We start from the raw sequence: 54,176 nt of genomic DNA on the forward strand, positions 1-54,176 counted from the left end.
CTCCTTAATTTTGGGTGTTAGCAACTTTAATTTTAAGGGAAATTTCACTTTATGCTCGTTTTTTTGCAAAAAAATGTTGAGGTGCTTCCAGCTAGAAGCTGGGTACCCCAACATTTATTATAGAACCAAAATATTGGAATTGGCTAAGCAAAGGTAAAATACTGGAGCAAGAGTCACAAAAAATGCTATAATGTCAGATATACTTACTTTATGAGGTGGAAGATGCACTATAATTTGCCGCAACAATATTTCAGCCGCATTATGCGGGCCGTCATTGAGTTTGACTTGATTGAAGATGGCGATAAAATTCTTATCGGTTTATCTGGGGGAAAAGACAGCTTATTTTTAACCTATGCCTTGGCCATGGCAAAAAAACATATGCCTGTTAAATTCGAACTTTCTGCTATAACTATTGATCCAATGTTCACCGATGATTTTGAAACCAGTGCCTTGGCTAACTTCTGCCAGTCACTTGAAGTACCTTTCTACACTGAAAAGGTTGACATCAGCGGTGTAATAAACAACAATAATGGAAAAGATCCCTGCTTTTCCTGTTCATTTTTTCGGCGTGGCGCTATCAACAAATTTGCCGTAAATAACGGCTTTAACAAAATAGCCTACGCTCATCACCATGACGATGCCGTAGAAACTTTCTTTATGGCGCTGTTAAATTCGGGGCAGTTAAAAACATTTCTGCCAAAGACGTACCTTGATCGAACTAAACTGACTGTTATCAGGCCGTTGATTTATTTCCGTGAGCACGAGCTGAAGGAGACGCCGGCGCTTCATGGGTTCACACCACTCCCCAGCCCCTGCCCGTTAGACGGCAAGACTAAACGGCAGGAAATCAAGGAACTCATCCAATCTTTAAGCAAAATTGATGCTGATATTTACGACCATTTAACTTCAGGAATGCGCATAAGCGCCGTTCAGGAATTATGGCCCGCCCCGATTGACCGCGATCAAATGCTACAAAAGCATATTGCCTTCTGGAAAACACAAAAGAACGTATATAAATAAAGAATGAACTCCGGATTTTCCGGAGTTCATTTTTATTTAATACGTTCGCGTATTTTGTGCCAAAGATGTTTTTCAATAAAACTGCCGTCAATATTATCTTCCATCTCCTTGAACATAGCAAATGGAACAGTAAATGACAATATGTCGGCATCAACCATCGGCCGCACCGTAATGTCGATTAAACCAACTACTGCTCGCTGCGTATCACGACGAGCCTCACTGTATGGCAATAAACAAGTTGCCTGGCAGCCTGACCCAAACGGTATAATCACATTATCAGAAGTTGGCCGGTTATAATTAGCAAGGACAACCAACGCAGACAACTGATCGGCATTAGCATAAAACACTACTAATTGAGGTTTTTCCTGCTCATTGTCAACTTCTGTTAAAGGTTTAAAAACAACATATTGATACGGAATATCTGTCATCGGAAGATTATCTGCGAACTGTTGAGCAAATTCAGGGGTCTTTTTATAGCCTTCTCCAGGCATATAGCCCTCGCCGCGGCCTGTTGATAGGAAATATTCAATGCCGCCCGGGAATTTCGGATAAGCATTGCCGAACCCTAAACCAACTTCCCCGCCAATACAACCGGCAGTCTTACGATCAAAAACGGCGGTACGTCCTTTGGCCGCAGCATTCAGCATGGCAATAACACATCCGCGGCGTCCTTCCATAAACTGCATGGCATTTTCCGGCTTGTTATCGGTAAACATGACGGCCACCGGTTGATAACGAAGCTTTAATTCCCTGGATATACGACTTTCCACAATCATCAGCTCCCTCATTATTTTGTTATCTCACCATGTCAGACACAAATACAAGTTTAATACCGCTCTCCTCAAGCTCAGTTATCATTTCTTGTATAGCCGCAGCAGTAGTAAGGCGAGCATGGCCGATAACTATAACGCTGCCATCACGGAGCGCCATATCACGAGCGATACGCAACTGCCGTTTGACTGCCGCTACATCGTTATCATTATCAATAAATAAGTCATTTGCGGCTGTTTTAACCCCTAACTGCCGCGCCGTTGCCACTCCGACTGACTTACTATTGGTGCGACTGTCAACAAAGAATAGGCTATTTGCCTTAATTACCGAAAGCACCTGCCGCATAACCCGCTGATCGGCTGTAGCCCTTGATCCCTGATGATTATTTATTCCTATGATACCAGGGATAGCTTGGATAGCCCTCGAAACAGTTTCACGGATTTCAGTATCACCCATACCTATACCAATGGTTATCCGTTCCGATTGTTCACTAGCCGCCAAGGGCTCCATCGGCAGATGCAGCATAACTTGATGTCCTGAGCTTATCCCGCGCGTGGCGGCCTCATTACTGCTAGAGCGATATGGAAGCACAGCGAAGGTTAACGGCCGGTCGATAGCTGCAAAAGCGTTTATTGGCTCGCTGCTATAACCAAAATCATCAATAACTATCGCCATTTCACCTTTTGCGCTGACCGGAGGTTTACGGATTTCAACTGCTACTTTTTCCTGCTGGATGTAAACACGATCAGTTATTACCGTTATGACATCACCGGCCAAATTATCAGTAAGACCAATATCCAACCTTACGACGGATAGGCCTTGATAGTTGTCAGGTTGGGCATCAAAAACTTCGCCCCCGACCCCGTTAACCTCCGCAGCGGCACGCTGCCTGATTGTATCAAGATCAGTTCCAGACATACTCACTAATATCTGTCTGGTATGCCAACGGATGGTGCCTTCCACCTGCTGCCTTGGTATTTCCTTATTAGCTTCTTTAACGTCTTGCAGCTTTAGGTTGGCATTACCGATAAAACTGTCTACAGCTTTATGAACCTTTTGTGAGGCAGCTGAATAATCGACCACCGATCCCGCGCCTGTCTTTTCCAGATTATAATTAGGCACTACTTGTTGTCTGCCTTTCGGCGTTTTGCTGTTGTTGTCCGATACAACAAAGTACAAGCCTGCCGTTATTAAGATCATTAGTACTAATATCCAAGGGGCCCGGTTAGTACGTTTTGCCATCGACAAATCTCCTATTGTGATTATTTTCTATATTATTTCAACAAATTGCTGCCAAAATCCTCTCCCCGGCTGAACCATGTATAGCTTCAGACAGACTGAGAATACCTACAAATATGCTAAGAAACCTGACCAATGGCCAGGTTTTAAAAATAAATTATTACTTTTTCCCAACAACTGCGCAGTATATTGCAAAATGGCTTTGTCCATCAATACCTAATGCATTGTTTAGCGCCTCGTCATCAAAAGCTGCGATTGCACAGGTGCCGCAGCCAATCGACTCGCTTGTCAGATAAAGATTTTGACAGACATGGCCAGCATCAAGATGCAAATAACGATAACCGCGGTCGCCGTATTTCCAAGTCATTCTTTCAGTTACCGCCGTCCAAATAAAAGTGACGGCGCTTAACTTTATTGACGGTTGCTTTAAGCAAGCAGCAAAGATTTCATCAGATATCTCTTTCGTCAACTTCACCGGCAGAAGCTTATGTTCGAGCGCCAAGAAACGATATAAGCCAGGCTCGAGGTCTTCCACATTATTCACCAATAAATAGGTCTCAAAAGCGTGGCAAGCCCCTGCCGACGGTACAGTCCGAAATGTTGCTTTATCACCCATTATGCCCTTAACACCCTGAGTGCACCATAGCAAATATGAAAGTTCAGGCAATGTAACCTTCCGTCCGGAAAACTGTCGTGTGCTTGTCCGCAGTTCAATAAACTCCAGCAAGTTTAAATTAATTTCCGGAAATGTCTCAGGGTCCGGCAAGTCAATCAGCGGCAGAGTATTATCATATTCAAGCTGAAGACGCGGCTGAGGTATTCCCTGTTCCTTCCCTGAAGCGTCAAGATATTTATACTGCGTTAACTGCATAAAGTGTTGTCCAATAGTTTTTTCCATATTACTTCCTCCTTTCCTGTAATTCAGTTAATAATTCACTTGGCGTAATATTATGATACGACAGCAGTACCAGACAGTGGTACCAGAGATCAGCCATTTCATATAAGATTTCTGCTTTATTATTGTTCTTTGAAGCTATAATTGTCTCAGCCGACTCTTCACCAACCTTTTTTAGAATCTTATCCTGCCCCTTAGTAAAAAGATAGGTGGTGTACGACCCCTCTTTGGGGTTTTGTTTGCGATCGGCTATAACATCATACAGTTCGTGAAGAATGGCAGCTGCTGACTGCCCGTAAACCTTGCTTACATCAACTATCTTATCAGCACTAATGTCTGTCTCAGCAATTTTTCGGCTAAAGCAGGAAAAAGTCCCTTCATGGCAGGCGGCTCCAGTCTGGTCAACCTTTACCAAAATTGCATCGGCATCACAATCGTAGTAAATTTCTTGAACCTTTTGCACATGGCCCGATGTTTCGCCCTTTTGCCATAATCTTGCCCGGCTGCGGCTGTAAAACCAAGTGACCTTCGTTTCAACTGTCTTTTTTAGGGCTTCTTGATTCATATATGCCAACATTAAAACAGTATTCGTTCTAGCGTCTTGAATTATAGCCGGTACAAGCCCTTGCTTATCAAATTTTATTTGTTCTATGTTCACAGTCTCACCTCTACGTTGCGGGACTTGAGATATTCCTTTACCTGTCTGACAGTAAACTTCCCATAATGAAATACCGAAGCAGCCAAAACCGCATCGGCCTTACCCGCCGTAAGCACATCATAAAAATGGTGAAGTTCTCCGGCACCACCTGAAGCAATAACCGGAACGTCAACTGCCTCCGACACCGCACGCGTCAAAGCAATATCATAACCGTCTTTTGTTCCGTCTTTATCCATACTGGTTAAGAGAATTTCCCCGGCTCCAAGATAGGTCGCCTTTTTTGCCCACTCAATTACATCAAGTCCGGTCGGTGTTCGCCCGCCGTTTATATATACTTCCCATTTGTTATCCCCAGCATGCCTTGCATCAACTGCCAGAACAATGCATTGACGCCCAAACACTTTAGCGCCTTCTGCTAGCAGTTCCGGGTTCTTTACGGCAGCTGTATTAAGTGACACCTTATCGGCTCCGGCTTTTAGTATTGTCCGGATATCATCGAGGGCACGGATGCCACCGCCCACAGTGAATGGAATAAATACTTGGGCCGCCGTCTCCTCGACCACCTGAACTATAGTCTTGCGTTCCTCGCAGGAGGCTGTTATATCTAAAAAAACAAGCTCATCAGCAATTTCTTTGTCATACACCGACGCAAGTTCAACCGGGTCGCCGGCGTCCCTGAGACCTATAAAGTTTGTCCCTTTTACTACACGTCCGTCCTTAACATCAAGACAAGGGATAATCCGCTTGGTATACATTTAATCACTCTCCCCGTGCAACCATAATGGCCTCCGTTAGGTTAAGGCTACCGGTATATATAGCTTTACCAACAATAACGCCTTCAACGCCGTCGTTTGCCGCAGCCTTGACAGCATAAATATCGTCCAAACAACTGACCCCGCCCGAGGCAATAACCTTTATTCCGGCAGTTCTTGCCAAAGTTCCGGTCGCAGCAATATTAACGCCTGCCAACGTGCCGTCGCGAGAAATATCAGTATAAATAATTCGCTCAACGCCAACATCGGCCATTTTCTTTGCTAGTTCCTCGGCTTGAATACCGCCGCTGACACCCCAACCGTCAACAGCTACCTGCCCCTCTCTGGCGTCGATGCCAACAACTATCTTAGCGCCATGTAACCGGCAAGCCTGCTCAACCAGTTCAGGCTTACGGACTGCTACCGAACCAACAATCACTCTGTTGACGCCCGTCTGTAAAACCTCTTCAATATTTTCAAGGGTTCGTATACCGCCCCCTAATTGTATCGGTATATTAACTGATTTAACAATGTCCTTTACTATGTCTAAATTAACCGACTTGCCTGCTAATGCACCATCTAAGTCTACAACATGCAAAAACTCCGCGCCTTGCGCTGCCCACTTTTCGGCCATATCGACCGGATTATCGGCGAAAACGGTTTCCTGATCAAAACGGCCCTCAGTTAGCCTCACGCATTTACCGCCGCGGATATCAATTGCAGGAAATATAATCATAGTTTCAGCTCCTTGAAGTTGGCAAGAATCTTAAGACCTACACTGCTTGATTTTTCCGGATGAAATTGCACGGCTTGGACGTTGCCATATCCAACCGCAGCTGTAACTGTACCGCCATAATTAGCCACAGCAGTGATAATTCCCGGGGCTTTTGGTACTGCGTGATAACTATGCACAAAATATACATATGAATTTGCCGGCATCCCAGCAAAGAGCCGGCTATTAGCTTGAAACTTCAGACTATTCCAGCCCATATGTGGAATCTTAAAGCCCGGCGCCTCAATTTTTCGGACCACTCCGGGAAAAATTTTTAGTCCCTCAACTTCGGGATCCTCTTCACTGCTCTCAAATAATAGCTGCAAACCAAGACAGATTCCCAGAAAAGGAGTACCCCGCTTTATAATATGCCGTATAACTTCTACCAGTTTATAGTCTACGAGGTTTTTCATGCAGTCGCCGAAAGCTCCAACGCCTGGCAAAATTACCTTTTCAGCATTTTCTATTACAGAAGCATCACTGGTTATTACCGTCTCAGCGCCTAGCATGGTAAACGCTTTATGAACACTGTAAAGATTGCCCATACCATAATCAATAATCGCAATCATCTTTTTCAACTCCTTACAGCATTCCTTTAGTCGACATTACACCATTAATCCGAGCATCTAGCCGTGTTGCCTCATCAAGCGCTCTTCCCAGTGCCTTAAACAGAGCTTCCACAATATGATGAGCGTTTTTCCCGGCCAGCATTTTTACATGCAGTGTTAAACCGGCATTATTAGCAAGTGCCCGAAGAAATTCCTCGGTCATTTCACAATCATAATTACCAATGCGATCAGTCTGTACTTCTACGTCATAGACCAAGAACGAACGTCCGCTTATATCTAACGACACCATTACAAGCGCCTCATCCATGGGTACAAACGCTGTTCCATAACGTCTAATGCCAGTCTTATCACCCAGTGCTTTCTTAATCACCTGGCCTAAGACAATTCCCGCATCTTCTATAGTGTGATGGCAGTCAACAAATAAATCTCCATCAGCTTTTAGCTTTAAATCAAACAATCCATGCTTAGCCAGCAATATAAGCATATGATCAAAGAAACCAACACCTGTGCTGATTTCGGCTTTGCCTGATCCGTCGATATTCACTACTGCGGAAATAGCGGTTTCAGCTGTTTTTCTTGACAGCTCGGCAGTTCGCATCCCACTTACCCTCTTTCCATATAAGCTTTTACAGTCTTGATTAATATATCGTTTTCAACCGGAGTGCCGACGGATATTCGTATGCAGTCAGCAAGCTCAGCAGATGAGCTGAAATCCCTTACACCTATTCCCTTATCGGCTAGGTAAGAATTTAGTTCCTTGGCGCGGCAAGTTCTAATCAATATAAAATTAGCTTCCGACGGATAAACATCTATGCCCGGAACCGCCTGTAACGCCTCAGCCATACGATTGCGTTCAGTAATTGTCTGCTGAATGCCTGTGGAAAATTCATCACGCATTTGATAGACAACCTCAGCCGCCGCAAGTGATAAAGCATTAACATGATACGGCATCATTACTTTGCCAACCGCCGCAGTCAGTTCAGGCGAAGCCAGCATATAGCCGACGCGAGCCGACGCCAGACCGTAGGCCTTTGAAAAAGTTCTGGTGACAATTAAGTTCTTATAGTCAGCTAAAAGTCCGACGGCTGATTTTCCGTAAAATTCATAATAGGCTTCATCAACAACGACAGGGCAATCTGCCCGGTTTAGGATGTATTCGATATCTTCCGGCGGCATAACATTACCAGTAGGATTATTAGGGTTGCATAGCATAATAAGACTGGCTTTTGAAGTTCGGGCGGCTTCGACAACTTTATCGCGGTCTAATGAAAAATCAGCATTGAGCGGCACCTGCACCGCCTTGCTGTCAGCCATTTTAACATAGATGCCATACATCGAAAATGATGGCGTCGGGTATACAATGCTATTCGCTGATCCGCCCAGTGCATGGCAAAGAGCCAGCAATATTTCACTTGAGCCGCTGCCGATTATAACATGATCGATTGTTAAGCTGAATTCGCGGGCAATTTGTTCCCGAAGTCCAATCATCCCCATCTCAGGATAACGGTTAAACGCCAGAAATGACAGCTTGCTTATTACCTTCTCCTGCACTAGCGGCGGCAAATTCACCGGACTTTCATTTGCATCCAGTTTAATATCCCATTCTTTTTCCTCAACTGTATATGTCGGTAGCGTTTCTAGCCCTGCTCGAAATTTCCACATATTATCCCCTCACTCTTATTGCATTGGCGTGTGCTGTCAGCCCTTCAGCTTCAGCTAGTTTAATAATATCTGAGCTTGCCTGAAACAGGGCTTTTTGAGTATACGCAATAATACTTGTCTTTTTCATAAATGTTTCAACATTTAATACCGAATAAAAGCGAGCCGTGCCGCCAGTCGGCAAAACGTGGTTCGGACCGGCATAATAATCACCCAATGGTTCCGGGGAGTATGGTCCTAAGAAGACCGCGCCAGCATTACGAACATACGGTAGCATGGTCATCGGCTCAGCGGTCAGTATTTCCAAATGTTCAGGTGCTGATATATTGGCAAGTTCCATAGCTTCCATAATATTTTGGGTAACAATTATCAGTCCATTCCTATCAAGCGCCGCTGCCGCTATTTCCCGCCGCGGCAGTTTAGCCAACTGAGCGTGCACTTCAACTTCAATACTTTTGGCCAGTTCAGCGCTATCGGTTATTACAATGCTAGAAGCCAAAACATCATGTTCGGCCTGACTTAACATATCCGCCGCAACATAACTCGGATTCGCAGTACTATCAGCTACTATTAAGATTTCGCTTGGCCCGGCTAGCATATCAATATCGCAGCAGCCGTAAACGGCCTTTTTGGCCAAAGTAACAAAAATATTGCCTGGTCCGGTAATTTTATCCACGCGGGGGACGTTTGCCGTCCCAAATGCTAACGCGGCAATAGCTTGGGCGCCGCCGATCTTAAAGATTCTCGCAACACCGGCGATTTTTGCTGCGGCCAGAACGTACGGATTTACACTTCCATCACGCGACGGAGGAACAACCATGATAATTTCCTTCACCCCGGCTACATCGGCTGGAATAGCATTCATAAGCACCGAAGACGGGTAACTAGCAGTACCGCCTGGTACATAAATTCCAACCCGATCAAGCGGGATACAGCTTTGCCCAAGTATTGAACCATGATCGCGATAGGTTAGCCAGGATTTGGGCACCTGTTCTTCATGAAAGCGACGAACGTTCGCCGCAGCTCGTTCGAGAGCTCTTAATATATGCGGATCGGCATTTTTAACAGCTTCATTAATTTCAAACTGAGTTACTTCTATAGTCTTCGCTGTAAGGGCGACTCCATCAAAGATTTCGGTATAGGAGAATACTGCCTCATCACCCTTCTCCCGTACATCGCCGACAATTCTATCGACAACCTCGGCAGCTGTAAGTTCGGCACCGAAAGTGGTTTTAATCCTAGCTTTTGCACCTTCTCCCAAAGGTACTTTATCAAAGGAAGGCTTAGCCAACAGAGTTCTTATTTCTTCAATAGTTAATTCACTAGTAAATACGGTTCTCATATACCGCCCTCGCTTTCCATAAGCAGCTTAAGATCCTCAGCCATCTTATTTATGCGGTCAAATTTCATCTTAAAGCTTACGCGATTTGCTATAAACCGAGCTGTAGCCGGGTGGATTTGAGCTACCTCGATAAGCTGATTCTCTTTCAAGGTCCGGCCGGTTTCTACTATATCAACAATCATTTCAGCTAGGCCAACCATTGGGGCCAGTTCAATTGAGCCGTTAAGCTTAATAATTTCCATCTGAATTCCCAGGCTATTAAAGAAACGTTCAGCAATCTTAGGATATTTTGTAGCAACCCGCATGTGTGCATAATCGCTTATTTTTTCTTGTTTCAAGGCTTGCGGCACTGCAACCATAAGGCGGCAAAAGCCGAACTTTAGATCAAGTAGTTCATATACATCTTTGCCTTCTTCCAGCAAAACATCTTTACCGATTATACCAACGTCGGCTGCACCGTATTCAACATAGGTCGGCAAATCAGCTGTCTTAGTTATGATAAAACGGATTTTTTCCTGTTCGTTCGTAATAACTAATTTTCGAGATTTCTCACTCAAACCTTCAGCGGTATAGCCGATATCATTCAGCATTTTAGCCGAGGGTGCAAATAACTTGCCTTTTGGCAGTGCAATGGTTAAATAATTTAAATCGCTTGATGTCATACGGCCTCTCACAACCCTTTAGTTATTTAAAGTATTAATATATTGAATATAGTAACACTATCATAAATATTCGTCAAGCAACATTGTAGGATTTTTTATGAATACGTAGAAGTATTTAACAAAATACTATTGGTGAAGAAGGGGGACTATTTCTGTGCCCACATTAAATATTGTTGTACTTAATAAACTTGCCGAGCGCCATCTTACCGCAATAAAAAATATAGTACCGCTTAGCAATATCATTACTGTCGAACAAGAAGATGCTGTCAACTACATTGCTGATTGCGACATTCTCGTCGCATGGGGGTGGATGGATATTCGCCCGCTGTTAAGCAGTGCGCCCAACTTAAAATGGATACACTCACTTAGCGCCGGTGTCGAAAATATGATAACACCAGAGCTCCAGTCCGCCGCTGCAATCCTCACAAATTCTAAGGGCATTCACGGCATTCCGGTTTCAGAGCATGTTCTCGCCTTAATGCTGGCCTTTAGCCGCGGTTTAAATTATTTTGTCCGCCACCAAATCGATAAGCAATGGAAACGCGCTCATGTAGATGAAATTCACGGTAAAACAATCGGCATCGTTGGTCTTGGCAGTATCGGACGGGAAATCGCCAAAAAAGCCAAAGGTCTTGGAATGGATGTAGTCGCCGTTAAAAGGCAGCCTACTACCGAGCTGTTTGTTGATAAATTGTTTGCTCCCGAGGCTTTAGATGAAATGCTGTCAGTTTCAGATTTTGTCGTTGCCGCACTGCCGCTCCTGCCTGATACCAAGGAATATTTTAAACTCGAACAATTTGCCGCTATGAAAAAATCGGCCTACTTTATTAACATTGCCCGCGGCGGTATCGTACGTGAAGCCGATCTAATTACAGCTCTGAAGGACGGCTTGATTAAAGGCGCCGGGCTGGACGTATTCGAACACGAACCGCTCAGCGAAGACTCACCGCTCTGGGATATGCCGAATGTTATTCTTACCCCGCATCTAGCTGCCCTCTCACCGTATTATCTTGATAGGGCTGTTAAATTATTCGCCGAAAATCTTGGACGTTTTGCCAAAAACGACGAAATGCAAAATTTGATTGATAAAATAAAGGGCTACTAAGTTAGTGCATGTTGTCGGCCATCTTAAGTATACGAAGCTCCGGCGGATCGGTATCCGCCGGAGCTTTATGGTGTATGCCCACAATTTCAACAACCCGCGGATCCTCGTTAATAGCACTCAACAGAGCGGCGCTTCGCTCAGGATGATGAAAGTATATATAAAAAGCGTGGCGCATATTATTTAGTATAGTGCCCTTCCCTGCTCTACCCCACTGTTTAGCCCATTTACCGTTAAGCTTATGCGCAATAACAGTCAGTATTTTATCAATAGTGCTGACATCACCTTTTACTTTACCAACGTCATGCAGCAGCGCGCTTTTAATTAATATCGTGCTGTTAATCTGCGGCTGCCCCAAAGCAAGTTTAAGTGCTGAATAGGCAACATTGAGCGCGTGTCTTTGATCCGGCAAATTCATGCCCCAAAATAGTTTTTGTTCCCGCTCATTAAGATGTTTGGCAATAAAAATTCGGTCTTTGTCTGTTATCTTAGCAGTAAGCGCCGCAGCAACTTGCTTCACTCGATTTAGCATTAATTTAATCACCTATATAAACTAGTTTCCCATAACCCTTAGAAACTTGCATTGAGGCCGCTTCAGCCTGCGATTGGGGAATTAGAGCTAGTTCAACAATCTTACCGCCCCGCCTCTGTTCTTCGGCATAAGCTATAGCCTCCTTAAGCATACCCTCGCTCCACCCAATATAAATATCTTTTGAATCCGGAGACATAGCTATACCTTGGCGCTCCATAGCGAGCATAATTCTTTCTATTCCTAAAGCAAAGCCTGTTGCCGGCCAGTCAGCACCAAACGATCCGGCCATTCTATCATATCGGCCGCCCCCGCATAAAGGAAATCCTAAACCTGGCGTATATCCCTCAAAAACCATTCCAGTATAGTATTCAAAATTACGAATAATTCCTAAATCAAAATTTACATATTTTCCTACTCCGTAATTTTTTAAGATACTGTATATTTCACTAAGGTTATCAAGCGCCTTCCGGCTGGTTTCATTAGTAATCATGCTATAAGATTGGCTTAGCATATCTTCACGTCCATGAAGAACGGGTACTTGCTTAAGCAATTTTTGGGCGGCAGGGCAGAGCCCGCTATTGCTCAGAATTTCACCTAATCCAACTAAGTCGCGATTAACCAAGGCTTGTTTAACAGCCTGGCGCTGAGCCGACGTTAGTTGATATTCATTCATAATACCATTGATAAACTCGACTTGCCCTAAACTAACCTGAAAATTAGTCAGTCCGGCCTCAAGCATCGCCTCGATAGCAAGAGCTATAACTTCGGCATCGGCTGTGGCCTCCGAACGGCCTAATAATTCTACGCCGGCCTGGTAAAATTCGCATTGACGCCCAGCTTGCGCTTCCTCATACCGAAAAACATTTGTTAAGTAAAAGATTTTTAACGGCAGAGTATTCTCCCGCAGCCTAGTTGCGGCTACTCGGACGATTGGTGTAGTCATATCCGGTCTGAGCGCTAATATGCGATTGTTTTTATCAAGAAATTTAAACATATTATTCTGAAGGTCACCGGAGCTCCCCACCGTTAACGTTTCCAAATATTCAAAAGTCGGTGTGACAACTTCGTCGTAGCCCCAACCGGCAAAAAGCTTACTAAATGAAGCTTCAATATTACGCTTGCGGTTAGCATCCCGTGGTAACAGATCTCTTGTCCCGTAAGGAATTTTTGGTACAAATGCTTCATTGTTCATTAATGTTCCAACCTTTCTGTTCTTTCAGCAGTAGTCTTAAGGCTGCTGATCTCCCAAGCGTTCTAAAACAATCTTATAACCGTCCGCACCATAATGTAGGCACCTTTTGACACGACTGATGGTTGCAGTACTGGCTCCCGTCCTGGCAACAATATCATCATAAGTATGACCAAATTTTAGCATGCGGGCTACTTCCAACCGTTGGGCTAATGCCTTTAATTCACTGATTGTACAAATATCTTCAAAGAATTGATAGCATTCTTCCTCATTCTTCAACAATAAAATGGCCTTAGCCAGTTGATCGGTCAATGCATCCTTAAGCTTAGGATTAACAGACATGTCCATACGCTCCTTTTCAATAATGCCCTATATTGTTCTATCATTTCGTTCTAAATCTAATATTTTCCTGCTTTATTACTTTTATTCTTTAATTTGTGAAATCATAACTTTATTTTTAAAAACCCTTGACACCGCTTTTCTAATAGTGCTATTATTATTTCTATCAACTGAATACTGATTTACTTTCATCAAGAGTTGGCTGAGGGACTGGCCCAATGACGCCGCGGCAACCATTCGCTTTCATAAGCGAAAACGGTGCCAATTCCTACAGGATTAATCCTGGCAGATGAAGAGTAGCGTAGTCTATTATACGTTTCTTCATTTGTGAAGAAACGTTTTTCTATTCTTAGTTTAAGGATTGAAAGGAGCAATTATAAATGATTAAGTTGACCGGCATAAAAAAGGTTTATAAAGGCGCTAATGGTCCTGTTCCGGCGCTAGACGGAGTTAATCTCAATATTAACCAAGGTGAAATTTTCGGCGTTATCGGTAAAAGCGGCGCCGGTAAAAGCACTTTGATCAGATGTATAAATATGCTAGAGCGTCCTACCGAAGGCAGCGTTATCGTCGACGGTCAAAACCTTGTTGAAATGTCTGAGCAAAAACTACGTGACGCCCGCAAAAAGATTGGAATGATTTTCCAACACTTTAATCTCCTCTCTTCAAGGACTGTATTTGATAATGTTGCGTTCCCCCTTGAGCTGGCCGGAGCAAGCAAAGAAACTATCCAAAAAGAAGTAAACCATCTGCTTGACTTAGTTGGTCTGGCTGATAAAAGAGACCAGTATCCAGCACAACTAAGCGGCGGTCAAAAACAGCGGGTCGGCATCGCCCGGGCGCTGGCCAATAATCCGAAAGTATTGCTTTGCGATGAAGCAACATCGGCCCTAGATCCTCAGACAACAAAGTCTATCCTCAAACTGTTAAAAAACATAAATCAAAAACTAAATCTTACTATTGTTCTTATAACTCATGAGATGAATGTTATTAAAGAAATTTGTGACAGGGTAGCTGTTATCGAAAATGGCGGTATTATTGAGCAAGGCAATGTAATCGATATCTTTACCAAGCCGCAGGCAGATACAACCCGGGAGTTTATCAGCTCAATTATTAATCACGACTTGCCGGATATCCTGGCAGATATATCTTTTTCACCGGTACCTTTGCCTGAAAGTAATTTGGTTCTGCGGATTTCCTTCTTTGGTCATTCTACCGAAGAGCCGATTATCGCAAGCATGATTCGCCGCTTCAATGTGGACGCCAGTATCCTGTACGGCAATATAGACCATATTCAGAATACTCCGTTTGGCACCTTAATAATTGAATTATCCGGCTCACAAAACAGTATTCAAAATGCTTTGAACTATTTGCAGACCCGAGAATTAGGAATAGAGGTGATTGGTTATGTCGCAAGAGATAATCGTGTTGCTGGGTAACGCTCTTTGGGAAACAACTTATATGGTAGCCGCATCAACAATTATTTCAATAATCCTGGGAGTTCCGTTAGGCGTTATTCTGGTTACAACTGATAAAGGGCATATCTTGGAAAACATACCGTTTAACCGTATCTTGGGATCTATCGTTAACGCGACCCGCTCAACACCGTTTATCATTTTGATGGTTGCAATAATTCCATTAACCCGTTTAATTGTAGGAACATCTATCGGAACAGAAGCAGCCATCGTTCCTTTAAGTATTGCCGCTATACCGTTTTTGGCCAGAGTTGTTGAATCAGCCCTCAAAGAAGTTGACTATGGTCTGATTGAAGCGGCTCAGGCGATGGGCGCATCGCCGCGCGAGATAATTTCTAAGGTACTAATTCCTGAAGCAATGCCTTCAATCGTTTTAGGTCTTACATTGACTATCATCAGTCTGATTGGTTACTCAGCTATGGCCGGTGCTGTCGGCGGAGGCGGCTTAGGCGATTTGGCCATTAGATATGGCTACCAACGGTTTAGGGTAGATATCATGCTAGCCACTGTAATCATCTTGATTGCCCAAGTACAGATAGTTCAATCCTGCGGCGACTATTTCGCCCGCCGGCTTAATAAAAAATAAATCCCAAAGAGGAGCTGTTATCGTGCCCACCACGCCGAGCGATTTGCAATTAAAATTCGCATCAGAAAAAGCCAGTCACTTTACTGAATCGGTTATTAGGGAAATGTCCCGCATCGCCGCCGCCCACAATGCAGTTAACTTGGCGCAGGGATTTCCCGACTTTCCTGCTCCGCACGAAATTAAGCAGGCTGCTGTTGACGCAATTTGGTCTGACCATAATCAGTATGCAATTACATGGGGAACTAAAGCGCTAAGAGACTCAATTGCCTGGAAAACAAAACGTGATTATAAAGTAGATCTTGATCCTGAGCGCCAAATAACTGTTTGCTGCGGATCAACTGAAGGAATGATAGCGACACTTTTAGCTACCGTCAATCCTGGAGAAGAAGTTATTATTTTTGAACCCTTTTACGAAAACTATGGACCTGATGTAATTCTCTGCGGAGCAACCCCAAAATACATTAAGCTCAAGCCACCATCTTTCAGTTTTGATTATGATGAACTCCGGGCAGCATTTTCCGACCGTACCAGGGCAATCATCATCAATACTCCTAATAACCCGACTGGCAAAGTATTCACCCACGACGAGCTGACACTAATAGCCGACTTATGCATTAAGCATGATGCCTTAGCAATCACTGATGAAATTTATGAGCACATTTTATACGATAATGCAAAACATATTCCGCTCTGGACTTTGCCAGGTATGGCTGACCGCACAGTAGCCATTAACAGTATCTCTAAAACTTTCAGTGTTACCGGCTGGCGAATTGGTTTCGTTACCGCATCACCGGAAATCACTCAGTCAATCCGAAAGGTTCACGATTTCCTGACCGTTGGCGCAGCTGCTCCACTCCAAACAGCCGCCGCCCAGGCGATGCGGTTCCCAACAGAATATTATCATGGACTTTCTGAATTCTACCGCGAGCGGCGCGATTATCTGCTTAGCGAACTAACTAAGCTTGGGTTTAACTGTATCTCCCCCGCAGGCGCTTACTACATCATGGCTGATATTACACCGTTCGGTTATGATGATGATGTCGCCTTCGCCAAGTTTCTAGCCGAGAAGATTGGCGTAGCTGTAGTACCCGGTTCAAGCTTTTACCGCAATGAGACCCCTGACGGCAAAAAGTTTGTCCGCTTCTGCTTCTGTAAAGAGATGTCTACTTTAAAGACTGCGGTTGAACGACTGCAAAAACTTCGTGCGTAAGGATCTCAATCCATACCGATAAATTAAATTAATAGGAGGCTATTTTAATGAAGAAAATTGTACTGTTAGTAATTGCTCTGGTATCATTGTCTGTCTTATTTGCTGGCTGTAGCAGCAATAAACCTGCGGCTCCTGCCGGCAAGACCGTCGTAAAAGTCGGTGCAACACCTCTTCCGCATTCCGAAATTCTTAATTTCATTAAACCAATGCTTGACAAAGAAGGCGTCGACCTTCAAATTGTTGAAATGACTGATTATGTTCGTCCCAACCTAGCAGTAGCTGACAAGGAACTTGATGCAAACTTCTTCCAGCACACTCCGTACCTTGATAAATTCAGCACTGAACGCAATCTGCAGTTAGTTAATGCTGCCGGTATCCACATCGAACCAATGGGCGTATACTCGAGAACCTTAAAAAACCTAAACGATATTAAAAATGGCGCTCAAATCGCTATCCCGAATGACCCGACTAATGGCGGCCGTGCTTTAGCGCTTCTAGCCAAAGCCGGTCTTATTAAACTTAAAGAAGGCGTAACTATCGAAGCTACTGTAACTGATATTACTGAAAACCCAAAAAATATTAAAATCCGTGAGCTTGAAGCTCCGCAGCTTCCCCGTTCGCTTGAAGATGTCGATGCGGCTGTTATCAATACCAACTACGCCCTTGAAGCCAAGCTGGTTCCAACCAAAGATGCTTTGTTTATTGAACAGCAAGATTCTCCTTACGTAAATATATTGGTTGTTCGCAAAGGTGACGAAACCAGACCTGAAATCCAAAAACTTGTAAACGTATTAAAATCCGAAGAAGTAAAAAAATTCATCAATGAAAAGTATAACGGCGCTATCGTTCCGGCATTTTAATCAGGAGGCCTACGATGAAAAAATTCACTAAACTGACTGCTGTTCTGCTCGTACTCCTGTTTGCACTAGGTATAACCGCCGGTTGCAGTAAACAGAGCACTCCCGGCGCAGATAAGCCCTTAAAAGTCGGCGTTACCGCCGGTCCCCATGCCGAAGTCATGGACGTAGTAAAGAAAGTAGCTGAAAAAGACGGTCTTAAAATTGAGGTAATAGAATTTAACGACTATATCCAGCCTAATGTCGCTTTATTCCAAGGCGATATCGACGCTAATAGTTTCCAGCATCAGCCTTACCTTGATAATATCATTCAGGATCGTAACTATGATATAGTATCGGTTGCCAAGACAGTAATTTTTCCAATGGGTATTTACTCCAAAAAAATTAAAAGTCTAAATGAAATACAGGCTGGCGCAGTTGTTGCCATCCCTAATGACCCAACTAACGGTGGCCGTGCCCTCTTACTATTAGAGAAACTCGGTCTTATCAAACTCAAACCAAATGTCGGCATCAGTGCGGCAGTAACAGATATTGCTGAAAACCCGAAAAATCTTAAAATTAAAGAACTTGAGGCCGCTCAGATACCTCGCTCATTAGATGATATCGACTTCGCGGCAATCAATACCAATTATGCTATGACAGCCGGCCTTATCCCCAATAAAGACGCAATCGCTTTAGAGGACTTAAATTCTCCATACGCTAATTTAATTGCGGTAAAGGCTGCCAATAAAGATAATCCGGCTGTACAGAAATTAGTTAAGGCATACCAGTCTGATGAAGTTAAAAAGTTCATCCAAGAACACTTCAAAGGCTCAGTATCCCCAGCCTGGTAAAAGGCGCTAAAAAACCTGACCTATTCTTAGGTCAGGTTTTTCTTATCTATTTGTCACTCCATATAAAAACACATTGCTTATCATCTTTGCCGTCGTGTCTATATCATCACTTACAAACTTTTGAAATACAGACATAACAATTACACTAAATAGCGCATAAGCTGCCATATTAGCATCGCATTGGCGTATGTCCCCCGCCGCAATACACTCATTAAGCACTATCTCTATCATGCCAACAGTAGACCTAAACCAATCACGGTACTTATCACGCTGCGCTTGAGAAAAATTAGAATACCCTTCACGGCCCAAACCACGAACTTCGTGCATCATTACACGCCACAAATCAGCATTTACCGCATAAAAGGCTATGTACTCCTTAATAATGACCTCTATTTTCGTCAGCGGCGGAATCTGGGAGTCGACTATTTGCTGCAGGGTTGTTTCAAACGGAGCACTGCGCTCTTTAATTAAAGTATAAAACAACTGCTCTTTATTGACAAAATAATTGTAAACCGTACCTTTGCCAGTATCAGCCAGCGCTATTATTTCATCAACTGTAGCTCGGTGATATCCTTTATGCGAAAAAACCTCGTAGGCTGCATCAAGTATTTGCTGGCGCTTGGTGCGTGAATCTGTATAGTTTTCATTCAGACGGGTAATGGCCATTATAATCCTCCCAAAATTCAACACTGTTCTCGCCGCATACAGGGCGAAGCCTAACAACCTATAATTACTATTATAGGAAGCAATAAAAATACTGTCAACCAGGAAACTAGGGCAATTGCGACTATAAGCAGTCTTTAATAACCCTTAGGGCATTCGCATGGCAAATTTTGTCGATTTGACCGGAATTAAAATTATTCTGTTCTAAAGCGTCAGCCAGCTTTTTCATTTCGCTAAAATCAATTATTTCAAGCTCCGGATCGATCCCGTCGAAATCAGAGCCTACTGCCGCCGTTTCAATACCGCCGACGTCTATTATATGTTTTATATGTTTTACCATATCGTTAATACGGCTAATGTCCTGCGAGCCTAGAAAATCGCGGGCAAAATTTATGCCAACAACGCCGCCTTTTTCGGCTAACACCCTTATCATATCGTCAGTTAAATTGCGCGAATGGTTAGTAACCGACCGGGCATTAGAATGAGAAGCAACAAACGGTTTGGATGACAGTCGGGCTACATCATAAAATCCCTGGTCGGATAGATGCGACACATCAATAATCATCCCAAGCCTGTTCATCTCGCTTACAACAGCACAGCCAAACGGCGTTAAACCACGACTGCGATACTCTTCCTTAATATTAGGAAAACCTAACTCATTTGGGTAATTCCAAGTTAGTGTTATCAGACGCACCCCTAGGCGATAGAAGTTGCGGAGATTGGCCATTTCTCCTTTAAGAACACCGCCCTCTTCGATTGTAAGAAACGCTGATATCCTGTTCTCTAAACTATTTCGTCTAAAATCTTGATAGTTTAACGCTAACGCTAAATCAGCGCTGTTATTTTCAATTTCATTATAGAAGCGGTCGAGCATCTTTAAACCATATTCGAGTGGGTTTTCGCACTCTTTTATGTCAATGAAAAGTGCAAAAAACTGTGCTAATGCTCCGCCTGCTTTAAGCTTTGAAACATCGATTTTTAGATTATTGTTTTTTAGCATCACCTCTGGCCCCGCTTCCATAAGGCCCATAATTGTATCGCAATGTAAATCGATAAATGGCATCTATTATCGCTCCTCATTGTTTTTCATGCTATATGATATTCTTAACTTTACAACAATATTTAAAATTAGCTTTAATGCAAAAAGCAGCCTAGTCTCGCTAGACTGCTTGATTTATTCAATACTTGAGCGCAATCTCCTTGCCGAAGTTAATACATGCTTCCTCGCCGTTATCATCTGGATTCCAGAACAGGTTTAAACCATCGTTAACGACATCAAATTTACTTTCCTTAAGCCAATTAGTAATTATTTTTACCGATTCGCCGCTCCAGCCATAAGCTCCAAAAGCTGCAGCCTTTTTATTCCTAAAACCAAGTCCTTTTATTTCTTCCAAGACAGCGGCTACTGATGACAGAACGCCTTTGTTGACGGTTGGCGAACCGACTATAATAGCTTTAGATTTAAAAACCTCAGACATGATGTCTGTTTTATCGCGGCGAGCCGAATTGTAAAGCTTTACCGTTACCTTGTCATCGGCCATTCTAATGCCTTTGGCAATATTCTCAGCCATCTTGCGGGTTCCATTCCACATAGTATCATAAATTATGGTAATTTGGTTTTCTTGATAGTCGGCTGCCCATTGGAGATACTTTTCGACAATCTGCAATGGATTATCGCGCCAAATAACTCCGTGACTGGGGCAAATCATGTTAATATCCAGATTCATGCCCACTACCTCTTTAATTTTCCGCTCTACCATTTTACTAAATGGAGTCAAGATATTGGCATAATACTTCTGGCACTCCGCAAATAATTCAGCCTGATCTACTAAATCATTATACATTGACTCAGAGGCAAAATGCTCGCCAAAAGCATCGTTACTGAACAAAATATTGTCTCCGGTTAAATAGCAAAACATAGTATCCGGCCAGTGCAGCATCGGTGCTTCAATAAATACCAATTCTTTGGAGCCAATATTCAATCGGTCACCTGTTTTAACGACTTGGAAATTCCAGTCTTGGTGGTATTGCCCTTTTATTGACTTTACACCGTTAGCAGTACAATAGATTGGCGTATTAGGGATATACTTCATCAATTCTGTTAAGGCACCACTGTGATCAACCTCACCATGATTAGCAATTATATAATCAATCTTGTTCAAGTCAATCTCTTTGCGCAAGTTATGTACAAATTCTTCGGCAAATGGGGCCCATACGGTATCGATAAGAACAATTTTTTCATCACGTATTAGATACGAGTTATAGGTTGAACCTTTATGAGTGGAGTATTCTTCACCATGAAACTTCTTTAATTCCCAGTCTATTTTACCAACCCAAGATACATTATCATTGATTTTAAAAGCCATAATCTTTTCTTAACCTCCATAAATTTTATTACAGAACTAATTATTATTTATTTAGTTGTGAATAAGTATTCTCCACGAATAATAAATCCCCTCCTTGCTAAGAAATATTTTCCTTGCAAAATGTAGCTTTTTTGAGCAATAATCTGTCAGAGATTGTTTTCCAATAGTCACTCGATGCATATACCTTAACTGAGGTGATAAAATGCCTATATTATACATTACAAAACGCATGCTGGTTATTTTTCTGGTAGTAGGTTTTGTCCTAACAAGCATTTTGGCTTGCAGCGCAATGAATCGTTCACCACTGGAAGGCAGAATTATTATTGTCGACGCCGGCCATGGCGGCATTGATCCAGGCGCAAACCGGCCGGGTGTTGAAGAAAAAAACATTAATCTTGCAATAGCCCTTGAATTAAAAACCGCGCTTAATAGCTATGGTGCCAAAGTTATCTTATCCCGCGATTGCGATACCGATCTAAGCGGGTTATGCGATAATACCAAGATAAAGGGGCGTTATCATCGTGATTTAGCGGCCCGGGTAGAGCTAGTCGAAGAATCAGATGCTGACCTGTTTATCAGTATCCATGCAAACTCTAATTCAAACAGCAAAAAAATTGGTGCCGAATCTTTTTATGCCCCGCGGTCGGAATCCAGTAAGCTGCTAGCAAACTCAATCCAGAATGAACTGTACAATGTAATCCCCTCTCCCAAAACAGCAAATCCCGGCAATTATTTCGTCCTCAAACGCAATAAAGTTCCTGCTGCCTTAGTCGAGGTCGGGTATATCACCAACCCACTAATTTGACCCAACTTAATTCCCCGGACTATCAAAAGCTGCTAGCAGAAACCATTGCCCGCGGAATATTACATTATTATCAGGATAATGCTAACCCACTTTCAGCTTTCCTACCTGGGCGAAATTAATGTCAGAATTTTCGCATACAGAGCAGGAACTGCTTATATATTTGCCTAATTTATCATAATTATAACTATACAGTAGGGGGGTTATCATTTATCATGAATATTGCCGAACGTCTAAGTCGCTTAGGAACAGAGAATGCTTTTGAGGTACTGGCCGAAGTTAATAAATTACAGGCTGATGGCCGCGACATTCTGAGTTTCGCTATTGGCGAACCTGATTTTGACACTCCGCAAAACATTAAGACGGCTTGTATAAAAGCCATTGAGCAAAACTACACTCATTATGGCCCCTCAGCTGGTATTCTACCACTGCGGGAAGCGATTGCTCATTATGTTGGCAAAACTCGCGGTATTCCGGTTTCTCCAAACGAAATAGTTGTCACTCCCGGCGGTAAACCTATTATTTACTACACTATCCATGCCCTTGTTAATCCTGGCGATGAAGTAATCTATCCCAATCCGGGGTTTCCTATCTATGAATCGGTAATCAATTTTGTCGGCGGTGTTCCTGTACCTGCTCCCCTGCTTGAAGAAAAAGATTTTACTTTTGATACAAAACACCTGCAAACCTTAATTACCCCCAAGACTAAGCTCATCATTCTGAATAGCCCTCAGAACCCGACAGGCGGCATGTTAAGCGATGATGATCTCAAAGAAATTGCTAAACTGGCCGTCAAGCATAACTTATGGGTGCTCTCAGATGAAATATACAGCCGGATAATTTATTCTGGAAAGTTTATCAGCATCAGCGCCTTACCAGGCATGAAAGAAAGAACAATAATTCTTGACGGGTTTTCAAAAACTTATGCGATGACCGGTTGGCGTTTAGGCTACGGCGTTATGAATGCCGAGCTGGCAGCCCAGATTGCCCGTCTGGAAACAAATTGCGAGTCATGCACCAATACCTTTATTCAGTATGCTGGTATTGAGGCTCTCACCGGGCCCCAAGATTTTGTTGACGCAATGGTTGCTGAATTCAAAGCTCGCCGCGATTTGATTGTCGCCGGTCTCAACAGCATCAAAGGAGTCACCTGTAAAAATCCTAATGGAGCCTTCTATGTTTTTCCGAATGTAACCGAGGCGTGCAGTAATCTTGGCTTCACAAACTCAAAAGAACTGCAAAAACATATCTTGTATAACGGCGATGTTGCGGTGCTGCCACGTACTGCCTTTGGAGCCCGAAACAAAGGTGAAACCGGGGAATATTTGCGACTCTCCTATGCTACTTCGCGTGAAAATATCATAAAAGGCTTGGAAAGAATCGCAAAAGTAATTGAGGGTTAGATAAACAAAAGGGATTTGCCGCCCGCTAGGGCGCAAATCCCTTTCTTCTTATAACCCCCACGGCATTTCTAAAACTATCAAAGCCACCATTCCGACGGCCATAACAATCTTGAAGATCATACCGACAGCTTGGCCTTTCATGACACTTATCCCCACCCGACGGGCATGTTCAGCGTTACCGGCTTTCGAATACTCTGCTATATAGCTAGCTCCGTAAGCACCGGTTATTGCCCCAAGCACCGACCCGATAACAGGAAGCAGCCCGGTTCCGATAATACCACCGATTATTGCTCCTACAACTGCCGCTAGCATAGCTCGTGAAGATGCTTTTTCCTTTTTTGCCCCTACGGCGCCGGCAATAAATTCAACTACTTCCCCGGCAATAAATAACGTGAATACGATAAATAATGTTTGAAAAGTTATATGGATAAACCCGTCATAAACCGCATATCCCAAGGCAAGCAGCAAAATAACGATATTGCCTGGTAAATTAATAAGCGTAAGCCCAATCCCCACTAAAAGGCCAATACTTGCCGCAATGTTAACAGCCATTACTGAAATCATTTCCATAATAAACACACCACCAAAATAGTTTATAACTTAATCATCCGCAAGCAGCTGCAGCAGCCTTTCTTCCGTAAGTTCTTCTTCTGAAACCAGTTTTATTCCCGTTTTTTTCAGCGCGGCGGCGGTTATACCCCGGCCTTGCTTTACTATATGAGAAAAAGTACCATCGTAGATCTGATTTACCCCACAGGACGGACTTCGTTCTTTTAGAATAGCCGCACTAATTGGAACGGTGCTAACGATTTTTAATATTTGCTCTGCCCCTGCTTTAAATTGACAGGTAACCTCCCGGCCTGAGTTTTCTAGCACTTTAGCTTTGCACTCCAAAACAGTATCGCCTGTTCCGCCGATTATTTCAACAGGCAGCCTTGGAGTCGGTAAGCCGCCAAGCTGTTCAGGGCAAACAGGTATATACTTCCCCCGACAGCCATATCTAATAATTAGTTCATTAGCGTTAGATTTGCCGTCATATTTAGTATCTAGTCCCAACAGACAGGCGCTTACTAAGATCATATGCTCACGCCCTTTTTAAAATTTTCCGTGAAAAATCGAGGTGAGTAAATCAGCCATATCGCCCGCTGACACTTTGACCGGATTTACTCTTGTTGAACCCTTTAGAGAATTCTCTACCAATAATTTAAAATTATCCTCAAAAAGCTGCCTAGATATTCCTGCTTCTCTAAAGCATGTAGGTGTTTTGAGACCCTTATTCAAGTTTTTTATAGCGGCGCAAAAATCGGGCTGGCTAATACTACGGGCTAACCGGTCTAGTTTTGCTTTTACCGCAGGATCCTGGGCATTGTATTCAAGGATATAAGGCAAGGCAATAGCATTAATAAGACCATGACCGAGATCAAACATTCCGCCGATAGCGTGAGAAATACCATGGGCCATTCCCAGACCAACATTATCAAAAGCAATTCCGGCCAGGCATTGATAATGGTGAACCTTTTCACGGCTTTCGGCAGTTTTTTCCTGGTAGGAAACCGGTAGAAAGGCAAATAACCCTTCAACGGCACTTCTTGCCATACATTCGGCAAAATCATCTAAATTATTGTTTATATAACATTCAACAGCGTGAGTCATTGCATCCATGCCGGTCTCAGCAACCACATTATCAGGCATTGTCATTGTAAGTTCAGCATCCAAAATTGCAATGTCCGGAATAAAGGCCGGTGTTTTGATTCCGATTTTAATCTGGCTTTCGCGAAATGTTATAACTGCCGCCCTTGTTACTTCACTGCCGGTGCCCGAAGTGCTTGGAATTGCGGCAAACTTTAACGCAGTTCGCTGTTGAGGCAGCGTGACTGATAATATATTATCAAAAGTTATTTTAGGATTTTCATACATAATAGCCATTACCTTCGCCGCGTCAATAGGCGAGCCGCCGCCGACTGCAATCAGCAAATCCGGTTTAAAGTCACGCATCTTGCTCAGTCCGCCCAAAACATCCCTGGTATCAGGGTTCTTCTTGATTCCAGAGTAAACATACGTTTGACATTTACTTTGCTGCAGCAAATTTTCAATTTTATCAATAACCCCGCTCTTAAACATTGAACTGCCGCCGGTCACAATAAACGCTCTCTCTGCTTGGATACTCTTGACCTTTTCAAGTGCACCGCGACCAATTATGACATTTCTACCGCCTAATATTAAACACTTGATGTAAATTCACTCCTATCCTTAACTAATCTTATTATTTTCGCCAGTATAGAGATTATAAAGATGATAAGAATTAATAAAGATGAGAAGCAAGTTAATTGCTGCTATAGGGTAAGCTTTTATCATAACTCCGTAAAAAGTAAAACAAATCGCCCCTGCTAAGTTTAACCACCTTAGTTTCATCGGCGATGACATCATCAGCGATATCGCTACAAGTACCGATGAAAAGTAGCCCAACCATTCTACCCAACCTACATTTTCCATTCTGCCATCCTCTCAAGGAAGTATTCTCATATAGATTTTACCATTTAACGGCCTGTCCCGCCAGCCATGATTACTTTTCGTGGCAGCAGCCCCCGCAACCACAGCCAGAACAGCCCGATCGACTAGCAAATTGTTTTTCAGCCCAAACCTTGGCTTCTTCTGCTGAAGTAAATACACCCTTCCCAATTAGCGTGGTCAACTTAGCCCCAACCTCAGGGTGGTCATGCAAATCAAGCTGGTCAATTTCGTAATCTAAAAACCGACCAGTTTCATCGATTTGAAAACTAACTATCCAGACTATGTTCGCCTCAGAAGTTTTGCTCATTTCTTCCACCTGCTTTTTATTATTGATAATAATAGTGTTCACCAAATGTAATTCTGCATCTAAGGGAACAAATGGAAGTGACGGCACAATTAGTACCGTCACTTCCTTTTTTCTTATTTCTTTAACGCCCGGTATGCAATATCACGACGATATTGCATACCGTTAAACGTGATCCTGCCTACGGCATCATATGTTTTATTCACTGCATTCAACAGGTCAGATGCCACAGCCGTTACACCCAAGACCCGTCCTCCGCTCGTAGTTATATGCTCGCCAGGCTTTGCTGTTCCGGCATGAAAAATTAGTGCGCCTTGCTCAGTCGCTTGATTCAGACCGCTGATAACATCGCCTTTACGATAAGCAGACGGATAGCCTTGCGCTGCCAATACTACACAAACTGCCGCACCGTCTTTCCACTTGACTTCGGTATCAGCCAGATTGCCGTCAATACAGGCTTCCATTATCACAGTAAGATCCGACTCAAGCAGCGGTAACACAACCTGTGTCTCGGGATCGCCAAACCTGGCATTAAATTCAATAACTTTAGGCCCGTCCGCATTAATCATTAAGCCTGCGTATAAGCAGCCTCGGTAAGGACATCCTTCCTTCTCCATGGCAGCAATAGCCGGCTGCAGAACCTCTGCAACAACCTGCTGCATGATGGCATCTGTAACAACCGGAGCCGGAGCGTACGCACCCATGCCGCCGGTATTAGGACCCTTGTCACCATCGAAAATCCGCTTATGATCTTGAGCCGCAACCATTGGCACTATTGTTTTGCCATCGGTAAAAGCCAGTACCGAGGCTTCTTCGCCTGAAAGATAATCTTCAACCACGACTTGGCTGCCGGCCGCGCCGAATGCTTTATCACACATTATGGCGTCGATACCGCTCAGTGCCTCTTCGATTGTCATAGCAACAATTACGCCCTTACCGGCAGCAAGCCCATCGGCTTTTACAACAACTGGCGCTCCATGCTGCTTAATATACGCTTTGGCTGATTCTGCGTCGGTAAACACCGCATAACCAGCAGTTGGGATATTATATTTTTCCATTAAGTCCTTCGCAAAGGACTTAGAGCCCTCAATTAATGCTGCTTGTTGTGTCGGGCCAAAAATCTTAAGACCATTGGCGGTAAATTGATCAACTATGCCGTTAGCAAGCGGCGCTTCCGGTCCCACAACAGTAAGATCAATCTTATGCTCGCTGGCAAATCTGACAAGCGCCATATTATCGTTTATATCAAGTTTGACACATTCAGCTATTTCCCCTATCCCCGGATTGCCAGGGGCACAGTACAACTTTTCTACGCGTGGACTTGAGGCCAATTTCCAGACTAAGGCATGCTCACGTCCGCCACTGCCAATAACTAATACGCGCAAAATAACACCCCTTAATGTTTAAAATGTCGCATACCGGTAAACACCATAGCAATACCATGTTCATCGGCAGCTTGTATAGATTCTTCGTCTCTTACCGAACCGCCCGGCTGAATTATAGCAGTTATGCCGGCTTTAGCGGCAGCGTCTAAAGTATCGCGGAACGGGAAAAACGCGTCTGAGGATAATACCGCTCCCTTTGCCTTATCTCCGGCCTGCTCCAGCGCGATTTTAGCTGAACCAACCCGATTCATTTGACCGGCGCCTACACCCAGTGTTTGATTACCGCTGGCAACAACGATGGCGTTAGATTTTACATGCTTTACAACCTTCCAGGCAAATAAGAGCTGCTCCCACTCCTCAGCTGTTGGCTGCCGCTTGGTTACAACCTTCATATCGACCCGGTCAGCATCAGCTACATCGGCTCCCTGAACCAAGATACCGCCAGACACTTTTTTAATATCCAACTTGGTAGCACCCTGCTCTGGCATAGCGGCAGATAGCAGACGAATATTCTTTTTCTGGCTTAGGATGTCAAGAGCTTGCTTCTCATAAGAAGGAGCGATTACTGCCTCAACAAAAAGTTCGCTGATTTTTTCAGCAGTGGCTTTGTCTACTAGCCGGTTAAGAGCGACAATACCGCCGAAGGCCGATACAGGGTCGGTCTGATAGGCCTTGCTGTAAGCCTCAGCCAAATCGTTGCCGATTCCGGTTCCACAGGGATTAGTATGTTTTATGATGGCTGCCGCCGGCTTGTCGAATTCGGCGACCAGGGAATATGCAGCCTCAAGGTCAACAATATTATTGAAAGATAATTCTTTTCCATGCAATTGCTCAGCATTCGCAATTCCAGGGCCTTGATAATGCTTTTGCCGATAGAAAGCAGCTTTTTGATGGGGATTCTCGCCGTAGCGCAGATTCTGGACCTTTTCCCAAGTCATATTAAGGGTACGGGGAAACTTGCCTGCGCCAAGCTGATTTCCAAAATAGTCGGCAATGCAGGCATCGTATTCAGCAGTATGCTCAAAAGCTTCATGCGCCAAAGTCATTCGTGTTCCTTCCGAGATATCACCATTGGCCGTTAACTCCTTCACAATAGACGAATAACGAGCCGGATTGACCACAATCGTTACATAGCGGTAATTCTTAGCTGCCGCTCGAATCATTGACGGGCCGCCGATATCAATATTCTCAATTGCTTCTTCAAGTTCAACCTCGGGTTTGGCAATTGTCTCCCGGAAGGGGTAAAGGTTAACCACTACCATGTCAATGCCACCAATATTATGTTTCTTCATGGCATCCACATGCGCAGGATTATCACGAATAGCGAGAATTCCTCCGTGAATATAAGGGTTGAGAGTCTTAACCCGGCCATCCATGATTTCAGGAAAGCCTGTAACATCACTGACATAGGTTACCGGTATACCTGCATCGCGCAGCGCTTTCATTGTACCACCGGTCGAGATTATTTCGACACCGCAGTCGTGCAGTTTACGAGCAAATTCGACTACCCCAGTTTTATCTGACACACTTATCAAAGCTCGTTTAATATCCATTTAGCGCTCCTCCTCATCTATAATAATGACCTTTCTTCCGTCCAAGCGGAGGCGTCCCTCACAATAAAGCGCAACAGCCTCAGGGTATAATAGATGTTCGACTTTTAAAATTCTCTCTGCAAGCTTATCGGCAGTGTCATCCGGCATCACCGGAACAGCTTGTTGAAGAATTATTGGGCCGGTATCTGTTCCCTCGTCAACGAAATGCACCGTGCAGCCCGATACTCTTACACCATAGTCAATCGCCTGCTGCTGGGCATGCAGACCGGTGAATGCCGGCAGGAGGGCAGGATGAATGTTCATAATCCGGCCGCTGAACATGCTGATAAAATCAGATCCCAAAATGCGCATAAAGCCAGCTAATATTACAAGTTCTACTTCATGCTTGTTAAGCTCATCAGCTATAGCCTCTTCAAACGCGGCCTTGCTGCCAAACGTCTTACGATTAATGCAAATTGCCGGGATGCCATATTCACTTGCCCGCTCTAACGCCTTGGCATCCGGCTTATCGCTTATAACGACCCCAATCTTCGCCTTAATTTCGCCAGCCTGTATAGCGTCAATTATAGCTTGAAGGTTGCTGCCACGCCCCGATGCTAATACCCCCAAAATGGTATCAGCCATTGAAAGCGCCGCCTTTCAGGATAACTTCTTTGTTGCCGGTTGTGACCTTACCAATAATATAGCCTTTTTCGTCATTTTCTTCTAAACTCGCTAAAAGCGCGGCGGCTTGGTCTTGAGGAACGACTAAAATCATGCCGATTCCCATATTAAAAGTACGGTACATTTCCGACCATTCTACTTGCCCCCACTCCTTAAGCAGTCTAAAAATCGGTGGTTGCGGCCAGGAAGATGTATCGATCTCTACTGAACTTGTTTCAGACAGAATTCTCGGTATATTATCATAGAATCCACCGCCTGTTATATGAACCATGCCCCGGATATCAAATTTTTCAATTAGCGGCAGGCATACTTTCGGATAAAGACGGGTAGGCGTAAGCAGTTCTTCACCAATTGTCCGGTTAAGTTCCGGAATAAAATCGTTTACCGACATTTGCTTAACGTCAAAACAAATTTTACGAACTAATGAGTAACCATTGGAATGCAGCCCGCTGGAAGGAAGACCAATAAGCACATCACCTGGCACAATCTTCTCACCGGTTATAATTTTAGGCCTGTCTACAATACCGACTGCGAAACCGGCGATATCGTATTCACCGTCGGCATAAAAGCCGGCCATTTCTGCTGTTTCACCGCCGATCAGAGCGCAGCCTGACTCACTGCATGCTTTGGCTACACCGCTGACAATAGCAGCAACTTTCTCAGGCTCTAAACGTCCCACAGCAAGATAATCCAGGAAAAAGAGTGGTTCAGCACCTTGTACCAGTATATCGTTAACACACATTGCAACTGCATCTTGACCGATAGTGTCATGCTTATCCAGCATGAAAGCCAGTCTAAGCTTTGTCCCTACGCCGTCTGTTCCCGATACTAATACCGGCTGGCTGTATTTTTTATTATTAAGCGCGAATAATCCGCCAAAGCCGCCAATATGACCGAGCACCTCCGGTCGATATGTAGCTTTAACATGGCTCTTCATTAATTCTACTGCCCGGTTTCCAGCATCAATATCAACACCGGCCTCACGGTATGTCAAAGGCTTCCCTGCTTTAGTGTTCATAATAAACTCTCCCCATACGTTGATTAAGCTAGTTATCGCCTAGCGCCCTGCTCGAAAACAAACTTATTACTTGCACAATTGCCCTCACACGGAATATCAGCTGGGTAATCACAATTAAAACAAGCATAGCACATCTTTTGATGATTTATATTTGGAACCGATTTCATCAGACCATCAAGCGAGAGATAGTGTAACGAATCTGCCCCTATATACTGTCTAATTTCTTCCACCTGTTTGTTGGCAGCAATTAATTCCTTACGGACAGAAGTATCGATGCCATAGTAACAAGGGAAGCCTATGGGCGGAGAGCTGACGCACATGTGCACTTCTTTGGCGCCGGCTTCTTTTAGCATGCGGACAATTTTGCCGCTAGTTGTCCCTCGGACAATTGAGTCATCTACCATTATTATTGATTTTCCCTTAACTACCGATTTTACGGCATTTAGCTTTATCTGTACACTAAGATCGCGTTTCTTTTGATCTGGCTGGATAAAGGTGCGGCCAATATAACGGTTTTTAATTAAGCCCTCGGCAAATGGTATCCCAGATTCATAACTAAACCCTAAAGCGGCAGTCGTTCCCGAGTCCGGCACTGAAATAACAATATCGGCCTTAAATCCGCTCTCTTTTGCCAATTCGCGGCCCATTTTGAACCGGGCAGCGTAGACGCTTTGACCATCAATAACACTGTCGGGGCGGGCAAAATAAATATATTCAAAAACACATAACGACCGGCGGTCTTCGCTGCCAAACCTAGCTGATGTTATGCCCTTATCATCAATGACTACCATTTCACCGGGCTCGATATCACGAACAAACTCAGCACCGATGGTATCTAAAGCGCATGATTCAGAAGAAAGCACCCAACCATCACCGACTTTTCCTAAGCAAAGCGGCCGGAAACCATGCGGATCGCGAATACCGATTAATTTGTTCTCGGTCATCAGCACAAGACAATAAGCACCTTCAATATGCGTCAAACTTTCCAGAATCTTATCTTCAATTCTTTCCTTGCGGGATCTGGCAATCAAAGTTACAATAACCTCACTATCGATTGAGGTTTGAAAAGCGCTTCCTGTTTTCTCAAGCTTCAGCCTTAGCTTGCTGGCATTAGTTAAATTGCCGTTATGCGCCAAACTTAAATGACCGCCTGAAAAAGATACCATTAGCGGCTGAGTATTAACTAAAAGACTGGAACCAGTTGTTGAATACCGCACGTGACCGATGGCAATATGCTGGTTTTCCATATACGGCAATTGGTGGCGAAACACTTCGCTAACCAGTCCCATGCCGCGATGGACGTCCATCCAAGCTCCGTCTGTAACCGCAATACCGGCGCTCTCTTGACCCCTATGCTGCAAGGCATAGAGACCCCAATAGGTATCAAGGGTTACATTATGCTGCCGTGAATAAATGCCAAAAACACCGCACTCCTCATGCAGTTTGTCGTTCTCCAGGTCTAATATCATATCATACAGCCTCGCCAGTTAAGCGCTGCAGCACTTCTTTATAAGCTTCTTCCACATTGCCCAGATCACAGCGGAAACGGTCTTTATCAAGCTTTTCGCCAGTCACGCTATCCCAGAAACGGCAGGTATCAGGAGAAATCTCGTCACCAAGAATCACTTCACCGTTATTTAGGCCAAACTCTAATTTAAAATCAATCAGCTCAATTTTCTTGGCTTTCAAATATCCAGTCAGAACTTCATTAATTTTCAAAGCGTACTCTTCCATTTTAGCTACTTGCGCTTCAGTAGCTAACCCCATTGCTTTGATATGATAATTATTAATCAGCGGGTCGCCGAGTTCATCATTTTTATAGTACATTTCTAAAATAGTAGTAGGCAGTTTTGTTCCTTCTTCCCAACCGATTCGCTTAGCGAGGCTGCCAGCGGCAATGTTGCGAACAACCACTTCTACTTTCAAAATCTCTAGCTTTTTTACAAGCATTTCGCGGTCGCTTACCATAGAGATGAAGTGATGCGGAATACCATTTTCAGCAAGCAGATTAAAGAAAAAGGCGGAAATTTTGTTATTCAGCATACCTTTGCTTTGAATAGTTCCCTTTTTTTCACCATTAAAAGCGGTAGCATCATCTTTAAAATATACCAGGTACTCGTTTTCATTGTCGGTTGCAAATATTTGCTTTGCTTTTCCTTCATACAACAATTTTGCCATGGTTAAAAACTCCTTCTATTTTATTGTTTTGACAATACTTTGGCTGCCTTTTGCTCAACCTCAAACGCCATATCTTGACGGTATTGAACCATCTTATCAGCAAGCTCTCGGTTTTCAGTTGCTAAAATTTGAGCAGCAAATATTGCTGCATTTTTGGCCCCGTTTACCGCCATAGTCGCGACCGGGATTCCGGACGGCATCTGAACAATACTTAACAGAGCGTCCAAACCGTTTAATGAGGTACTATTTATCGGTACTCCGATTACTGGAAGTGTCGTAAAGCTAGCCACTACCCCTGGCAGATGAGCAGCTGCCCCGGCCGCAGCAATGATTGCTTTTACACCGCGCTCTTTTGCACCGGCTGCAAAAGTATGAACTTTATCAGGTGTACGATGGGCTGATGCAACTACAACTTCTGTCTCAATTTTAAAGTCAGCAAGCAGTTTTACAGCCGGCTCAAGAATAGGCCAGTCAGAATCACTACCCATAATAATAGCTACTTTCATCTTTTTCCTCCTATTATTGACAAGGTTATTATTATTAAACCCAGATATCAAGAAAACTCTTGATATCCGGGCCTTATTTTTATTTATAGTTATTCAGCTAAGAATAAAAACCTTGCGATTACCAGTGCTGCCAGCACGTAGACTATCCAGTGAACCTCACGGCCGCGTCCGGTAATTAATTTGAGCAGCGGATACATAACCAGACCGGCAGAAATACCGTTAGCAATACTATAAGTGAAGGGCATAAGTACAATAGTTAGGAAGGCAGGCAGCGATTCAGTAAAATCGCTGAAATCGATTTTACGCACACCTTCAAGCATTAAGGCGCCTACGATTATTAGGGCCGGAGCAGTAGCAGCATCAGGGATAAGCCCTACTATTGGCGTAAAGAACAGCGCCAGGAAAAAGAGAATGCCGCAAACGATTGCCGAGAAACCAGTACGGCCGCCCGCACCAACACCAGCCGCGCTTTCAACAAAGGCTGTAATCGTACTGGTACCAAGCAATGCGCCAATGCTGACACCGGTAGCATCGACAGCCATCGCTTTGCCGATACCAGGGAATTTCCCGTTTTTATCCATAAGGCCAGCCTTGCTAGCTGTACCGACAAGGGTGCCCATAGTATCAAATAACTCAACAAAAGTAAAAGTAAAGATAATTGTCATTAAACCCATATTAATCGCGCCGATAATATCCAGTTGGAAGAAGTAATTCTGGCTGAAATCAGGTATAGCAACCGGTGAGAATCCGGCCGGAATGTTTACTAGCCCCATAAGAATTCCCATGATACTAGTTACAAGAATACCAATAAGCATCGAACCTTTGATATTGCGAGACATCAGAACAGCAATAAATATCAGACCAAAAACGGCTAATAAAACATTTTTATCGGCCAGCTTTCCCATTTCGATAATAGTTTCAAAGGACAGCGGCGTCCCATTGCCATTACCGGCAATGATTTTTTCCAACGTTGGCGGAATAAGCGACAGCCTAATACTCATTATCCCCGATAGTTTTAAACCAACTACGGTTATAAACAGCCCAATACCAACAGTAATAGCGTGCTTAAGTGAAGCTGGCATCCCTTCAACAAGCAGTTGGCGAACTTGAGTAACAGTCAATAAAACAAAAATAATACCAGAGATAAAGACCGCCCCTAAAGCAGTTTGCCAGGGTACGCCCATACCAATAACTACAGTGAAAGCATAAAAGGCATTCAGACCCATGCCGGGAGCTAGCGCAATCGGATAGTTAACAAATAAGCCCATCATGATAGTTACAATTCCTGCACCAAGTGCAGTAGCCAGCAATACGGCGTTTTTGTCCATGCCTGCCGCTCCTAAGATACTAGGATTTACAAACAGGATATACGCCATCGTCATGAATGTGGTAATACCGGCCATGATCTCAGTGCTTAAATCTGTTTTCCGTGCGCTAAACTGAAAAAACTTGTCTAACATCTTTTTCTCCCCTTTAGTTTGTCTTAATGTCCAACAACACCGATAGTATTCCCAAATAAAAATACTTAAAGCCCGGACAGAGAAATCCCGCGCATAATTTTTGAGCGAAACCTCCCCGCCCGGGCTTTTGTCCCATCGGTGTAGTGCTGCTAGAGCACCTGTACCACTTGGTCACAGTCCATACCGTTTGCAAGAATTGACATACCAGTATGCGGAACCCTAGATACACTTTCACCCGTAGTCAGATAATTTACGGTTATCTGGTAGATACTCTTGAGCCTTATCCTCAATATTATACGAGCTTGTATGAACTTCATGTCTACATTTTATCAATACTTGTAAAAGCATGTCAATAAAAATATGAACTTTTTTATATTATTTTAGTTGAACGTTCGGATTTTTAATCAATAGGCCTGTGCGCCCTCGCTATTGCCAGCATAATCGGCTGCGATCAGACTGGACTTCGGCCTAAAAAAAAGAAAGGTTCTGCTGCCCGTATAGGCAGAGAAACCTTTCTCTTGCTATTCCCATTCGATAGTGGATGGCGGTTTGGAGGTGATATCATAGACGATACGGTTAACATCTTTTACCTCATTTACAATACGCCGTGAAATTGTATCTAGGACTTCATAAGGCAGACGAACCCAGTCGGCAGTCATGCCGTCTTCACTTTCAACTATTCTTAAACCGATAGTGTAAGCGTAGGTACGTTCATCCCCCATGACCCCAACGCTCTTCATGGCCGGCAGAATAGCAAAGGACTGCCAAACCTTACGGTAGAGACCCGCTATTTTAATTTCTTGATAGACAATCGAATCGGCTTCTCTAAGAATATCAAGCCGCTCCTTAGTGACTTCGCCGATGATACGAATTGCAAGACCGGGACCAGGGAACGGCTGCCGCCAGACAATATCTTCTGGCAGATTAATTTCCCGCGCAACTGCCCTAACTTCATCCTTAAACAAGTCTCTTAGAGGCTCAACTAATTTAAAGGTCATATCTTCAGGCAACCCGCCAACATTATGATGGCTCTTAATTACAGCAGCTGTCTCAGTACCGCTCTCAATAACATCAGGATAAAGCGTGCCTTGAACTAAGAAATCAATTTCGCCGAGCTTGGCTGCTTCAGATTCAAAGACACGAATAAATTCTTCGCCGATAATTTTACGTTTTTGTTCAGGATCGGTTACACCGGCCATTCTATCCATAAATCTATCAACAGCATCGACGTAAACCAAATTCATATTAAAACCATCGCGGAAGGTTTTTACTACTTGTTCTGGTTCACCTTTGCGCAAGAAACCATGATTAACAAAAACACAGGTTAATTGGTCGCCTACAGCACGATGAACAAGCACAGCTGCAACTGATGAATCAATACCGCCGCTCAAAGCGCATAGCACCCGCTTATTACCGACTTGGTCGCGGATTTTTTGGATAGCTTGGTCTACAAAGGACCCCATATTCCAATCACCGCTGCAGCCGCAGATATTAAACAAGAAGTTGCGGAGAATTTTCAGTCCTTCGGGTGTATGTACAACCTCAGGATGGAACTGAACACCGTAAATCTTTTCATCATTATTAGACATTGCTGCTACCGGAGTGCTGTTAGTATGGCCAGTAACCTTAAATCCTTTGGGTGGTATTTCTATATAATCGCCATGACTCATCCAAACTTGAGTTTCAGGGCTGATTTGGGCCAATAGGTCTTCGGAACTATCAACGAAGAAGTTGGTATTGCCGTATTCGCGCGATTGCGCATGCGCCACCTTACCGCCCAACATATTAGCTGTAAGCTGCATGCCGTAGCAAATGCCCAAAATAGGAATTCCTAACTTGAATACTTTTTCATCGCATCTTGGGGCTCTTTCACTGTAAACGCTTGATGGGCCGCCTGAGAATATAATTCCTCTTGGTTGATAGTCGACAATCTTATTGATAGCAATATTATAGGGCGCTATTTCGCAGTACACACCGCATTCACGGATACGGCGTGCAATCAACTGACTGTACTGTCCGCCGAAATCCATTATCAGCACCATTTCTTTTTGGTTGGCCATTAAGTGTTTCCTCCTTAAACCATGTCAAATATTAGTTAAAAATGTACCACATAATTCTACTTGTTGTAAATACCCTTGAGTAGTGTTTCTTTGCGAAGGTCACGGCACTCACATTGACCTTGGGCTGAAAGTTTTCTGATAGTATCAAGTATAATCCGGCTAATCATCGGCGCATCGTTATAGAAAATATCATGCAGATCTTGGTGCGACCAATCTTTAACAACGCCCTCACCATAGTTTACAACAAAATACAATCCCGCATAACAAGCGCCAATTTCTCTCGCCAAATAAACCTCAGGGCACAAACTTTGCCCGACAATATCTGCATGGCCGCGCATCATGCTGACTTCGGCCGGGCTTTCAAAATGCCGGCCGTCAGTTACAGCGTATACACCGCGGGAAAAAATTCGGCCGTCAAAATGTTCCTTAGTTGTATCGAGGAGCGTTTTTCGCATTTCCGGACATAACGCGTCACGCATCACTAACAAATATCTTCCCTCTAAACCGACATCTTTACGCACAGATAAATCGAGATAGTCACTTGGAATAATAAAATCACGCGGATCAAGCAGGTGATTAACTGAACCCACACCGCCTTCGCTGATTATGCGTTTTACACCGGCTTCTCTCAACGCCCAAAAAATCTGCCGCGAAGCATCAGCCCTGCTTACACCGCTACGCCAGCCGTGCATTTTACAAGTCAGCACCTGCTTACCGTCAACGCTAAAGAGACGAAATGCCGGACTAAGTCCATAAGGTGTTTCAAACTCCAAGTCATCTGCAAGAATTTTCACACCTTCATCTTGTGCGCCAAGTGGAAAATCGCTTGATAATGTACCAGAGCCGCCAATGACGGCAAATTCGGTATTTAGTAAATTCATTCCCTTACCTCACTTCCTGATTGCAGTAACCCACTTAATCAAACCGCTTAATTATGTTGTATTCGGTATCACGCTGAGCAGGAATTCGCCCTGCTGCCCGAATCATATTGACCATTCTTTCGATTGACATGTTGTATGAAGTTCCCGCCGCTTTAACGACATTTTCTTCAAGCATAATACTGCCAAGGTCATTCGCGCCAAAGGCCAGCGTCAACTGGCCGATATTCTGGCCCTGGGTAACCCATGACCCTTGAACATGGCTGAAGTTATTTAAGTATATCCGAGCAACAGCCAACGTTTTTAAGTAATCCCAAGAGGAAACCTTTCCGCCCCCTAAAACGGTATTGCCGGGTTGGAACGACCACATTATAAAAGCCCGAAAGCCGCCCGTTTTTTGCTGTAAAGCCCGTACCTTTTCCATATGTTCAATCCGCTGAACGTATGTTTCCCCCATGCCGATAACCATTGTTGCCGTAGTTTCCAGACCGACATCATGAGCCGCTTCCATAACTTCTAACCAACTGCCGGCACTGATTTTCTTGGGACTAACCCGTTGTCTCACCTCATCAACTAGTATCTCAGCCCCACCGCCCGGCAGCGAATCAAGTCCGGCTGATTTTAGACGATACAGCGTTTCTTTTATCGATAAGCTGCTTTTATGTGCCATGTGGACAATTTCAGCCGGCGAGAAGGAATGAATGGTTATATTAAAAGCCTTCTTAATTGTCTGCAGTAGTCCAAGATAGTAATCTAACCCTAAATCTGGATGCAGACCGCCTTGCAGCATAATTTGGGTACCGCCAGCATCGACTGTTTCCTGGATTTTTTCCATTATCACATTCTGCGGCAAAAGGTACGCGTCACTGTGTTCCTTGGAGCGGTAAAAGGCGCAGAAACGACACTCATTAGTACATACATTAGTGTAGTTTATATTACGGTCAATAACAAAGGTTACGATATTGCTGGGATGAAATTGCTCCCGAACTGCATTTGCCTGCCGGCCTAGTTCTAGAATATCGGCGTCAGTCAGCATGGCTACCGCATCGGCCTGGTTTAAAACCCTCATTTTACTACCTCCGCGAACTCAAGGTCAGGAACATCCTCAATCAGCCCTAACTCATGACCCAATTGGTAAAAAGTAAGCAGTCCCTGCCAGTGGGCTGGGGTAAATTGATAATTTAACAACCCTATATAGTGCGTAATTTGCTGAGTTGTAAAGGGAACCTTGCCAATTTGAGTTGCCGCGGCATCATTAAGATGCTTTAGACCGTAAGCAAAACCTCTGGTGACACTTTCGTATAGCGTATGTACATGATTTGGATAGTCTGCTGCAAATCTGCGGTCTATCACCCACAATGCATATACCATTCTAAGTCCGGTCAGCTTCTTCCATTCAGCACCTATGTCATAATAGTAATACTCATCATGACGATTATGATAGTTATAAAGCGCTTCATCACCAATAAATAGTACAGCATCAGCTTCTTCAAGCACACCAGCCTCGAGCGATATACCGCTGATAAAATACTCAGGCGATGCCTTATAGGCATTATGTAATATTATTTTAAGCAGGCAGTGTGAAGTCGCCGACTTGGCTGTTAAAGCGATTCGGGCATCTTTTAATTGATCAATGGGCCTTTTTGCTACCAATAAAATACTCTCAAGTGCTCCATTTGCGCTAATCGAAACATCGGGCAAGATCAATAATCTTTCGCAGTTTCGGGCGTAAACTATCGATGAAACCGAACTTGCGTCTAACAGTCCGGCAATCATTTGCTCGTTAAGTCTAGCCGGAATATTTCGCTCTACAGTAAGCCCTTGTCCAAAACCACCGTGAGTTAAACCATAGGTTAAGGGCAAGCAATTAATAAAGTTTATATGACCCAAACGTGGTTCTTTCATTGCCATCCCCCCTAACCCAAGGTACCGATCGGTTTATAGAATGTATCACGCTCGACCGGCCGATAACCAGTCTCACTGATTAACTTAACTATCTCAGCTTTAGTAATTCCCTTTTTGGTCTTAGCCCCAGCGGCATGAATGATTTTTTCTTCAACAACAGTACCGTCCAAATCGTCAGCACCAAAGGCCAAGGACATTTGCGCAATAGGTAAGGTCAGCATCATCCAGAAAGCTTTAATGTGATCAACATTATCCAAAACCAACCGCGCTAAGGCAATCATTTTCAAATCTTCCCAAGATGAAACTCTGGTTAAATCAGAAAAACCAGTATTAGCCGGATGAAAAGGAAACGCTACAAAAGCCTGGAAACCTTGCGTTTGATCTTGTATTTCGCGCAGGGTCAGCAGGTGCTTGATCCGATGTTCGATAGTCTCAACATGCCCGTAAAGCATTGTGGCATTCGTCGGAATACCAAGTTCGTGGGCCGTTGTGATAACCTCAATCCATTCCTTGGTTGTTGCTTTATTAGGGCAAATTATCTTCCGAATATTATCGTCAAGGATTTCTGCGCCACCGCCAGGCAGCGAATCTAAACCCGCATCTTTAAGTTGCTGCAGAACTTGACGAAAATCAAGCCCGGCTTTTTGGGCAAAATGAACTATCTCTACCGGGGTAAATGCTTTCAGGTGAATATTCGGCAGCAGTCCTTTAACAGTCGCTACAATATCAAGGTAATAGTCAAAAGGCTTGTCCGGATGCAGGGCGCTGACCATGTGAATCTCGGCTAAGTCCGGCGTGTCGGCAGCTGTCTGCTGAACTATGCGCACAACATCCGCCTTTTCTAAAGTAAAAGCTCCTTTGCTGTCGGCATCGCAGCCAAATGCGCATAACGGACAGCGTGAACCACAGATGTTCGTCAGATTAATATGACGGTTAACATTGTAATATACAGACTTCCCGCTCTTATGTTCTTTAACGCTGCGAGCGAGACTGGCTAATTCTAATAAGTCATTTGCTTGATAAAGCGCCAGCGCCTCAGCAAAGTCCAATCGCCCATGGTTCCTGATTTTTTGTTTCGCAGATGCAATAATATCCATACTTTAGCCACCTTATAACAATATAACGTGCATAACCCAGCGGCCTAGCTGCAAGTATTACGCTGTTAGGCTTGTCGAAATTTATTCTTTTTATGCCACAAGGGTAAATTTACAAGTTATATTCGAGTTAATCTATTTAATTTCGCGTTTATAGTAAAAATCCCCTGCCTAAAACAACGAATAATATATTCCTTAGAAAACCCGGCTTGCGACGAGCTTTAACGAAAGCACAATCCGCAGTTGTAGCGATATCGCTACAACTTATATATAAATTCTGGTAAATAAAAAGGATTGTTCGGTTATACCGTACAATCCTACCAACCTATTATACTTAATGGCGTTGAACACCTTTTTCAGCATAATTTGTCATTAACTCGCCGACAGTCACTATTTGATAGCCTTCAGCTTTAATCTTCTGCAGCAGAATCGGTAGCGCATCGGCTGTCTGCACCGGTGTATCCGATGCATGCATTAAAATAATTGCTCCAGGCTTTAGTCGTTTCATAACTCTTTCAACAATAACATCGCGTCCCGGGTTTTTCCAATCCAGTGAATCAACATTCCAAATAATTGTTTTATATCCTAATTCATCAGCCACTTTTAATGACTGCTTGCTATAGTGACCGTTAGGCGGTCTGATTAGGGTAGCATCGACGCCAGTAACTTCCTTAATCAGGTTATGAGCTTTCTGCATGTCCTCACGAACCCATTCGGCCGACATATCACCATAGTTTTCATGTCGATAGCCATGGCTTCCAATTTGATGTCCATCTGCAACCATTCGTTTAGCTACTTCAGGATACTTCTGCGACCATGGCCCCATGATGAAGAAAGTTACCTTAACATCATTTTGTTTTAACGTATCCAATATGGACGGCGTAAATTTATTCCCCCAAGAATGGTCAAACGTCAGCGCAACAACTTTTTGATCGGTACGTGTTCCAGCAATGGCTATCGGGCCGGTATCAATCATATCCGCTACTTGGACATAAAGAGTACCAATTGCAAATAACCCGATAATACTGTAAAAAATATGACGATGATAGAAAAAGCGCCGTAAATTTATTATCATATAAAAACCCCCTTCCGCATAAATCCCGTTCCGGAATCGCCAGAGCCGGGTATCCACTAGTATCTATGCAGAAGGGGGGCAGTTTATGAAAGCCAACGAATATATGGATAGTTTTTCATGACATAGATTATCAGCTTGTCTGAGATAGAATAGGCAAGCCGCAACGTTAGAATCAAGGTTAAGGCCGTAATCCACCAGATTAACTCACTTTGTCGGATATAGGTAGGTATTAATAAGCCTGCGATAAGCATGATTGTGACAAACGATACCGACAATGGAATCACGGTTTGTACAACCCCAAACCCTAATCTGGTATATAACTTGCTAGAAAAGGGCAACTTTTTGGCCTGGAACAATTCCCGCAAACTCTTATACTTTGCTTCTCCCCAAGCCTCATCATCGGTGCTTACAGCTAGAATACCCCCTGCCGGGTTAAAATTCCTAAAGACAATACCTATTACGCCTTTACCAGCAATTTCTACCATAATATTAATGCTATCAATCCGCGGAAGGGATTCAAGTAATTCAAGCAATTCATTCCAATCGGTAATTTCCTGCTCAGGGCGGTTTTCCTGCCTACCTAACATATCGCCGCCTGTTCCGACTTTCGCCACCCAAGCAAATTCTCCGTCTGCCGCGATATTGTCCCATAATTCATTCATAAAAGCCTTGTCCAAGGTTAAGGATGGTAATGGTCCTCGTTTTACTATATCATTTGCCAAATTTCTATCCCCCTAATAACTTATATAATATGCCATAAAACAACCAAATTTCAAAAAAAAAACAACCCTTCTTATATTATAGAAGGGGTTTCGAAAAAAATCTAGTCTATTTGATGCTGTGGAGTTCAAGTTATTCATTTTTAGGAAGCGAACGCACTAAATAAAATAGCGTTGCCACACTAGCGATAATTATAAAATATAAAAAATACTGCATTTCTATTTGGCCCCCTTAAATTATCAGTTTAATAAACATTTCAATGTATATTCTTTGATTTTATAAGAATAGAACTATCTGCTGCCGCCTCTACTTGGTCAAGCTCTTTCCCTAATGCTTCGACCAGCATACTGATTTGATCATCACTACCCTCAGAAAAGTACTTTTGTATTAATTCTCTTAGGATGGTTTTTTCAATCATTTGATCACCTCAAAAAGAATAGTTCTATTATTATTATAGAATAATTTTCCAGGATTTAAGCAACCAAATAGTCTTATTTTGTTAGGAAAAATGTCCCAAAATGAAGATTACCGTCGAATAAAGCGGTAGCAATCTCATAATATATGCTTTATTACCAACGATCGTAGGTTTCATTATCAGCAAAAAAGCCTTCCAGGTAAAATATCAAGCCAATAAATGGTATTGCCGACATTAAACTAACTATTTCAGCTATTTCAATAGATACTCCGTAAGATTCCCAAAAGCTATCTATTGCTATAGTTAGACTTGCAGTAGCAAGCATACCCAACAGTAAACTAAGATACCGCATAATAACACCCCTACCACATCGTATCATATACATGAGCTTTTGCAACGCGAAAAAATGGAAAAAGAGTAGAAAAAAAGAGGCCGTCCATAAGTTCGATCTCCTTATGAACAACCTCTAACATTTTGATGTGCGTGTGGTTTAAAGCAGGATAGACAATCCAAGAAAGCCCGAAACTAGTTGAGCCTTTGGCCTTCCTACATCATGCCGCCCATGCCGCCCATGCCGCCCATGCCGCCCATGCCGCCCATTGCAGCTGCTGCAGCAGCACCATTATCTTTTTCCGGTTTATCAGCAACTATACTTTCAGTAGTTAATACCATTGCCGCAATGCTTGCTGCATTTTGCAGAGCAGAACGGGTAACTTTAGCAGGGTCAACAATACCGGCAGCAATCATATCAACATATTCTTCGGTCAAAGCATTAAAGCCTTTGCCTTTACCGGCCCGTTTAACGTTCTCAACAACAACTGAACCTTCCAGGCCAGCGTTGTCAGCAATTTGACGAACAGGCTCTTCAATGGCGCGTTTAACGATTTGTACGCCGGTCTTTTCATCGCCGGTCAGGTTAAGCTCGGCAAGAGCGTCTTGTACGTCGATGAAGGTTGTGCCGCCGCCGGCAACAATGCCCTCTTCTACGGCAGCGCGAGTAGCGTTAAGAGCATCTTCGATGCGCAGCTTTTTCTCTTTCAATTCAACTTCAGTTGCAGCACCAACTTGGATAACAGCTACGCCGCCAGCCAGCTTAGCCAAACGCTCTTGAAGTTTTTCTTTATCAAAATCAGAAGTAGTTTCTTCAATCTGAGCTTTGATTTGAGCAACACGGCCTTTGATATCATTAGCAGCACCAGCACCGTCAACTACTGTAGTTTCCTCTTTAGATACCCGGATTTGACGAGCACGTCCGAGGTCAGAAACATCTACGCTGTCAAGCTTGCGGCCGACTTCTTCGCTGATAACTGTACCACCGGTAAGAATTGCGATATCTTCAAGCATAGCTTTGCGGCGATCGCCAAAACCAGGAGCTTTCACAGCCACAGCACGGAAGGTGCCGCGGAGTTTGTTAACAACGAGTGTAGCAAGAGCTTCGCCTTCAACATCCTCAGCGATAATTAGCAATTCTTTACCTTGCTGTACAACTTTTTCTAATACTGGCAGCAGGTCAGCAATTGCACCAATTTTACGGTCAGTGATTAAAATGTAAGGATCATTTAATACTGCTTCCATTTTGTCAGTATCAGTAATCATGTACGGGGAAATGTATCCGCGGTCAAATTGCATACCCTCAACAACATCGAGGCTTGTGCCCATACCTTTTGATTCTTCAACAGTGATAACGCCGTCTTTACCGACTTTTTCCATAGCTTCAGCAATCAGGTTACCAATTTCTTCATCACCGGCTGAGATCGAGGCAACTTGAGCAATTGCAGCTTTGTCTTCAACTTGCTTAGCGTTCTTCTTGATTTCTTCAACAAGGGTTGTTACTGCTTTTTGAATACCCTTTTTAAGAATCATTGGGTTAGCACCGGCAGCAACGTTACGCATGCCTTCGCGAATCATAGCTTGAGCTAAAAGAGTAGCGGTAGTAGTACCGTCACCGGCTACATCGTTAGTCTTGGTTGCTACTTCTTTTACAAGCTGTGCGCCCATGTTTTCAAACGGATCTTCTAATTCGATATCGCGGGCGATTGTTACACCGTCATTAGTGATTGCCGGAGCGCCAAATTTTTTATCCAATACAACATTGCGGCCTTTAGGTCCAAGAGTAACTTTAACAGCGTTTGCCAGAGCATTTACGCCTCTTTCCAATGCGCGGCGTGCTTCTTCGTCAAACAGAATTTGCTTAGCCATTTATGTATACCTCCTAGTATTTATACGTATTTATACGTTTTATTGATCTTACTCAACAACTGCTAGAATATCTCTTTCGCTTACGATAAGATATTCTTGGCCATCAAATTTTACTTCAGTCCCAGCATATTTGGAGAAAATAATTTTGTCGCCGGCTTTAACATCGAGCGCTACACGCTGCCCGTTATCAAGGACTTTGCCGGTACCAACAGCGATTACTTCACCTTGCTGCGGTTTTTCTTTAGCAGTATCCGGCAGTACGATACCGCTTTTTGTTGTGGTTTCCCCTTCGAGAACTTTAATTACTACTCTGTCGCCCAATGGCTTAATCATAAAAGAAACCTCCCTTTATAGATAATTTAAATTAACTTAATTGTTAGCACTCACTTAACGCGAGTGCTAATTACATAATTTATGATATAAAATCCCTTACTAAAAATCAAGGGCTCAAAACAGAAAAAACCGATTTTTTCATAAAAAAATCAATAAATATCAAGTAAAATCTAGTTTTTTTTCATTATTTCTTGGTAGCAGCATGAATAATAGCCTCTGCCACCTCTCTGATTGACTTGCGCTTGCTCATACTGTACTGCTGAATTCGTCGGTAGGCTTCACTCTCAGATAATTTGTAGGCGTCCATTAAAATGCCTTTCGCTTTATCAAGAATTTTACGCGCTTCCAACGATTTTTTTACGTCTTCCAGTTCGCGCTCAAGTTCTGTAAATTCTTGAAAGCGCGACATGGCAATTTCGATTGCCGGGAACAAATTAGTCTCTTTTACTGGCTTAACAAGGTAGGCTAACACTCCGGAGTCTTTAGCCTTTTCTACTATTTCTTTCTGGCTGAAAGCTGTCAGCAAAAGTACCGGAGCCAGTTTTTCGTTTGAAATAATCTTAGCGGCAGTGATTCCATCCATTTCGGGCATTTTTATATCCATTATTACTAGTTCCGGCCGGTGCTTTCGGACAAGTTCAACCGCCTTACGGCCGTCAGTTGCCTCTCCGACAACAGTGTGACCGGCCTCTTGAAGAATTTCTTTGAGATCCATCCGGATTATCGATTCATTATCTGCAATAACAATACGCAAAGACTCCATTCACACTCCCCCTCATATGCGTGAGATTATAATCAGGGCGTGAGTTCCTTTATTGCCGTAAAGGCAGAACTTGCCGCCCACATCATTTTCAACTAACGTTCTCACGATTTGTAATCCCAGATTTCCTGAGGAATCTATATTAAATTCCTCGGAAATACCAATACCATTATCATATATTTCTATTTCATAGGCCTCGGGTAGTGTTCTGATATCAACACCGATTAGCCCTTCGCGGCGGCCAATAAAACCATGCTCAATTGAATTTTGAACCAGTTCATTAATGACCAGTGCCAAGCTGCTGGCTTGTTCCGACGGCAATATTATTGTCTCACCTTTAAAAACGGCCTGAAGATTGAAATCCGGTTCCAGCATATTTTGACTGACCATATCAAGAATATTGCGAGCAACTTCGGCAACATTGATAAATTCAGCGTCTTGCTGGGATAAGAACTCGTGAACAACCGAAATGCTTAATATCCGATTGACACTTTCCTGCAGGGCGGCCTTAACTTCGGCAGACTTAGTGCGCCGCGACTGCAGTCTCAGCAGGCTTGCTATTGTTTGGAGGTTATTCTTTACGCGATGATGAATTTCCTGGATGACAGCTGACTTTATTAACAACTCTTTTTCTTTTTTCTTAAGTTCGGTAATGTCCGAGATTATAACAATAATCCTGACTGTCTGACCGCTATCAATAATTGGTATCGCCCGCTGCACGAGGGTTATATTGCCAATCTCGAATTCGGCCTCGCAGGGGGTCTTTGTTGAGCTAGCTTTTTGTGCTAGACGCATGTTGAGTTTCCGGTCCAGAATTTTTCGGCCAACAACCTTGCTGATGCCAAACACTTTATAGATACTCTCAGCAGCTGGATTAGCAAAGATGATTGAACCAATAGCATCAACAATAATAACCCCATCACTGGCAGAAAGCATCCGGTAATGCTTATTTTCAGCTATTCGTTCGGTTGTCAGTAGACGAAATGCCGCATCAATGAGGATTTTGTAACCCGATGCTCTTGCTTCAGCGAGACTTGTTTCAAAGCTTATAGCAGCGATGATACTTCCGCTGGCATCACGTATTGCGAATGTCTGCATATCAATCCACATACCGATATCCCATTCCCGCTGGCCACTGATTGGCTGACCTGTTGTAAGGGTACGCCATAAAACCGGCTCCTCAGTCGAGCCCACGACTGAGCCGACAAGATTGGGCTTATACTGAATGAAACTTGTATTTGGATATGACTGAGCAACAATTACAAGGTTGTTTTCAGTTTTGGCCTTAACATAGACTGTAGCCTGTGCGTGTGCTAAATCAGCAGCCAGGCCAAGAAGTCGGCTAATACTTGTCAGCATAGCAACCTGTCCTGCCGCCAAGTCTGTATTCATACGGCAAATATCTTCAACCATATTCATATAACTCCCACCCACTTATCCCCGGTTTATCCACACTTTCCACAATCTTATCCACACGAACCTTTGGCAATTTTGTTGCTTTTTCGGCATTTACCCACATATCCACAGTTATTATTCCGACAGTTTTCCACAACTAAGAGTTTATTTTGCGCCTAGCTTTAACGACGGTACTGCATTAAGATGAAGATCGGATAGTAAGCCAGCTTGATAGCGATAATACGCCCTGCAGGCGATCATTGCCGCATTATCAGTGCAGAGTATTGGCGGCGGATAATTTAAAGCTATGCCTTCCTGGCTACAGACATTCGTTAAGCTTTCCTTAAGCTGACTATTTGCGGCAACTCCACCGGCCAACACTAACCTGTTTACCCCGCAAACCTTTACTGCCTGCATTGCTTTATTAACCAAAACTTCGATAACAGCAGCCTGAAAACTGGCGCTAACATTTGCCTGATTTACTTCCTCGCCACGCTGGGCGGCACTATTTAGATAATTAAGTACGGCCGATTTAAGACCGCTGAAACTAAACTCGAAACTATCTTTAGAGGACAATGCCCGCGGAAAGTTAATGGCCTCAGGATTGCCTTGCCGTGCTAACCGGTCGATATGAGGACCTCCAGGATAAGGAAGATTCATGACTCGAGCAATCTTATCAAAGGCCTCGCCGGCAGCATCGTCGCGCGTTTGACCTAAAAGTTCAAAATCATTATAATCTCTAACATGTACCAGCGAAGTATGCCCCCCTGATACAACCAGGGCGACGAAGGGCGGAGCAAGCTCAGACTGTCCTAAAAAATTGGCAAAGATGTGCCCTTCTAAATGATTTACACCCACTAACGGTTTATCCGCCCCAAATGCCAAAGCCTTTGCGGCGGCAACACCTACCAGCAAAGCCCCTACTAAGCCCGGCCCATAGGTAACGCCAATGGCTGCTATATCGGTTAGTTTGACGCCAGCTTCACGGAGGGCCTGATCAACTACCGGCATAACATTTTCAATATGTTTTCTGGATGCAATTTCCGGAACAACCCCGCCGAATTTTTGGTGTAGCGGTACCTGTGAAGATATTATATTTGATAAAATGATTCGTCCATCGGCAATAACAGCTGCTGACGTTTCATCACAGCTTGTTTCAAGTCCTAAGACTAAACATTGCTTGTTTTTCTCGCTATCACAATTTGTCAAAGCAAAATCCTCCATGCTGCTACTATTATTTACATGTATTTTAACATGTCTACTAAGCCAAATTAATAACGGGCACTAATAAAAAAAACTGCCCTGAAAGGAGGGAAACTAAATGGCACGCTCGAGAAAACCTGTTAATCCTGCTGCTGAAAATGCTCTTGATCGGATGAAGTTTGAAGTTGCTTCGGAATTAGGTATTGCCGAGCGAGTACGTTCCCAAGGATGGAGCACTATGACCTCAGCTGACTGCGGTCGCGTTGGTGGTCAGATGGTTCGTAAAATGATTGAGCAATATGAATCTACTATCCAATAAATATCTTAAGGGGCGGCATGGCAGCCGCCCTAATTAATTGCCACTGTAACATCCTAGCTAGTTTTGGCATATTCTAAGATAACAATCACCCCAGCTGCGTAAGCAGCGTTTTTTTTACAACGATTTAAGCCACATAATAAGTGCATCTTCATTATTATCAGTATAATATCCTTGCCGCAATCCGCATTCCTCGAAGCCGAAACTGTCATATAACTTCTTAGCAGGCGTGTTGGATACTCTAACCTCCAATGTCATGCTGCGAGCACCTTTATCCTTAGCCAGACTTATCATAGCCGACAGCAGCCGTTTTCCCAAGCCCTTCTCTCGGTATGCCGGCAATAGAGCAATGTTGGTTATATGAGCTTCATCAACAATAATCCACATGCCTCCATATCCGATAACCCGGTTCTCATTTACTAAAATAAGATAATATGCCAAGTCATTATCGACTTCATTTTCAAATGCTTCGCGCGACCAAGGTGTATCAAAAGACTGCCGTTCAACTTCCAGAACAGCGTCAATATCTTTTGCTTCCATCGGCCGGATACAAACATCACTCATATGCATGCTCCATGCCGTTTTTCCCAAAGTTCCTCAGCTTCAGAGCGGCGGATGTATATTGGCTCCAAAGTCATAACATCATGCCTGAGTCCTTGCGCGAACTTTCTTTTTGCCAAGAATCCAACACTTGCTGCCCGCGGCATTACTACATTTCCAGTCGCTGCAACTGGATTTGCTAGACCGGCTAGTTTTGTTCCATGCATCACTGCGCCTTCACCTAAGATAAGCACAGGCATTGTTTGCTGTGTAAGTTCCGAAACCGATTCTTCAAAGCCGATTACCCGGGGCGGCAATACTTCGGTTAGGCCCTGTTTTTGCCATTTATATATAGCCTGGTAGACATTTCCCTTTTGCGCATCCAGCATCGGCGAAAGCAGTGCGCCGGGTACCGGACAATTAAAAGCCAGAGCCTCAAGAGTTGATACCCCGACAAGCGGAATAGCTAGAGCGTAGGCCAGCGCCTTAGCTGTTGCCAGTCCGATTCTAAGACCGGTAAACGAACCTGGGCCAATACTGACAGCCACTAAAGTTAAATCAGTTTTTTTTACACCCGCCAATTTTAAAATCTTTTCAATATGCGGCATAAGCATTTCCGAGTGTGTTTTTTTAGTCTGAATAGTTAGTTCGGCAATAAGTTTTTCTTCGCTGACCAGTGCGACGCTAGACACTAGGGTCGCTGTATCTAAAGAAAGAATCATCTATTAATTTCAACTCCTCACAAAGCTGCTGATAACGTTGCCCCAGTGGTTTAAAAGAAATTAGCCGTTCATTATCGTTATCGCCTGGTTTAATGTCGAGCCACAAATAGTTCTCAGGTAACTCATCGGGAAACTTATTCGGCCATTCAATTATTGCTAAGCCGTTTCTGCCGGCAGTATATTCATAAAATCCTATATCCAGCAGCTGGCCGGCATAATCCAGCCGATAAAGATCAAAGTGATATACTGATAAACTCCCTTCATAGATGTTTAATATATTGAAAGTCGGGCTTGTTACAGTCTCTTCGATATTTAGGGAACTGGCAATACCTTGGACAAAGACCGTTTTTCCGGCCCCTAAATTACCTGCCAGGCAGATAATATCGCCATCGGCAAGGAATTTGGCAAGCTGGGCGCCAAGCTTAAATGTTTCCTCAGGCGACTTAGTTTTAAATATGTACATACAAATCCTCCTGGCGAAAATGGTTGTAGCCTCGAGGCTCCAGATGCTTTTGGCTTCCAGTGGAGTCGATTAATAGCACCCCGATATCTTTTTCTACAACTTCCCCAATTGCTGTAACTTTGATACCTAAATCCAAATTGGCTAACAGCTTATATTTATCAGGCTCGATCGTAAATAGGAGCTGAAAATCTTCGCCGCCATACAAAGCATAATCAACCGCCTTTTTCCCGAATATCCCGGCGGCCTCAATTGTTTCTGATAATAAAGGAATATTAGCCTCGTGAATCACCATTCCCACCCCGCTAGCGGACGCTATTTCATTAAGCTCGCTGGCTAAGCCATCGCTTATATCATTCATGCTTGTAGCTCCAAGCTCTGCCACAGCGCGGCCAACCTTAATTTGCGGGCGCGGGGTCAAATGGGCTGTAACTAAGGGCCATGCAAAGTCATAGTTCTCCCAGTCGCCTTTAGTCAATAAATCCAATCCAGCCGCTGAATTGCCGAGTGTCCCGGTAATAACAATGACATCGCCTACTTTAGCACTGGATCGCCTTACAAGATTTGTCGGTTCTACTTCGCCGACTACAGTAACATTTATAACAAGGCCATGCGGACTAGATACTGTATCCCCACCGATAATATTTACGCCAAACTCACGACAAATCTCCTTCATTCCGTCATATAAGCCAACGATAAATTCCAAATCAAGCTGTTGGGGAATAGCAATTGAAATTACAGCATGCTTGGGAATGCCACCCATTGCGGCAATATCGCTTAAATTAACAGCGACAGCTTTATAACCAAGCTGCCAGGGCGTTGTTGTCTTTAGATCGAAATGAACATGTTCCACTAACATGTCAGTCGTCAGCAGTTGAAGTTGGCGCGGAGTCGGTAAAGTAACGGCGGTATCATCGCCAATTCCGATTACCACACTGCTTGAATCGAATATTGTATTATCTTTCAATAGGTGAATTAAGCCAAATTCACCAACTTGCTTTAATTCCATAGACACCACCATTATTTAGTAATAAACGCTCATCTTGTAACACTTCTTGCTAGCTTTATCATTTCCTGCATTGGTATTATGCCTCGTCTGGAAAAAAAGTTGTATCTTAAACGGATAGAGGTAAATATGGATTGCCCCTAGCAAAGGAGTTTGACGCTAAATTATAAAATACCGCTGCCGAATAACTGGCAGCGGTATAAATTATTTCTTTATAGTCGTGGATGACCGACTTAACGGTTCGCTAATGTCGACGTGCCCGGAAATGGTCTCAACGGTCTTACCCTCTACCAAAATCTGCACCTTTTCTATTTCCGGAAACTCTGTCAAAGTATTTACAATGGCTCCGACCAAAAGCAACTCGGACGCTGAGCCGCCAACATTGTTTTTGACTATTTTATCACTGAAATCAACATAGGCAATGCCGTCTTTTATAAGCAGCTTACGGAGCTCTGTCCCTTTCGGAATCGGCGATACAACATCCTTAATAGTTGGATCAGCCATCAAAAGCTCAATAGCTGTTTTAGCTGGTGATTCGTTACGAGGAACTTGGTGAACCTCTGGGACTAAATACATAGCATCGGGCGTAGCCCGGTAAACCGTAATTTTAATAAAGCCTGCATTTTCAGCATTCACGCGGTCCTTATCGCTAAGCGCAGTTTGCCCTTGCAGTGATTTTCCGTTACCGGCATTTTGGCTATTCGATACCGGTATACTAGAGTCACAGCCGGAAACCAATACTGTTAAACTCAGCAATAAGCCAAATAGCAGCCTAATACTTGACCTCATTTGCGCCCACCTCCAATTTTAGCAGCTTGGGCAAAGAAGTGGTCAAGCCCTTGATATATACCCTGTGCCATTTTTTGCTGAAACTTTGGAGAATTGAGCAATTTCTCTTCATTCGGGTTCGTAATGAAGGCCATTTCAACTAGCGCGGCCGGCATTAATGATTTTTTAATGACATAAAAGTTTGCCGAGTTTACCCGCCGGTCATTAAGCTTGCTAGCTTTAAGAATACTGGACTGAATGCTTTGCGCCAATAGAGCATCATACATTGACTTTCGGTAATAGAATGTCGAAGTGCCACCTACTTTGGAATTGGTAAATGCATCAGCATGAATGCTGACAAATATATCAGCCTTATTAAGAGCGGCTAACGTAGTCCTTGCCTTCAGTTCATCAGCCGCTGTCGCACTGGCTCCATATACATCATTGTCACCGCGCCGCGTCATGACAACCTTAGCGCCTGCCTTCTCCAACAATACTGCTAATTTCTGAGCAACAGCCAAGGTAACCGTTTTTTCCTTAGTACCGCCCGGCCCTACAGCGCCAGGATCGCTGCCACCGTGTCCGGGATCAAGCGCAATTGTTTTCCCCTTTAATCCTGCCGTAAAATTATAGACAATCGGCAAGGCCGGTTTGTTAATGTCAACAACTACCCTATAGGGCTTGTCCGCTTTTTCATCGCGGAGCAGGGAGAAAACACGGTAACCTGTTTTGTCAATCATATTCTCTAAATCTATGATAAGTTTAGTTACGCCATTAGCCTCTATCAATTTTACCTGATTTGCTATCTTTCCGTCAAGCGCTTGGACAGCTACCATACTGCCTAAACCCGCGCCCTTTATACTGATTTCAAGCCGTGGAACTGGCAAATCCTTTAAGACGGCCTCACCTTTAACAGGACCAGTTGCATCAATAACCAATCTTAGTTTTGATTCACCGGTAACAGCATCATTATGTACAGCATACCTAACACTTGTTATTTCAGTTTTGGCATTAACTGATGCTTTAGCATTAACCGATGCTTTAGCATTAACC

At 43.6% G+C, this 54,176-nt stretch carries 59 protein-coding genes, 1 pseudogene and 2 riboswitches; of the genes and pseudogenes, 10 read left to right on the top strand and 50 right to left on the bottom strand.

Features of this window, described 5'->3' with window-relative positions; all coding sequences use genetic code 11:
• Window positions 1-222 precede the first annotated feature (222 nt).
• Complete coding sequence (locus GX348_10515; protein ID NLP42602.1) at window positions 223-1,020, top strand: tRNA 2-thiocytidine biosynthesis protein TtcA; 798 nt, start codon at window positions 223-225, stop codon at window positions 1,018-1,020.
• A 32-nt stretch (window positions 1,021-1,052) separates the two neighbouring features.
• Here GX348_10515 and GX348_10520 read toward each other — a convergent pair whose 3' ends face one another.
• The 11 genes from GX348_10520 to GX348_10570 form a co-directional block, all read right to left on the bottom strand.
• Window positions 1,053-1,790, bottom strand: coding sequence for a DUF169 domain-containing protein (locus tag GX348_10520; GenBank protein ID NLP42603.1), 738 nt, complete (start codon window positions 1,788-1,790; stop codon window positions 1,053-1,055).
• 25 nt (window positions 1,791-1,815) lie between these two features.
• Complete coding sequence (locus tag GX348_10525; GenBank protein ID NLP42604.1) at window positions 1,816-3,033, bottom strand: divergent polysaccharide deacetylase family protein; 1,218 nt, start codon at window positions 3,031-3,033, stop codon at window positions 1,816-1,818.
• A 157-nt stretch (window positions 3,034-3,190) separates the two neighbouring features.
• Window positions 3,191-3,928 (bottom strand): SagB/ThcOx family dehydrogenase, encoded by a 738-nt coding sequence (locus tag GX348_10530; protein NLP42605.1) that lies wholly within the window; start codon window positions 3,926-3,928, stop codon window positions 3,191-3,193.
• Window position 3,929: 1 nt separating this feature from the next.
• A complete protein-coding gene (locus GX348_10535) occupies window positions 3,930-4,583 on the bottom strand; it encodes a bifunctional phosphoribosyl-AMP cyclohydrolase/phosphoribosyl-ATP diphosphatase HisIE (protein ID NLP42606.1) in 654 nt (217 codons plus the stop codon).
• On the bottom strand, window positions 4,580-5,338 hold the full coding sequence (gene hisF, locus GX348_10540; protein ID NLP42607.1) for an imidazole glycerol phosphate synthase subunit HisF: 759 nt from the start codon (window positions 5,336-5,338) through the stop codon (window positions 4,580-4,582). The genes GX348_10535 and hisF overlap by 4 nt, the downstream gene beginning before the upstream one ends.
• 4 nt (window positions 5,339-5,342) lie before the next feature.
• Window positions 5,343-6,071 carry a 1-(5-phosphoribosyl)-5-[(5-phosphoribosylamino)methylideneamino]imidazole-4-carboxamide isomerase gene (gene hisA / locus GX348_10545; GenBank protein NLP42608.1) on the bottom strand — a complete coding sequence of 243 codons (729 nt, stop codon included), beginning with the start codon at window positions 6,069-6,071 and terminating at the stop codon, window positions 5,343-5,345.
• Window positions 6,068-6,676, bottom strand: coding sequence for an imidazole glycerol phosphate synthase subunit HisH (gene hisH / locus GX348_10550; GenBank protein ID NLP42609.1), 609 nt, complete (start codon window positions 6,674-6,676; stop codon window positions 6,068-6,070). Before hisH ends, hisA begins: the two co-directional genes overlap by 4 nt.
• 13 nt (window positions 6,677-6,689) lie before the next feature.
• On the bottom strand, window positions 6,690-7,274 hold the full coding sequence (gene hisB / locus GX348_10555) for an imidazoleglycerol-phosphate dehydratase HisB (GenBank protein NLP42610.1): 585 nt from the start codon (window positions 7,272-7,274) through the stop codon (window positions 6,690-6,692).
• A 5-nt stretch (window positions 7,275-7,279) separates the two neighbouring features.
• A complete protein-coding gene (gene hisC / locus GX348_10560) occupies window positions 7,280-8,338 on the bottom strand; it encodes a histidinol-phosphate transaminase (protein NLP42611.1) in 1,059 nt (352 codons plus the stop codon).
• Between the two features lies 1 nt (window position 8,339).
• Entirely contained in the window at window positions 8,340-9,677 is a 1,338-nt protein-coding gene (gene hisD, locus GX348_10565) for a histidinol dehydrogenase (GenBank protein ID NLP42612.1), read from the bottom strand.
• Complete coding sequence (locus GX348_10570) at window positions 9,674-10,339, bottom strand: ATP phosphoribosyltransferase (protein ID NLP42613.1); 666 nt, start codon at window positions 10,337-10,339, stop codon at window positions 9,674-9,676. The genes hisD and GX348_10570 overlap by 4 nt, the downstream gene beginning before the upstream one ends.
• A gap of 154 nt (window positions 10,340-10,493) precedes the next feature.
• Between GX348_10570 and GX348_10575 the strand changes: the two genes are divergently transcribed.
• Window positions 10,494-11,444 carry a D-2-hydroxyacid dehydrogenase gene (locus GX348_10575; protein NLP42614.1) on the top strand — a complete coding sequence of 317 codons (951 nt, stop codon included), beginning with the start codon at window positions 10,494-10,496 and terminating at the stop codon, window positions 11,442-11,444.
• Between the two features lies 1 nt (window position 11,445).
• Here GX348_10575 and GX348_10580 read toward each other — a convergent pair whose 3' ends face one another.
• From GX348_10580 to GX348_10590, 3 genes are read right to left on the bottom strand one after another with little or no spacing between them, the layout of a single operon-like run.
• Complete coding sequence (locus GX348_10580) at window positions 11,446-11,973, bottom strand: HD domain-containing protein (protein NLP42615.1); 528 nt, start codon at window positions 11,971-11,973, stop codon at window positions 11,446-11,448.
• A 4-nt stretch (window positions 11,974-11,977) separates the two neighbouring features.
• Entirely contained in the window at window positions 11,978-13,165 is a 1,188-nt protein-coding gene (gene hisZ / locus GX348_10585; protein ID NLP42616.1) for an ATP phosphoribosyltransferase regulatory subunit, read from the bottom strand.
• Window positions 13,166-13,201: 36 nt separating this feature from the next.
• On the bottom strand, window positions 13,202-13,504 hold the full coding sequence (locus tag GX348_10590; protein ID NLP42617.1) for a hypothetical protein: 303 nt from the start codon (window positions 13,502-13,504) through the stop codon (window positions 13,202-13,204).
• 182 nt (window positions 13,505-13,686) lie between these two features.
• Window positions 13,687-13,797, top strand: a riboswitch (SAM riboswitch).
• Window positions 13,798-13,881: 84 nt separating this feature from the next.
• On the opposite strand from GX348_10590, the gene GX348_10595 reads away from it, so the two are divergent.
• From GX348_10595 to GX348_10615, 5 genes are all read left to right on the top strand, one after another.
• Entirely contained in the window at window positions 13,882-14,940 is a 1,059-nt protein-coding gene (locus GX348_10595) for a methionine ABC transporter ATP-binding protein (protein ID NLP42618.1), read from the top strand.
• The gene (locus GX348_10600) at window positions 14,909-15,562 is read left to right on the top strand and encodes an ABC transporter permease (protein NLP42619.1); all 654 of its coding nucleotides are present in this window, start codon (window positions 14,909-14,911) and stop codon (window positions 15,560-15,562) included. Before GX348_10595 ends, GX348_10600 begins: the two co-directional genes overlap by 32 nt.
• A gap of 103 nt (window positions 15,563-15,665) precedes the next feature.
• The gene (locus tag GX348_10605; protein NLP42620.1) at window positions 15,666-16,772 is read left to right on the top strand and encodes an aminotransferase class I/II-fold pyridoxal phosphate-dependent enzyme; all 1,107 of its coding nucleotides are present in this window, start codon (window positions 15,666-15,668) and stop codon (window positions 16,770-16,772) included.
• Between the two features lie 47 nt (window positions 16,773-16,819).
• Complete coding sequence (locus tag GX348_10610; GenBank protein ID NLP42621.1) at window positions 16,820-17,632, top strand: MetQ/NlpA family ABC transporter substrate-binding protein; 813 nt, start codon at window positions 16,820-16,822, stop codon at window positions 17,630-17,632.
• Between the two features lie 14 nt (window positions 17,633-17,646).
• A complete protein-coding gene (locus tag GX348_10615; GenBank protein NLP42622.1) occupies window positions 17,647-18,462 on the top strand; it encodes a MetQ/NlpA family ABC transporter substrate-binding protein in 816 nt (271 codons plus the stop codon).
• A 42-nt stretch (window positions 18,463-18,504) separates the two neighbouring features.
• Here GX348_10615 and GX348_10620 read toward each other — a convergent pair whose 3' ends face one another.
• From GX348_10620 to GX348_10630, 3 genes are all read right to left on the bottom strand, one after another.
• Window positions 18,505-19,128, bottom strand: a complete 624-nt coding sequence (locus tag GX348_10620; GenBank protein ID NLP42623.1) for a TetR/AcrR family transcriptional regulator — start codon at window positions 19,126-19,128, stop codon at window positions 18,505-18,507.
• 121 nt (window positions 19,129-19,249) lie between these two features.
• Window positions 19,250-20,188 carry a membrane dipeptidase gene (locus tag GX348_10625; protein ID NLP42624.1) on the bottom strand — a complete coding sequence of 313 codons (939 nt, stop codon included), beginning with the start codon at window positions 20,186-20,188 and terminating at the stop codon, window positions 19,250-19,252.
• A gap of 115 nt (window positions 20,189-20,303) precedes the next feature.
• Window positions 20,304-21,491, bottom strand: a complete 1,188-nt coding sequence (locus GX348_10630; GenBank protein ID NLP42625.1) for an anaerobic nitric oxide reductase flavorubredoxin — start codon at window positions 21,489-21,491, stop codon at window positions 20,304-20,306.
• A gap of 202 nt (window positions 21,492-21,693) precedes the next feature.
• Between GX348_10630 and GX348_10635 the strand changes: the two are divergent.
• Window positions 21,694-22,415 (top strand): annotated as a pseudogene (locus GX348_10635) (cell wall hydrolase).
• Window positions 22,416-22,508: 93 nt separating this feature from the next.
• On the top strand, window positions 22,509-23,696 hold the full coding sequence (locus GX348_10640) for a pyridoxal phosphate-dependent aminotransferase (GenBank protein ID NLP42626.1): 1,188 nt from the start codon (window positions 22,509-22,511) through the stop codon (window positions 23,694-23,696).
• Between the two features lie 48 nt (window positions 23,697-23,744).
• Here GX348_10640 and GX348_10645 read toward each other — a convergent pair whose 3' ends face one another.
• The 27 genes from GX348_10645 to tsaD all read right to left on the bottom strand — a co-directional run bounded on the left by GX348_10645 (window position 23,745) and on the right by tsaD (window position 49,332).
• On the bottom strand, window positions 23,745-24,266 hold the full coding sequence (locus tag GX348_10645; GenBank protein NLP42627.1) for a DUF456 domain-containing protein: 522 nt from the start codon (window positions 24,264-24,266) through the stop codon (window positions 23,745-23,747).
• Window positions 24,267-24,296: 30 nt separating this feature from the next.
• Window positions 24,297-24,776: a DUF523 domain-containing protein gene (locus GX348_10650; GenBank protein NLP42628.1), complete on the bottom strand. Its 480-nt coding sequence runs from the start codon at window positions 24,774-24,776 to the stop codon at window positions 24,297-24,299.
• 15 nt (window positions 24,777-24,791) lie between these two features.
• Entirely contained in the window at window positions 24,792-25,928 is a 1,137-nt protein-coding gene (locus GX348_10655; GenBank protein NLP42629.1) for an iron-containing alcohol dehydrogenase, read from the bottom strand.
• Between the two features lie 18 nt (window positions 25,929-25,946).
• Complete coding sequence (locus tag GX348_10660; GenBank protein ID NLP42630.1) at window positions 25,947-26,189, bottom strand: YgjV family protein; 243 nt, start codon at window positions 26,187-26,189, stop codon at window positions 25,947-25,949.
• A 70-nt stretch (window positions 26,190-26,259) separates the two neighbouring features.
• On the bottom strand, window positions 26,260-26,616 hold the full coding sequence (locus GX348_10665; GenBank protein NLP42631.1) for a hypothetical protein: 357 nt from the start codon (window positions 26,614-26,616) through the stop codon (window positions 26,260-26,262).
• Window positions 26,617-26,627: 11 nt separating this feature from the next.
• Window positions 26,628-27,896 carry a phosphoribosylamine--glycine ligase gene (gene purD, locus GX348_10670; protein NLP42632.1) on the bottom strand — a complete coding sequence of 423 codons (1,269 nt, stop codon included), beginning with the start codon at window positions 27,894-27,896 and terminating at the stop codon, window positions 26,628-26,630.
• A gap of 11 nt (window positions 27,897-27,907) precedes the next feature.
• Window positions 27,908-29,449 (bottom strand): bifunctional phosphoribosylaminoimidazolecarboxamide formyltransferase/IMP cyclohydrolase, encoded by a 1,542-nt coding sequence (gene purH, locus GX348_10675; GenBank protein ID NLP42633.1) that lies wholly within the window; start codon window positions 29,447-29,449, stop codon window positions 27,908-27,910.
• Window positions 29,450-30,073, bottom strand: a complete 624-nt coding sequence (locus tag GX348_10680) for a phosphoribosylglycinamide formyltransferase (protein NLP42634.1) — start codon at window positions 30,071-30,073, stop codon at window positions 29,450-29,452.
• Window positions 30,066-31,130: a phosphoribosylformylglycinamidine cyclo-ligase gene (locus GX348_10685; protein NLP42635.1), complete on the bottom strand. Its 1,065-nt coding sequence runs from the start codon at window positions 31,128-31,130 to the stop codon at window positions 30,066-30,068. Before GX348_10685 ends, GX348_10680 begins: the two co-directional genes overlap by 8 nt.
• Before the next feature lie 32 nt (window positions 31,131-31,162).
• Entirely contained in the window at window positions 31,163-32,599 is a 1,437-nt protein-coding gene (locus GX348_10690) for an amidophosphoribosyltransferase (GenBank protein ID NLP42636.1), read from the bottom strand.
• 1 nt (window position 32,600) lies between these two features.
• On the bottom strand, window positions 32,601-33,308 hold the full coding sequence (locus GX348_10695) for a phosphoribosylaminoimidazolesuccinocarboxamide synthase (GenBank protein ID NLP42637.1): 708 nt from the start codon (window positions 33,306-33,308) through the stop codon (window positions 32,601-32,603).
• Window positions 33,309-33,328: 20 nt separating this feature from the next.
• Window positions 33,329-33,814, bottom strand: coding sequence for a 5-(carboxyamino)imidazole ribonucleotide mutase (gene purE / locus GX348_10700; protein NLP42638.1), 486 nt, complete (start codon window positions 33,812-33,814; stop codon window positions 33,329-33,331).
• An 89-nt stretch (window positions 33,815-33,903) separates the two neighbouring features.
• The gene (locus tag GX348_10705) at window positions 33,904-35,274 is read right to left on the bottom strand and encodes an NCS2 family permease (GenBank protein ID NLP42639.1); all 1,371 of its coding nucleotides are present in this window, start codon (window positions 35,272-35,274) and stop codon (window positions 33,904-33,906) included.
• A 218-nt stretch (window positions 35,275-35,492) separates the two neighbouring features.
• Window positions 35,493-35,594, bottom strand: a riboswitch (purine riboswitch).
• A 201-nt stretch (window positions 35,595-35,795) separates the two neighbouring features.
• A complete protein-coding gene (gene guaA, locus GX348_10710) occupies window positions 35,796-37,334 on the bottom strand; it encodes a glutamine-hydrolyzing GMP synthase (GenBank protein NLP42640.1) in 1,539 nt (512 codons plus the stop codon).
• A 56-nt stretch (window positions 37,335-37,390) separates the two neighbouring features.
• A complete protein-coding gene (locus GX348_10715) occupies window positions 37,391-38,215 on the bottom strand; it encodes an MTAP family purine nucleoside phosphorylase (GenBank protein NLP42641.1) in 825 nt (274 codons plus the stop codon).
• Between the two features lie 34 nt (window positions 38,216-38,249).
• Window positions 38,250-39,281: a dehypoxanthine futalosine cyclase gene (gene mqnC, locus GX348_10720; protein ID NLP42642.1), complete on the bottom strand. Its 1,032-nt coding sequence runs from the start codon at window positions 39,279-39,281 to the stop codon at window positions 38,250-38,252.
• Window positions 39,278-40,117, bottom strand: coding sequence for a menaquinone biosynthesis protein (locus tag GX348_10725; protein ID NLP42643.1), 840 nt, complete (start codon window positions 40,115-40,117; stop codon window positions 39,278-39,280). Before GX348_10725 ends, mqnC begins: the two co-directional genes overlap by 4 nt.
• A gap of 11 nt (window positions 40,118-40,128) precedes the next feature.
• The gene (gene mqnE / locus GX348_10730) at window positions 40,129-41,214 is read right to left on the bottom strand and encodes an aminofutalosine synthase MqnE (protein ID NLP42644.1); all 1,086 of its coding nucleotides are present in this window, start codon (window positions 41,212-41,214) and stop codon (window positions 40,129-40,131) included.
• A gap of 331 nt (window positions 41,215-41,545) precedes the next feature.
• Entirely contained in the window at window positions 41,546-42,286 is a 741-nt protein-coding gene (gene pdaB, locus GX348_10735; protein NLP42645.1) for a polysaccharide deacetylase family sporulation protein PdaB, read from the bottom strand.
• Between the two features lie 83 nt (window positions 42,287-42,369).
• Window positions 42,370-43,008, bottom strand: a complete 639-nt coding sequence (locus GX348_10740; protein ID NLP42646.1) for a hypothetical protein — start codon at window positions 43,006-43,008, stop codon at window positions 42,370-42,372.
• A gap of 254 nt (window positions 43,009-43,262) precedes the next feature.
• Window positions 43,263-43,424, bottom strand: coding sequence for a hypothetical protein (locus GX348_10745; protein ID NLP42647.1), 162 nt, complete (start codon window positions 43,422-43,424; stop codon window positions 43,263-43,265).
• A 151-nt stretch (window positions 43,425-43,575) separates the two neighbouring features.
• A complete protein-coding gene (locus GX348_10750; protein ID NLP42648.1) occupies window positions 43,576-43,773 on the bottom strand; it encodes a hypothetical protein in 198 nt (65 codons plus the stop codon).
• Window positions 43,774-43,967: 194 nt separating this feature from the next.
• Entirely contained in the window at window positions 43,968-45,620 is a 1,653-nt protein-coding gene (gene groL / locus GX348_10755; protein ID NLP42649.1) for a chaperonin GroEL, read from the bottom strand.
• A gap of 48 nt (window positions 45,621-45,668) precedes the next feature.
• Window positions 45,669-45,953 carry a co-chaperone GroES gene (locus GX348_10760; GenBank protein NLP42650.1) on the bottom strand — a complete coding sequence of 95 codons (285 nt, stop codon included), beginning with the start codon at window positions 45,951-45,953 and terminating at the stop codon, window positions 45,669-45,671.
• Between the two features lie 184 nt (window positions 45,954-46,137).
• Entirely contained in the window at window positions 46,138-46,716 is a 579-nt protein-coding gene (locus tag GX348_10765) for a response regulator (protein ID NLP42651.1), read from the bottom strand.
• Between the two features lie 12 nt (window positions 46,717-46,728).
• The gene (locus GX348_10770; GenBank protein ID NLP42652.1) at window positions 46,729-48,132 is read right to left on the bottom strand and encodes a PAS domain S-box protein; all 1,404 of its coding nucleotides are present in this window, start codon (window positions 48,130-48,132) and stop codon (window positions 46,729-46,731) included.
• A 141-nt stretch (window positions 48,133-48,273) separates the two neighbouring features.
• The gene (gene tsaD / locus GX348_10775; protein NLP42653.1) at window positions 48,274-49,332 is read right to left on the bottom strand and encodes a tRNA (adenosine(37)-N6)-threonylcarbamoyltransferase complex transferase subunit TsaD; all 1,059 of its coding nucleotides are present in this window, start codon (window positions 49,330-49,332) and stop codon (window positions 48,274-48,276) included.
• A 97-nt stretch (window positions 49,333-49,429) separates the two neighbouring features.
• On the opposite strand from tsaD, the gene GX348_10780 reads away from it, so the two are divergent.
• Window positions 49,430-49,630, top strand: coding sequence for an alpha/beta-type small acid-soluble spore protein (locus GX348_10780; GenBank protein ID NLP42654.1), 201 nt, complete (start codon window positions 49,430-49,432; stop codon window positions 49,628-49,630).
• A gap of 114 nt (window positions 49,631-49,744) precedes the next feature.
• On the opposite strand, the gene rimI is transcribed toward GX348_10780, so the two are convergent.
• The 6 genes from rimI to GX348_10810 all read right to left on the bottom strand — a co-directional run.
• The gene (rimI, locus tag GX348_10785; GenBank protein NLP42655.1) at window positions 49,745-50,197 is read right to left on the bottom strand and encodes a ribosomal protein S18-alanine N-acetyltransferase; all 453 of its coding nucleotides are present in this window, start codon (window positions 50,195-50,197) and stop codon (window positions 49,745-49,747) included.
• Window positions 50,188-50,889: a tRNA (adenosine(37)-N6)-threonylcarbamoyltransferase complex dimerization subunit type 1 TsaB gene (tsaB, locus tag GX348_10790; protein NLP42656.1), complete on the bottom strand. Its 702-nt coding sequence runs from the start codon at window positions 50,887-50,889 to the stop codon at window positions 50,188-50,190. Before tsaB ends, rimI begins: the two co-directional genes overlap by 10 nt.
• The gene (gene tsaE / locus GX348_10795) at window positions 50,852-51,352 is read right to left on the bottom strand and encodes a tRNA (adenosine(37)-N6)-threonylcarbamoyltransferase complex ATPase subunit type 1 TsaE (protein ID NLP42657.1); all 501 of its coding nucleotides are present in this window, start codon (window positions 51,350-51,352) and stop codon (window positions 50,852-50,854) included. The genes tsaB and tsaE overlap by 38 nt, the downstream gene beginning before the upstream one ends.
• Window positions 51,339-52,358, bottom strand: coding sequence for a thiamine-phosphate kinase (gene thiL / locus GX348_10800; GenBank protein NLP42658.1), 1,020 nt, complete (start codon window positions 52,356-52,358; stop codon window positions 51,339-51,341). Before thiL ends, tsaE begins: the two co-directional genes overlap by 14 nt.
• 201 nt (window positions 52,359-52,559) lie before the next feature.
• Window positions 52,560-53,144, bottom strand: a complete 585-nt coding sequence (locus GX348_10805; protein ID NLP42659.1) for a GerMN domain-containing protein — start codon at window positions 53,142-53,144, stop codon at window positions 52,560-52,562.
• A partial coding sequence (locus GX348_10810; GenBank protein ID NLP42660.1) for an N-acetylmuramoyl-L-alanine amidase occupies window positions 53,141-54,176 on the bottom strand: 1,036 nt, incomplete at its 5' end. The genes GX348_10805 and GX348_10810, both read right to left, overlap by 4 nt.

The organism is Veillonellaceae bacterium, assembly GCA_012523975.1.
Lineage (GTDB): Bacteria > Bacillota > Negativicutes > JAAYSF01 > JAAYSF01 > JAAYSF01.

Bases quoted from the DNA above. Each gene is read 5' to 3' on its own strand.
- GX348_10515 (NLP42602.1), top strand. From the start codon at position 223: ATGCACTATAATTTGCCGCAACAATATTTCAGCCGCATTATGCGGGCC.
- GX348_10525 (NLP42604.1), bottom strand. From the start codon at position 3,033: ATGGCAAAACGTACTAACCGGGCCCCTTGGATATTAGTACTAATGATC.
- GX348_10530 (NLP42605.1), bottom strand. From the start codon at position 3,928: ATGGAAAAAACTATTGGACAACACTTTATGCAGTTAACGCAGTATAAA.
- hisF (NLP42607.1), bottom strand. From the start codon at position 5,338: ATGTATACCAAGCGGATTATCCCTTGTCTTGATGTTAAGGACGGACGT.
- hisA (NLP42608.1), bottom strand. From the start codon at position 6,071: ATGATTATATTTCCTGCAATTGATATCCGCGGCGGTAAATGCGTGAGG.
- hisH (NLP42609.1), bottom strand. From the start codon at position 6,676: ATGATTGCGATTATTGATTATGGTATGGGCAATCTTTACAGTGTTCAT.
- hisB (NLP42610.1), bottom strand. From the start codon at position 7,274: ATGCGAACTGCCGAGCTGTCAAGAAAAACAGCTGAAACCGCTATTTCC.
- hisC (NLP42611.1), bottom strand. From the start codon at position 8,338: ATGTGGAAATTTCGAGCAGGGCTAGAAACGCTACCGACATATACAGTT.
- hisD (NLP42612.1), bottom strand. From the start codon at position 9,677: ATGAGAACCGTATTTACTAGTGAATTAACTATTGAAGAAATAAGAACT.
- GX348_10570 (NLP42613.1), bottom strand. From the start codon at position 10,339: ATGACATCAAGCGATTTAAATTATTTAACCATTGCACTGCCAAAAGGC.
- GX348_10580 (NLP42615.1), bottom strand. From the start codon at position 11,973: ATGCTAAATCGAGTGAAGCAAGTTGCTGCGGCGCTTACTGCTAAGATA.
- hisZ (NLP42616.1), bottom strand. From the start codon at position 13,165: ATGAACAATGAAGCATTTGTACCAAAAATTCCTTACGGGACAAGAGAT.
- GX348_10590 (NLP42617.1), bottom strand. From the start codon at position 13,504: ATGTCTGTTAATCCTAAGCTTAAGGATGCATTGACCGATCAACTGGCT.
- GX348_10595 (NLP42618.1), top strand. From the start codon at position 13,882: ATGATTAAGTTGACCGGCATAAAAAAGGTTTATAAAGGCGCTAATGGT.
- GX348_10600 (NLP42619.1), top strand. From the start codon at position 14,909: ATGTCGCAAGAGATAATCGTGTTGCTGGGTAACGCTCTTTGGGAAACA.
- GX348_10605 (NLP42620.1), top strand. From the start codon at position 15,666: ATGTCCCGCATCGCCGCCGCCCACAATGCAGTTAACTTGGCGCAGGGA.
- GX348_10610 (NLP42621.1), top strand. From the start codon at position 16,820: ATGAAGAAAATTGTACTGTTAGTAATTGCTCTGGTATCATTGTCTGTC.
- GX348_10615 (NLP42622.1), top strand. From the start codon at position 17,647: ATGAAAAAATTCACTAAACTGACTGCTGTTCTGCTCGTACTCCTGTTT.
- GX348_10620 (NLP42623.1), bottom strand. From the start codon at position 19,128: ATGGCCATTACCCGTCTGAATGAAAACTATACAGATTCACGCACCAAG.
- GX348_10625 (NLP42624.1), bottom strand. From the start codon at position 20,188: ATGCCATTTATCGATTTACATTGCGATACAATTATGGGCCTTATGGAA.
- GX348_10630 (NLP42625.1), bottom strand. From the start codon at position 21,491: ATGGCTTTTAAAATCAATGATAATGTATCTTGGGTTGGTAAAATAGAC.
- GX348_10640 (NLP42626.1), top strand. From the start codon at position 22,509: ATGAATATTGCCGAACGTCTAAGTCGCTTAGGAACAGAGAATGCTTTT.
- GX348_10645 (NLP42627.1), bottom strand. From the start codon at position 24,266: ATGGAAATGATTTCAGTAATGGCTGTTAACATTGCGGCAAGTATTGGC.
- GX348_10650 (NLP42628.1), bottom strand. From the start codon at position 24,776: ATGATCTTAGTAAGCGCCTGTCTGTTGGGACTAGATACTAAATATGAC.
- GX348_10660 (NLP42630.1), bottom strand. From the start codon at position 26,189: ATGGAAAATGTAGGTTGGGTAGAATGGTTGGGCTACTTTTCATCGGTA.
- purH (NLP42633.1), bottom strand. From the start codon at position 29,449: ATGGATATTAAACGAGCTTTGATAAGTGTGTCAGATAAAACTGGGGTA.
- GX348_10680 (NLP42634.1), bottom strand. From the start codon at position 30,073: ATGGCTGATACCATTTTGGGGGTATTAGCATCGGGGCGTGGCAGCAAC.
- GX348_10685 (NLP42635.1), bottom strand. From the start codon at position 31,130: ATGAACACTAAAGCAGGGAAGCCTTTGACATACCGTGAGGCCGGTGTT.
- GX348_10690 (NLP42636.1), bottom strand. From the start codon at position 32,599: ATGATATTAGACCTGGAGAACGACAAACTGCATGAGGAGTGCGGTGTT.
- GX348_10695 (NLP42637.1), bottom strand. From the start codon at position 33,308: ATGGCAAAATTGTTGTATGAAGGAAAAGCAAAGCAAATATTTGCAACC.
- purE (NLP42638.1), bottom strand. From the start codon at position 33,814: ATGAAAGTAGCTATTATTATGGGTAGTGATTCTGACTGGCCTATTCTT.
- GX348_10705 (NLP42639.1), bottom strand. From the start codon at position 35,274: ATGTTAGACAAGTTTTTTCAGTTTAGCGCACGGAAAACAGATTTAAGC.
- guaA (NLP42640.1), bottom strand. From the start codon at position 37,334: ATGGCCAACCAAAAAGAAATGGTGCTGATAATGGATTTCGGCGGACAG.
- GX348_10715 (NLP42641.1), bottom strand. From the start codon at position 38,215: ATGAATTTACTAAATACCGAATTTGCCGTCATTGGCGGCTCTGGTACA.
- mqnC (NLP42642.1), bottom strand. From the start codon at position 39,281: ATGAGGGTTTTAAACCAGGCCGATGCGGTAGCCATGCTGACTGACGCC.
- GX348_10725 (NLP42643.1), bottom strand. From the start codon at position 40,117: ATGAAAGAACCACGTTTGGGTCATATAAACTTTATTAATTGCTTGCCC.
- mqnE (NLP42644.1), bottom strand. From the start codon at position 41,214: ATGGATATTATTGCATCTGCGAAACAAAAAATCAGGAACCATGGGCGA.
- pdaB (NLP42645.1), bottom strand. From the start codon at position 42,286: ATGATAATAAATTTACGGCGCTTTTTCTATCATCGTCATATTTTTTAC.
- GX348_10745 (NLP42647.1), bottom strand. From the start codon at position 43,424: ATGATTGAAAAAACCATCCTAAGAGAATTAATACAAAAGTACTTTTCT.
- GX348_10750 (NLP42648.1), bottom strand. From the start codon at position 43,773: ATGCGGTATCTTAGTTTACTGTTGGGTATGCTTGCTACTGCAAGTCTA.
- groL (NLP42649.1), bottom strand. From the start codon at position 45,620: ATGGCTAAGCAAATTCTGTTTGACGAAGAAGCACGCCGCGCATTGGAA.
- GX348_10760 (NLP42650.1), bottom strand. From the start codon at position 45,953: ATGATTAAGCCATTGGGCGACAGAGTAGTAATTAAAGTTCTCGAAGGG.
- GX348_10765 (NLP42651.1), bottom strand. From the start codon at position 46,716: ATGGAGTCTTTGCGTATTGTTATTGCAGATAATGAATCGATAATCCGG.
- GX348_10770 (NLP42652.1), bottom strand. From the start codon at position 48,132: ATGAATATGGTTGAAGATATTTGCCGTATGAATACAGACTTGGCGGCA.
- tsaD (NLP42653.1), bottom strand. From the start codon at position 49,332: ATGGAGGATTTTGCTTTGACAAATTGTGATAGCGAGAAAAACAAGCAA.
- GX348_10780 (NLP42654.1), top strand. From the start codon at position 49,430: ATGGCACGCTCGAGAAAACCTGTTAATCCTGCTGCTGAAAATGCTCTT.
- rimI (NLP42655.1), bottom strand. From the start codon at position 50,197: ATGCATATGAGTGATGTTTGTATCCGGCCGATGGAAGCAAAAGATATT.
- tsaB (NLP42656.1), bottom strand. From the start codon at position 50,889: ATGATTCTTTCTTTAGATACAGCGACCCTAGTGTCTAGCGTCGCACTG.
- tsaE (NLP42657.1), bottom strand. From the start codon at position 51,352: ATGTACATATTTAAAACTAAGTCGCCTGAGGAAACATTTAAGCTTGGC.
- thiL (NLP42658.1), bottom strand. From the start codon at position 52,358: ATGGAATTAAAGCAAGTTGGTGAATTTGGCTTAATTCACCTATTGAAA.
- GX348_10805 (NLP42659.1), bottom strand. From the start codon at position 53,144: ATGAGGTCAAGTATTAGGCTGCTATTTGGCTTATTGCTGAGTTTAACA.